Raw genomic sequence first — 51,152 nt, 5'->3', positions numbered from 1 at the left:
ATATCATCAAGCTCCATGCCACTCCGGGCGAAGAAGCGCCTGAGACGTTTACGCCCGGAGTCGATCACTGGACCAGATCGTTACTTAATCGCTGTCGCTTTTTTAGGGACAAAGGGCATCGTTCTGGTTTACATCAACAGGCTTGCGCTTTCGATGTTCTCTTTTGTGAGTCGACAGCGTTTGAGCATTCTTGCAGACCTTTCCACATGGCCGCTGTATGCCATCCTCTCCGACCACTGCTGCATAACAGGTCTGTTGTCCTCTGTGGTATCTGCTTTTGTGCTCCGACAGGGCTTTAATATTCTTGAAGACCTTTCTGCATGGCCGTTCTATGCCATCCTTACTGATCTCTGCCCCTTCACAGGTTTGTTGTTCGCTATGGTCTCTCCTTTTGTGATCTGACAGGTCTTGAGCACTCTTGCAGATTTTTCCGCAGGGTCGCGGCTGGCCATCCTCCCCGGCCAAGGTTACGTTACAGGTTTTTTTTCCGCTGTGCCTCTTTCTTTTGTGAGCCGACAGGGCTTTAATATTCTTGCAGACTTTTCCGCATGTCAGGTGTTGGTCCTCTCCCCCGTCCACTATCACATCACAGGTTTTTTGCCCGCTGTGAAATAATCTTTTGTGCTCCGACAGGGCTCTGGCATTTTTGAAGACCTTTCCACATGGCCGCTGCAAGCCGTCCTTCCTGACATCTGTCTCTTCACAGGTTTGTTGTTTGGTGTGGTCTCTTCTTTTGTGCTCCGACAGATCCAGCCTGCTATTGCAGACCTTCCCGCATAGTTGTGGCTGACCATATTTCAGGTTCACTATCACGTCACAGATTTTTTCCCCAATATGATATCTACTTTTGTGATTCAACAGAGCTTGAGCATTCCGGAAGATCCTTCCGCAAAGCCGCTGCTGGCCATTCTCCCAAGTTACTGTTGCGTCACAGCTTTTTTGCACGGTGTGCTTGCTGCTTTTGTGACTCGACAGGACTTTAGTATTCTTGAAGACCCTTCCGCATTGTCGCAGCTGAACATTCTTCCCGATCATGACCACGTTACAGGTTTGTTGTGCGGTGTGGTATCTGCCTTTGTGATCCGACAGAGCTCTGGCATCCCTGCAGACCATCCCGCATGGACGCTGTTGGCCATCCTCCCCAATCACTGTCACGACACAGGTGGGTTGCGTGGCAGCGTCAGTTGTAAAAGCAACCCCTGCACTCATTGATTCCATTGAGTTGCAGCGACCGCTTGAGGTGCCATCCACGGCACGCACATGTAGCTTAAATTGTGGGTGAGAATCGCGTTGGAGTTGAATAATAGTGAGTTGATCCAATGTTTCGAAGAGTGAGAAATCTGTAAGGTCTTCAGAATCAAAACGACCTGTGCAACTAAAGCAATATCCGTCGGCCAAATGAAGGCATGAACTTTGTCCGAAGTGCTGCCGCCATTCAGCGGGGTCACTGCTATCGGGTATTGTTCGAAACTGACAAATGCCATGACAGGGGTGGATGAAACAATTTAAGCCCAAAGTATGTTGGTGTTGTTCAGGGTCACCGTCACCGCCGTCATAGTCTGAATTCGGCGAGCGAGTGAAAGAGTCAGTATGCTGGGTGGTGGGTTCCCGGGCTTGCCGGGTGGACGGCTCTGATGGCTGATGCGGTTGTTGGTTTTCTCCGGAACCCAGCATTATAGCGATAGCCTTAAACGGTTGATTCTGGCGTGTCAGCACGGCTGTAACCTCTTGTTGTTCAACCGGGTTAAACAGTGGTGAATAGGTGTTCCAATAACTTTTTAAGAGCCAACCGACAGCGACAAACACTTCCAGAGGTAGCCATGAATAAGAGTTGGAATTCAGAGGAGCATTTCTGGTGGTCAGGATTAGTTTATAACCGACCAGCAGGTGAGTGGAGCAATGCATCTGCCACGAAATTGATTCAATAATGGTTGATTGTATCCCGTAAACGCGAGGTCCAAATGGTTTGTCATCAGGTAGTGAAACTGATCCCGCATAGCTGTCTGTGTTGACAATGCCTGAAATTGGATGCAGGTCACGCTGTGTTATAGAAAAGCTCTGGTTTGATGGAAATTTTGCCTTCTGTTCAAACTTGACAGTGAAAAGCTCTGTCGACGGTTTAGCCTGACATCCCACAGATAACAAATTCAGCAGCAACACTGTTGCCGCAAAGATTGAGTGCTTAATAATTCTATCCTTGCATTCTGGTTTACAGAGAGAAAGGATAGATCAAGAAAATAAGCGAGCTTTTCTGTTAACTACCATCTGTTTAACATCAGAGCTGGCAATGAAAAAACATGACGGGTATCAGATAAGATCGTTATTGATTCACTTTACCTTTTTTGGGCTGAGGTGATCGTTCAGGTTCAGATCATCAGGTTTGTTTTTTTGATGTTTTCTTTTGTGTCCCGACAGGACTGCAGCACTCTTATAGACCGTCCTGCATGGTCGCGGTTGGCTATCATCGCTGAACAGGGTCATATCACAGGTTTGTTGCCGGCGGTGTTGTCTGAATTTGTGATACGACAGGGCTTGAGCATTCTTGCAGATTCTGCTGCAGGGTCGCAGCTGGCCATCTTCCCCAACCAGAGTCTCGTCACAGGTTTTTTGCCCGCTGTGAACGCTTCTTTTGTGATCCACCAGAAAGCGAGCATTTTTGCAGACCTTTCCGCATGGCCGTTGTTGACCATCCTCCTCGTCCACCATAACGTCACAGTTTTTTTGCCCGCTGTGATAGCTGCTTTTGTGAGATGACAGAGATTGAGCATTCTTGCAGACCTTCCCGCATGGCCGCTGCTGGCCATCCTCACCGATGACTGTTACGTCACAAGTTTTTTGCCCGCTGTGTTCCCCGCTTTTGTGAGTCGACAGGGCTTTAATGTTCTTGCAGATTTTTCCGCATGGCTGCTGTTGGCCATCCTTCCCGACCACGATTACGTCACAGGTTTGTTGTCCGGAGTGGTATCTGCTTTTGTGATCCGCCAGAGCTTTGCTATTCTTGCAGACCTCCCCGCACAAATGCTGTTGGCCATCCTCCCCGACCACGATCACGTTACAGATTTGTTGTCTCCTGTGGTATCTGTCTTTGTGATCCGTCAGGGCATTAATATTCTTGTAAACCTTCCCGTGCGGCTGTGGCGTAAATTGTGGGGCAGAATCGCATTGGAGTTGAATGTCTGGGAGTCGATCCAATGTTTCGAAAAGTGAGGAATCTATAGCGCCTTCAGGCTCAGAACGACTTATGCAACTAAAGCAATATCCATCAGTCAAATGGGGACATGAACTTTGTGCGGTAATCGGCGGCCATTCAATGGACTCACCACTATCGAATGATGGCCGAAATTGACAAACGCCACTACATGGATGGACGAAACAATTTAAATCTAAAGTGTGTAAGTATTGTTGAGGGTTTTCGTTACCATCGTCAGAGTCAGAATAGAGGAGATGAGCGAAATAACATGCAGAGTAGTTGTTGGCTGCCGGGAGTTGCTGGCCGGATGATTCTGATGGCGGGTATTGTGGCAAGTTATCTCCAGAGCCGAGCATTATAGTGGTGATCGCAAACGGGTGATACCCTCGTGTTAGCTGAGATCTTGCCTCTTCTTGTTCAATCGGGTTAAACCTTGATGAGCCCTGGTTCCAAGCATTTTTTAAAAGCCAACAGACGGCGACAACCGCTTTTAAACGTACACATGAATAAGGCTTGGAATACAAAGGGGCGCCTTTGATGGTCAGGATCAGTTCGAAACCAACCAGCAGTTGAGTGGCGTAAAGCCATTGCCATAAAATGGATCCAATAAGGATCGTTTTTATCCCATAACCGCCGGGTCTGAGTGGTTTCTGATCAGGTGATGAAGGTTGTCCTGCGAAGCCGATTGTGTTGACAGCATCTGAAAATCTATGCGGGCCACGCTGCTTTATAGAAATGCTCTGGTTTGTCGGACAGTTTGCCTTCTGTTCAAGCTCGATAGTAAAGCGTTTCGTACACGGTTTGGCCTGACAGACGACAGACAACAACGGTAGTAGCAACAATAACATCAGTGCCGCAAAGAGTGAGTGTTTAATAATTCCATCCTTGCATTCTGATTCACAGAGAGGAAGGATAGATCAAGAAAATAAGCATGTTTTTCTGATAAAGGCTTTCTGTTAAAAAACTATTGAAGTCATGCACCAGACCAGATCGTTACTTATTCACTTTAACTTTTTGAGTCCTGAAGTCCTCGTCCAGATCAGGATGCCTGCGTTTTCGATGTATTCTTTTGTGGTCCAACAGGACTTTGGCATTCTTGCAGGCTATCCCGCATGTCTGCTGATCGCCATCCTTCCTGACCACGGTCTCGTTACAGGCTTTTTCCTGGGTGTGGGTGACTTTTTTGTGATCCCCCAGGGCTCGGGCATTCTTCCAAATCGTCCCGCATGGTCGTTGCTGACCATCCTTCCCGACTACTGTCATGGCACAGGTTTTTTGCCCCGTGTGGTATCCACTTTTGTGATTGGTCAGAGCTGAGGCATTCTTGCAGATCGTTCCGCATGGCCGCGACCGGCCACCCCGCCCGACCACGGTCTCGTTACAGACTTGTTGACCGGAGTGGTCTTTTCTTTTGTGATCCGACAGGCTTCTGGAGCTCATGCAAACTTTCCCGCACGGTCGCTGTTGACCATCTTCCCCAAGCACGTTCTCGTCGCAGGTTTTTTGTCCGCTGTGGAATGTGAATTTGTGAGCCGTCAGGGTTTTAGCATTCTCCAAGACCTTTCCACATGGCCATCGCTGGCCATCCTTACCGGTCACCGTCACCTTACAGGTTTGTTGACCGCTGTGGATCATTCTTTTGTGATCCGAGAAGGTTCGGGCATTCTGGCAGACAATCCCGCATAGTTGCTTGTGACCATCCTCTGCAATGACTGTTATGTCACAGATTTTTTGTCCGGTGTGTTCTCCGCTTTTATGAGTTGACAGAGCTTTGGTATTCTTGCAGACCTTTCCGCATGGCCGCTGCTGGCCATCTTTCCCATCCACGATCACGTTACAGGTTTGTTGCCCGCTGTGGGATCTTTTGTGATCCGAAAGGGCTTTAGAGCTCTGAAAGACCTTTCCGCATGGTCGCTGCTGGCCATCTTTCTGAATCACAATCTCTTCACAGATTGATTGCCTGATGTGGATGCTTCTTTTGTGTTTCAACAGGGCTTTATAATTACTGCAGACTATCCCGCATGGCTGCTGTTCACCATTCTCCCCGACCACTATGAAGTAACAAATTTTTTGCCCGATGTGATCTCTGCTTTTGTGATACGACAAAGCTTCAGCATTCCGGAAGATCCTTCCGCAAAGCCGCTGCTGACCGCTCTCCCAAGCGACTGCAATGTCACAGCTTTTTTGTCCGCTATGCTTTCTGCTTTTGTGACTCGACAGGGCTTTAGCATTCTTGTAGATCCTTCCGCATTGTTGCAGCTGACCATTCTTCCCGATCATGACCACGTTACAGGTTTGTTGTACGGTGTGGTATCTGCCTCTGTGGTCCGACAGAGCTCCGGCATCCTTGCAGGCCATTCCGCATGGACGCTGCTGGCCATCCTCCCCAATCACTGTCACGACACAGGCGGGATGCGTGGCAGCGCTGGCGACCCCTTCACTCATTGACTCCATAGAGTTGCAGCGATCGGTGGAGGTGCCATCCACGGCATGCGCTTGTAGCTTAGATTGTGGGTGAGAATCGCATTGGAGTTGAATGATAGTGAGTTGATCCCGTGCTTCGAAAAGCAAGGAATCTGTAAAGTCTTCAGAATCAAAACGACCTATGCAACTGAAGCAATATCCATCGGCCAAATGAGGGCATGAACTTTGTCCGAAGTTCTGCTGCCATTCAGCGAGGTCACTGCTTTCGGATATTGTTCGAAACTGACAAATGCCATGACAGGGGTGGGTGAAACAATTTAAGCCCAAAGTATGTTGGTGTTGTTCAGGGTCAGCGTTACCGCCGCCGGAATCTGAATCCGGGGGGGGAGTGAAAGGGTCTGTAAGCTGGGTGGTGGTTTCCTGAGCTTGCTGGCTGGATGGTTCTGATGGCTGGTGCGGCTGTTGGTTTTCTCCAGAGCCCAGCATTATAGTGACTGCCTTAGACGGTTGACTCTGGCGAGCCAGTGCAGCTGAAACCTCTTGTTGTTCAACCGGGTTAAGCAGCGGTGAACAGGTGTTCCAATAACTTTTTAAGAGCCAACCGACAGCGACAAACACTTCTATAGGTAGCCATGAACCAGAGGTGGACTTCAGAGGAGCGGTTCTGGTGGTCAGGATCAGTTCGTAACCAACCAGCAGATGAGTGGTGTAAAGCAACTGCCACGAAATTGATTCAATAAAGATCGTTTTTACCCCGTAACCGAAGGGGCTGAGTGGTTTGCCATCAGGCGTAAAATGTGATCCTGCATAACGGTTTGTGTCGACAATGCCTGAAAATGTGCGCTGGTCACGCTTTATAAAAAGGCACTGGCTTGATGAAAAGTCTGCTTTCTGATCAAGCTCGACAGTACCACGCCCTGTCCAGGGTCTGGCCTGACAGACGACAGACAACAACAGTAGTAGCAAGTAGAGTGGTGCCGCAGAGAATGAGTGTTTAATCATTCTATCCTTGCATTATGGTGTACAGAGAGGAAGGATAGATCAAGAAAATAAGCGTGTTTTACTATTAAAGACCTCCTGATAAAAAATTTTCGAAGTCATTTACCGGATCAGATCGTTACTGATTCACTGTACGTTTTTGAGGGCTCAGGTCATCGTCCTGGTCAAGATCAACAAGCTTGCGTTTTCGATGTGTTCTTTTGTGGGCCGAACCGTCCATCCCGGCCACTGCCTTGTCAGAGATTTGTTGCCCGTTGTGCACTCTTCTTTTGTGATCCCACAGGGCTCGGGCATTTTTCCATATCGTTCCACATGGCCGTTGATGGCCAGTCTCCCCGACCACTGGCTTGTTACAGATTTGCTGCCAGCTGTGGTCTCTTCTTTTGTGACATGACACGGCTAGAGCATTTGTCCAAATTGTTCCACATTGACGCTGATGGCCATTCTCCCCGACCACAGTCAGTTCACAGGTTTTTTGCCCAGTGTGGTACTGGCTTTTGTGAGTCGATAGAGATTGGATATTCTTGCAAATCTTCCCGCATGGCCTCAGCTGACCATCCTCCCCAGTGATTGTTTCAACACAGGTTTTTTGGCCTGAATGGTCATTTCTTTTGTGACTCCACAGGGCTCTGGCATTCTTACAAACCTTTCCGCATGGGCGTTGCTGGCTATCCTGCTCGACCACGGACACGTCACAGGTTTGTTGACTGCCGTGAGCACTTCTTTTGTGATCCGTCAGGGCTTGATTATTTATCGAAATTGTCCCGCATGGCCGCTGATGGCCATCCACTACCACGGTCTTATTACAGGCTCTTGGCCCGCTGTGGGTCATTCTTTTGTGATCCGAAAGGGCTTGAGCATTCTTGCAGACTATCCCACATGGACGTCGCTGTGCGTGCTCTCCCTCAACTATCACATCACAGGTTTTTTGGTTGCTGTGGACTCTGCTTTTGTGAGCTGACAGAAAGTAAGCAGTCATGCAGACCTCTCCGCATAGCTGTTGTTGACCATCTTCCCTGTCCACTATCACGTCACAGGTTTTTTTTTCAGTGTGATATTTGTTCTTGTGAGACGACAGAGCCTGAGCATTCTTGGAGACCACCCCGCATGACTGCGGCTGGCCATTATCCCCGACTACTACCTCGTTACAGGTTTGTTTCCCGGAGTGGTCTTTTCTTTTATGAGCTGAAAGAGTTTTAGAGCTCTCGCAGACTTTCCCGCATCGCTGTCGCTGACCATCCTCCCCGAGCACTGTCCCGTTACAGGTTTTTTGCCCACTATGGACTTTTCTTTTGTGACCCGACAGGGCTTTGGAAATTGTGTAGACTTTCCCGAATTGTTTCGGCTGATCATTTATGTCGACTACTGTCTTATAAATAATATATTGTCTTTCTGAATCTGCTGCGGAGGGTAACTGGGTAAACGTAAAGGAAATTCCTTTTTTTTGTAGGTCGGATGACTTTGTTTTTAAAAGTACATTGTATTGGGCATGTGCATCGTGATCTGCTGATTGTCGGAATTGACAGACGCCTGCGCAGGTATCTACGAAACAATTTAAGCTCAAAGTATGTCGGTGTTGTCCAGGGTTTCTGTTACCGCCGCCAGAGTCAGAATACAGTGAGCCAGTGAATGAGTCTATATACCGGGTGTTGGCTTGAGGGCCTTGCTGATCGGATGATTCTAAAAGCTGGCCTTGCTGTTGGGCGTGCCCAGAGCCATGCATCATGGTGATGGTGGCAAACGGGTGATCAACCTGTGTCAGCATATATGATGCTTCGTGCTGTTCGATTTGTTGCTCAATCAGATTAAACAACGGTGAGTTTGGGTTCCAATAGTTTTTTAAAAGCCAGCCGACAGTGATCAACATCTCTAGTGGTAGCCATGGATATGGATTGGAGCTTAGAAGAGGAGTGTTGATGGTGTGGATCAGTTCGTGACCAAACAGCAGATAAGTGGAGTATAGCCATTGCCACGAAATCAATTCGATAAGGGGCGTTTTTACCCTGAAACCGGCGGCTCTGGGTGGTTTGTTATCAGGCGGCGAATCTGATCCTCTATAACCGTTTGTGTCCGCAATACCTGAATATGTATGCTGGTCACGCTTTATAGAAAAGCTCTGTTTTGCTGAAGAATCTGTCTTCTGTTGAAGCTCGACAATAAAACACCTTGTCAAAGTCTCGGCCTGACAGGAAACAGACAACAATAGTAGCAGCAACAACATCGGTGCTATAGAGAGTGAGTGTTTAATCATTATATCCTTACGTTCCGGTTTACCGCGTGAAAGGATAGATCAAGAAAATAACTGTGTTTTATGTGAGCGACCTTCCGTTAAAGAAACATTGAAGCAGACGTATCCGTTGGTGAGCCCCCGGACGGCGTGATCAAGAGCTATCCCGGGATAGATGGATGGCTTCGAGTATTTTTTAACGACTTTTGTCTTCAGATAGATCTCCTGATGAGAAGGCCTTATCAGATCAAGGACTGAGGTCGTTGTTCTGGTACAGTTCCTCATGTTTGCGTTTTCGGTGTCTTTTTTTGTGATCCGATATGGCATTAGCATTCTTGCAGAACTTTCCGCATGGTCGCGACTGGCCATCCTCCCCGACCACGGTCACTTTACAGGTTTGTTGCTCGCTGTGGACACTTCTTTTGTGTTTCGTCAGGGCTCGGGCATTTATCCAAATCGTCCCGCATGGCTGTTGCTGGCCATCTTCTCTGTCCACTATCACTTCACAGGTTTTTTGTCCGGTGTGGTAAGCACTTTTGTGCGTCGACAGAGCATGAGCATTCTTGCAGACCACTCGGCATGGCCGGGGCTGGCCACCCTCTCCAACCAGGGGTACGTCACAGGTTTGTGGTCCGCTGTGTCCTTCTCTTCTGTGACTCGACAGGGTGATGGCATTCTCGAAGACCTTTCCACATGGCCGGGACTGGCCATCCTCCCCAACCACTGGCAGGTCACAGGATTGTTGTCCGGTATGTTTTTTTCTTTTGTGATAGTAAAGGGCTTGAGTATTTTTACAGACTTTTTTGCACGTTCGCGGCTGGCCATCCTCCGCAGCCATTGGCAGGTCACAGGATTGTTGCCCGGTATGTTTATTTCTTCTGTGATCGTAAAGGGCTTGATTATTTTTGCAGACTTTTTCGCATGTTCGCGGCTGACCATCCTCCCCGACCACTGTTTCGTCACAGATTTTTTTCCCGCTGTGGATTGTTCTTTTGTGAGTCGACAGGACTTTGGAATTTTTGCAAACTTTTCCGCATGGCTTAGGCTTGCCATCTTTATCGAACAATGTCAAATAACAGACATGTTGTGTTTCCGGAGTCTCTGTCGTGGGTGACAGTCGGGTAAACGAAAAGGATATCCACTTTTCTTTAAGATAGGGTGACTCAGTTTCTAAAAGCGCATTGTTCTGATCATACACACAGTTATCAGGATCTACTGATTGTCGGAATTGACAAACGCCACGACAGGTATCTATGAAACAATTTAAATCCAAAGTATGTGGGTGTTGCCCAGGATTTCCGTTCCCGCCGCCGGAGTCAGAAAAGGAAGCAGTGAAAAAGCCTTTGGAGCAAGTGGTGGCATCCGGGCCTTTGTGACCGGATGATTCTGATGACTCGAGTTGTGGTTGTTCATGTCCAGAGCCAAGCATCATGGTGATGGCTGCAAAGGAATGATCCCCCTGTTTCAGTATACCGCTTAGTCTGAGTGGTTTGATATAAGGTGGCGAATCTGATTCTGTAAAGCCGTTTGTGTTGGCAATATCTGAAAATGTATGCTGATCATGCTGCGTTCTAAAAAAAAACCGGTGTGTTGGAGTATCTGCTTTCTGTTTAAGATCGAGAATAAAATGTCTGGTCAAAGGTTCAGCCTGACAGGCGACAGACAACAACATTTTCAGCAACACTAGCAGCAAAAATAGCAGCAACAGTGGTGCCTTAGAGAGTGAGTGTTTAATCATTCTATCCTTATATTCTGGTTTACTGGGAAGAAGAATAGATCAGGAAATTAGGTGTGCTTTTTGTTAAACAACCATTTAGGCGCAGCTGTATCCGTTGCTAAGCCAGGACAGCTCGATCAGGTGCCATTCGGGGAAAGATGGATGGCTTGGGGTATTCATTTAAACGACTTTTATCTCCTGATAGTTCTCCTCATGAAAGGACGAGAGGCAGATCAAGGACTGGGGACATTGTTCTGGTCCAGATCATTAAACTTGCGTTTTAGATGTGTTCTTCTGTGGTCTGTCAGGATTCTTTTACTCTTGCAGACCATTCCACATGGTCGTTGTTGACCATCCTCCCCGACCACTGTCACGTCACAGATCACCCGTCCGGTGTGATATTTGCATTTGTGAGATGACATAGAATGAGCATTCTTTAAGACCACCCCGCATGGACTAGGCTGGCTACCCTCCCTAACCATTATCATGTGACAGGTTTGTTGCCTGCTGTGCTCTTTTCTTTTGTGAATCAACAGAGTTTGAGCATTCATGCAGTTCTTTCCGCATGGCCGCTGCAGGCCATCCTCCCCAACCACGGTCACTTTACAGGTTTTTTGTCCGGAGTGATTTTTTCTTTTGTCATTCCACATGGTTTTTCTGGTATCAAGGATCTTTCCGCACGGCTTCGGCTGATCATCTTCTCCGGCCACGCTTGTTTTGCAGGTTTTTTGCCCGTTGTGATTTCTGCTTTTGTGAGACGACAAAGATTGAGCATTCTTGCAGACAGTCCCGCATGGCCGAGACAGACCATCCTTCCCGATCACTGTCGCCTGACAGGTTTGTTTCCCGCTGTGGTCTTTTCTTTTGTGATCCGACAGCGCTTTAGTACTCATGCAGACTTTACCGCATGGCCGCTGCTGGCTATCCACCCCGACCACTGTCAGGTTACAGGTTTGTTGTCCAGTGTGATATCTTCTTTTGTGATCCGTCAGGGATTGAGCATTCTTGCAGACTGTCCCGCATGGCCGAGACAGACCATCCTTCCCGATCACTGTCAGGTTACAGGTTTGTATCCCGCTGTGGTCTTTTCTTTTGTGATCCGACAGGGCTTTAGAACTCTTGCAGACTCTCCCGCATGTCTGCTGCTGAGCATCCTCACCGACCACTGCCAGAAGACAGGTTTGTAGCCCGCTGTGGTCTCTTCTCCTGTGATCCCGCAGGGATTGAGCGCTCTTGCAGATTCTCCCGCATGGCCACCGCCGACCATCCTCTCTGATCATTGTCGCGGGACAGGTTCGTTGTGTGTTTGAAGTCCCTGCTTGAGAATGGAAGTGGGGAAAAGTAAGGGAGATTGTTTTTTCTTGTAGGCCGGTTGACTCCGTTTCGAGGGATGCATTGTTTTGGTCATATGCATGGCGATCAGAATCTAAAGAGTGCCGGAATATACAAACGCCATTGCAACTATTTACGAAACAATTTAAACCCAGAGTATGTGGGTGTTGTTCAGAGTCTCCGTTACCGCCGCCCGAGCCAGAATGCCGGGGGCTGGTGAAAATTCCTGTAAGTTGGATGGTTGCCCCCGAGGCTTGCTGGTCAGATGATTCTGAAGGCTGGCCTTGTTGTGTCTGTCCAGAGCCAAGTCCCATAGTAATGATGGCAAATGGTTGACCCTTCTGTGTCAGCTTGGGTGCTGCCTCTTGTTGTTCAATTTGTTTTTCAACCGGGTTCAACGACGGTAAATCTTGGTTCCAGTAGCTTTTTAAAAGCCAACCAACAACGATAATCGCTTCTACAGGTGGTGACGGGTGAGGGATGGCTCTTTTAGGGGTATCTTTGATGCTAAGGATCAGTTTGTAATCAACCAGCAGATGAGTGACGTAAAGCAACTGCCATGAAATCGATTCAATAAGGGTTGTTTTTACCCCATAACCGTAGGATCTGCGTAGTTTGCCGTCGGGCAGTGAAGCTGATCCTGCATAGCTGTTTGTGTCGGCAATGCCTGAAAATGTTCGCAGGTCACACTGCCTTACAGAAAAACTCTGGTTTGCTGGAGAATCTGTCGTTTGTTGAAGCTCGACAATGAAGCGTCTTGTCAACGGTTCCGCTTGGCAGATGACAGACAAAAACAGTATCAGCAACAGCGTTGTCGCAAAGATTGAGTGTTTAATCATTCTACCCTTGCGTTTTAAGTTACAGATAGGAAGGATAGATCAAGAAGGTAAGCGAGTTTTTTCTCAAAGACCTTCTGTCAAATGACTTCTGTTAAAAGCTCAAAGTTGCAACGGATAAAACCTCATGAAAGGGCGGGTGTCAGATCATGGATTGGGGTCATCGTCCTTGTTTACATCAACAGGTTTACGTTTGCGATGTATTCTTTTGTGATCCGAGAAGGCTTTAGTATTCCTGCAGATCTTTCCGCATTGCCGCAGCTGGCCATCCTTCCCGATCAAAATGATGCTACAGGTTTGTTGCCCGGTGTGTTCTTTTCTTTTGTGACACAACAGAACTTCGATATTCTTGCAGACCGTGCCGCATGGTCGTTGCTGGCCATCCTGCCCGATCACTGCCAGGTCGCAAGTTTGTAGTCCACTGTGGTCTTTTCTTTTGTGATCCGCAAGTGCTTTAGTACTCTTGTAGATCTTTTTGCATGGCTGCGGTAAACCATTCTCTCCGTCCACGCTTACGTAACAGGTTTGTTTCCCGGTGTGATATTTGCTTTTGTGGGTCGACAGAGCACTAGCATTCCTGCATGACGTCCTGCATGGCTTCGGCTGACCATCCTCCCCGACCACTGTCTCGTCACAGGTTTGTTGCCCGCTATGGTCTTTTCTTTTGTGACCCGACAGGACATGAGGACTCTTGCAGACCTTTTTGCATGGCCGATGCTGGCCATCCTCCCCAACCACGGTCATATCACAGGTTATCTGCCACTTATGGAATCTGCTTTTGTGAGACGACAGAGATTGAGCATGCTTGAAGACCGCGCCGCATGGCCGCGGCTGGCCGTCCACGACTATGGTTATGTCACAGGATTTTTGCCCGGTGTGGTATTTGCTTTTGTGAGATGACAGCGATAGGGTATCCTTGTAGACTTTCCCGCATGACTGCAGCTGGCCATCCTTCCCCAATACTTTCACGTCACAAGTTTTTTGTTCGATGTTTTCTTTTATTTTCTGAGCTAACAGGGCTTGTACTGAGCTTGTTCGGAAAAGATGGGGTTGGTCCTGACCCGGTTGGAATACTTCAGTGTTTGTTTGCCGGGCTGCTGAATGGCTGAGCGTAAGGGAAAATCCGGCTTCTTCGAGAATACTACTTGGATCGAATGGCTCATTAATGAATCCAAAATCATTATTGATGGCAGGCAAATGCCCGAGCGTAAAGGCGACCCCGTCTGAGGTGACCCCGTCTGAGGCGACCCCGTCTGTATGGTTGCAGCTATTGGGCAGATTACCATTAATAACATACGGCTCTGGCTCAACTAGTTGGTCGAAATAGAGTGAGAATTGACTGTCAGAAAGTTCCTGCAATTCTTGAAAAAGCGAATTATCCAAGGAGTGTGTAGCTTTTTCAGGATCAGAAGAGCTTATGCAACTTAGATAGTGTTTATTCGTCAAGTCAGGGTATGAGCTTTGTCCGGTATTTGCCGTTGCTCCTAATTGAGCGATTTCTATTTTTGTCGTCTGTATCGGTGCGTCGGACTGCTCACAGCGGGACTCAGCGGGCTTTTCGCCATCGGATGATTGCCGGAAACTGCAAGCACCATTACAGGGATGGACGAAACAATTTAAACCCAGAGTATGCTGGTGTTGTTGTGGGCCTCCGTTATTGTCGTCATAGTCAGAAAACAGAAGGCTAATGAAAGAGCCTGTAAAGTGACTGGTGGCTTGAGAGGCTTGCTGACCCGATGATTCTGATGGTTGGCTTTCTTGTTGGTCTTGTCCGGAGCTGAACATCATAGCGATGGTCGCAAATGGGTGATCCCTCTGTGTCAGCATAGACGTTGCCTCTTGTTGTTCAATCGGGCAAAACAGTGGTGAATCGGGGGGCCAATAGTTTCTTAAAAGCCAACCGATAGCGACAACCGCTTCTAAAATTAGCCATGTATAAGGGGTGGAGTTAAGAGAGACGTCTTTGTTTCTCAGGATCAGTTCGTTACTAACCAACAGATGAGTAGTATAAAGCCATTGCCACGAAATAGATTCAAAAATGGGGTGTTTTACTACGTTATTGTGTCTTTGTCGTTTTTCATCAGTCAGCGAAACTCTTAATTTATGGCCATTGTTATCGTAAATGTCTGGCGCATTACCCGGCAATGTATGCCAGTCAGGGTTTATAGAAAAGCTCAGCGTTGGAGAAACTGCTTTTTGTTCAAACTCGACAACAAAACCCCTTGTCAACGGTTGAGCCTGACAAATGACAAAAAACATTAGTAGTAGCGACAACAGCGCCACAAAGAGTGAATGCTTAATCGTTCTATCCTTGCGTTTCGGGTTCCAGAAAAGAAGGATAGATCAAGAAAACAAGCGTAATTTCTTTCAAAGACCTTGTTTTAAAAGACCAAGGTTGCACCGGGCAAATATCATGAAAGGTAGGCTGTCAGATCAAGGGGTGAGGTTTTCGTCCACACCAACAGGTTTACGTTTTCGATGAACTCTTTTGTGGTCCGACAGGGCTCGAGCACTCCTGCATATCTTTCCGCATAGCCGCTGCTGGCAATCCCTCCCAACCAAAACCACGGCGCAGGTTTGTTGCCCGCTGTGGTCTCTTCTTCTATGATACGACAGGACTTGAATATTTTTGCAGACCGTCCCACACGGCCGCGGCTGTCCGTCCTCCCCGACCACTATCGCACTACAGGTTTTTTGCCCACTGTGGATTTTGCTTTTATGATCTTTCAGGGCTTGAAGATTCTTGCAGACAACCCCACACAGTCGTGGCTGGCCATCCTCTCCGACCAATGCTACATCACAGGCTTTCTGACCGGTATGCGCTCTGGTTTTGTGAACCGACAAGGCTTGTCTGTTCTTGCAGATCTTTCCACATGATCGCTCCTGGCCTTCCTCCCCGATGACTGTTGCGTCACAGGTTTGTTGTCCGCTGTGGTATTTGCTTTTGTGAGATGACATTCCGATTTCTTCGAGAGGGTCAGGAGGATAAAGAGGCTCATTAATGGCCACAAAATCATGAGTGGTGGAAGTCCGGTTTATGGGCATTGGCAACCCATGATTTATTGACCCGGCAGGGTCAGTTGCATAGGCAGCCTGTGCACTCATTGAGTGTTGGAAATGTGTGGCGAATACAGGATCAAAGTGGCCTATGCAACTAAGGCAGTATCCATTGGCTAAATGAGGGCATGAGCTTTGTCCGGCTGATACTCCTATTTGGGCTGTCGAACTTTCTACGAAATTTTCAGGCCATTCAGAGGTCTCTCTGATATCGGATGATTGCCGAAAACTACAAACGCCATGACAGGGATGGGCAAAACAATTTAAACCGAAAGTATGCTGCTGTTTTTGAGGGTATCCTTTGTCGTCTCCAGAGTCAGAATAAAGGAGACGAATGCAAGCGTCTGTAAAGTGACTGGTGGCTTCCGGGACTTCACGATCGGATGATTCTGATGGTTGGCATTGTTGCTGATTTTGTCCAGAGCCCAACATCATAGTGATGGCTGCACACAGTTGATCTCCCTGTGTCTGCATAGACGTTGCCTCTTGTTGTTCAATTGGGTTAAAGAGCGGTGGATAGGAGTTCCAATAGCTTTTTAAAAGCCAACCCAAAGCGACAACTCCTTCTGCAAGTAACCATGAATAATGGATGAAGCCAGAAGGGGCATCTTTGGTGGTCAGGATCTGTTCATAAGCAACCAGCAGGTGAGTGGTGTAAAGCCATTGCCATGAAATCGATTCAGCAAGGGACGTGTTTGCGCAGTAATCTTGAGATCGCTGTCGTGTGCTATCAGGCATCGAATCTGATTCTGCACAGTCGTTTGTGCTGACAACTCCTGACTGATTGCCCGATAATTGCCGGTCAGGCTTTGCAGAATAGCTCTGATTTGGAGAATTTGTTTTCTGTTCAAACTCGATAACAAAATGTCCTGTTAACGGTTGACTCTGACAGACGACAGACAGCGTCAGTAGCAGCAAAAACAGTGCCGAAAAGAGTGGGGATTTAATAATTCTATCCTTGCGTTCTGGGTTACAGAGAGAAAGGATAGATCATGAAAGTAAGCGCGTTTTTCTGTCAAAGGCCTTCTGTTAAAAGCCCAGGGCTTCACCGGGCAAAATCTTATGAAAGGGCGGTTATCAGATCAAGGACTGAGGTCATCGTCTTCGTCTGCACCCACAGGTATACGTTTCCGATGCATTCTTTTGTGTTCCGACAGGACTTGAGCACTCCTGCAGATCTTTCCGCATAGCCGTTGCTGGCTATCCTCTCCGACGATTGTTTCGTCACAGGTTCTTTGCCTGATGTGAGTGACGCTTTTGTGAGTCGACAGGGCTCGAGCATGCTTGCAGACTGCTGCGCATGGTCGTTGCTGACCATCGTCCCCGACTACGGTCACGTCACATGTTTTTTTTCCTGTATGGTATCCGCTTTTATGATCCGAAAGGGCTTTAGCGCTCTTGCAAACCTTTCCGCATGGTTGCAGCTGGCCATGCTCACCGATCACTGTCACGTCACAGGTTCGTTGCCCGCTGTGGACTTTGCTTTTGTGAACCGACAGGGCTTTAGAACTCTTGCAGACTGCCCTGCATAGTTGCAACCGGCCATTTTCACCAGTCACTTTTACGTTACAAATTCTTTGCCCGCCGTGGGTGCTTCTTTTGTGATTCCAAAGAGCTCTGATATTGCTGTACAACTTTCCACATGACCGCAGCAGGCCATCCTGGCCGACCACGGTCGCATCACAGGTTTGCTGAATAGTGTGGACGCTTCTTTTGTGATTCCACAGGGTAGCAGCATTTATGCAGATCTTTCTGCACGGCTGTTGCTGACCATCTGCCCCGTCGACTAGCACGTCACAGACTTTTTGCCCGGTGTGATATTTACTTTTGTGAACTGACAGTGCCTGAACATTCCTGCTGACCTTCCCGCAAGGTCGCAGCTGGCCACCCTCCCAGACCACTATTACATTACAGGTCGATTGCCCGGTAGCGTCAGTTCTCGAGATTGCCTCTGCGCTCACTGAGTCTGAGACGACCCCATCTGAGGCAACCCGTTCTACTGAGCTGATGCTATTGGTTGGGTTGACATCAATGCTGTGCGGCTGTTGCCGAAATAGTTGACCAGAATCGTATTGACTCATAATGGCAGGGATATCATCCCATATTTTTAGAGGCGGGATTTGTTGGCAATGTGTACTGTTTAAAGGAACAAAATGCCCCATGCAACTGAAACAGAGCCCGTTGGCCAGATGAGAGCATGAACTTTGTCCGCAATTCATAGACCATTCAGCTGGCTCTTTGCTCTCAGATGATTCTCGTAAATCACAAACGCCATGACAGGGGTGGACGAAACAATTTAAACCCAAAGTATGAGAATGTTGTTGAGGGCCTGCGTCCCCTCCGTCAGAGTCAGAATACCGAAGATGATTGAATGATTCTCCAGGGTAGGGGGATACTGTTGTGGTTTCCTGAACGGATGATTTTGATGGCTGGTTTTGTTGTGAGTCTTCTCCAAAGCCATACATCATAGTAATGGTCGCAAACGTGTGACTCTGGCTCACCTCTTGTTGTTCAATTGGTTTTTCAACAGAACTAAACGACGGTGAATCGGGGTTCCAACGGCTTTTTAAAAGCCAACCGATAGTGGTAACCTCTCCTGGAGGTATCCATAAAAAGGGGTTGAGACATAGAGGGGCGTCTCTGGTGGTCAGGATCATTACGCAACCAGCGAGCAGATGTGTGGTGTAAAGCAAGTCCCACGAAATCGATTCAATAATGGTCGATTTTGCCCGATTGCCGCCAGCTTTCCGGGGCTTGTCATCAGGCTTCGAGTCCGGTCCTGCACAGTCGTCTGTGTTGGCAATGTTTGATGGGTCGCGCAGCAATGTACATTGGTCACTCTTCATAGAAAAGCTCTGGTTATGAAAAACTGCATTTTTTTCAAGCTCGACAATAAAGCGTTCTGTCAAGGGTTCGGCATGACAGGCGACAGACAACAACATCAGCAATAGTGTTGCAGCAAAGAGAGAGTGTTCAATAATTCTATCCATGCATTCTTGTATACAGAGAGGAAGGATAGAACAAGAAAATAAATGTATTTTTCTGCCAATAACTTTTTGTTAAAAACCAAAAGTTGCTCTGGGCAAAAAGTATCTGCAAAGTGGTTTGCCTTGCGGCAAACTGCTGACGCTCATGATCGGAGTGATGTCTAATCAGATCATTACTTATATTCTGACTTCTTGAGATTGGAGTCATACTCCGGGTGCTCATCTGCGGACGTGCGTTTTCGATGTATTCTTTTATGATCCGTAAAGGCTATAGCGTTGTTGCAGACCTTCCCGCATCGTCGCTGCTGACCATCCTTCCCGATCACGGTTATGTTACAGATTTGTTGCTTGCTGTGGTGTCTTCTTTTGTGATCCTTCAAGGCTTGAAGGTTCTTGCAGAATGTCCCGCATGGCTGCGGCTGGTCATCCTGCCCGAATACGGTCACGTCACAGCTTTTTGGCCCTGTGTGGTATCTTCTTTTATGAACCGACAGAGCCTGGACATTGCTGCAGACCTTTCCGCAAGGCCGTTGTTGGCCATCTTTTGTGATTAAAGTTGCGACACAAGTTTTTTGCTCGCTATGTTTCCTGTTTTTGTGTCCCGAAAGGGTTTTAGCATTGCTGCAGACTTTCCCGCATTGCTGCGGCTGGCCATCCTTCCCGACCGTTATAACGTTGCAGATTTGTTGCCCGGTGTGGCATTTGTTTTTGTGAGCCGCCATAGCCACAGCATTCTTGCAGATCGTCCCGCATGGCCGCGGCTGGCCATCCTCCCCGACCACTGTCAGCCTGCAGGTTTGTTGCCCAGAATGCTCTCTTCTTTTGTGAAGCGTCAGAGCTTGAGCATTCTTGCAGACCCTCCCACATCGCCACTGACGACCATCCTGCCCGATCAGTGCCATGTGACAGGTTTTTCGCCCAGTGTGGTATTTGCTTTTATGACTTGACAGGGCATTAGTATTCTTGCTGACCTTCCCGCATGGCCGCGGCTGGCCATCCTCTCCGATCACGGTTATGTCACAGATTTGTTGTTTGTTGTCGTATTTTATTCTGCGATCCGACTGAGTTCCCTGGCAATGTGTCGTTCCGGTTATGAAATTATCAGGTGCTGTTGGAGTTTGTAATGTGTCTGTCTGAGTATGCGTAATGGAAATTCCGATTTCTTCAAGAAGACTCTGAAGAGTGTTTGACCCATTAATGCCCTCAAATACATCAGTCCGGAAAGGCAAAGTCCAGGGCTCTGGCACATCATCATGGACCGGCCCGGTAGGGTCAGTTGTATAGTCTGTCCCTGAACTCATTGGGTGCGCAGCACTTTCAGAATCAGAATGACTGATGCAGCTAAAGCAAAGTCCGTCAGACAAATGAGGAGATGAGCTTTGTTCAAAATTCAGTGGCAATTCAGCTGACCCTCCGCTGTCAGATAATGGTCGGAATTGACAAACGCCATAACAAGGATGGACATAACAATTTAAACCGAAAGTATGTTGATGTTGTTCAGGGCCTCCGTCACCGTCGCCATGGTCATGATCATAATACGTGAGATGAGTGAAAAAGCCTGTATGGTCGGCAGTGGCTTGAGATTCCCATGATTCAAATGGCAGGTCTTGTTGTTGGTCTTGTCCGCTACCCAACATCATAGTGATGGTGGTAAACGAGTGATCCTGACTTGTCTCTGGTTGTACGATCGATTGTTTAATCGTGTTAAACAGTGGTGAATCAAGGAGAGGATAGCTTGTTTTAAGCCAACCGACAGCTACAACCACTTCTGCAGGTAGCCATGAATAAGGGGTGGAACTGAGAGGGGCATTTCTGGTGGTAAGCATCCGTTCGTAACCCACCAGCACAAAAGTAGCGTAAAATAATTGCCACGAAGCCGACTCAATGAGGGGCGTTTTGACCCCGTAACCGCCAGATCTGTTGTGTTTTTTGTCAGATGGCGAGTCTGATCCTGCATAGTCGCTGGTGTCGGAAATATCGGAAGTGCTTCCCGGCAATGTACGACGGTCACACTTTATAGAAAAGCGTGGGTTGGGAACAGATGTTTTCCGTTCAAGCTCGACAGTATAACGTTCTGTTAATGGTTGGGCGTGGCAGATCACGGACAACAACATTAGCAGAAGTAATGATGGTGCTACAAAGAGTGAACGTTTAATAATTCTATCCCTGCGTTCTGCTATACAGAGAGGAAGAATAGACCACTTGATGATTGAAGTGGTCTCTGATCAAGTCGTTACTTATTTACTTAACTTTCCGGAAGGCTGAGTTAATCGTACTGTTGAACATCGACAGGCTTGCGTTTTCGGTGTCTTTTTTTATGTTCATACAGGGTTTTAGTGTTCTTGCAGATCTTTCCGCATGGTCGCTGCTGGCCATTCTCCCCGACCATGGTTACGTCACAGGTTTGTTGCCCGGAATGGTGTATTCTTTTGTGATCCGAAAGAGATTGAGGGTTCTTGCAGACCTTCCCGCATAATCTCTGCTGGCTATCCTCTCCGACCACAATCTTGTTACAGGTTCGCTGCCCGGAGTGTTTTCTTCTTTTATGATCTAACAGGCTTTTAGCACTTTTGCTGACCGTTCCACATGGCCGCGGCTGGCCATCCTTGCCGACCACGGTTACGTCACAGGTCCGTTGGTCGGTGTGATGTCTTCTTTTGTGATCCGACAAGGCTTGTGTATTGTTGCAGATCTTCCCGCATGGCCTCTTTTGACCATCCTCCCCGGCCACGATCACGTTACACGTTTTTCGTGCAGTATGCTGTCTTCTTTTGTGATCTGGCAGGGCTTTGAGACTCCTGCAGATTGTTCTGCATAGCCGCCGCTGGCCATCCCCATCGACCACGGCCACGTCACAGGTTTTTGGCTCGTTTTGCTCTCTTCTTTCGATAAGCGACAGGGGTTGATCATTCTTGCTGACCATTCCATATGGCTGATGCCGACCCTCCTTCCCAACTACGGTCATGTTACAGGCTAGTAGTCTGATGTCGTATTTTATTTTGTGATCCGATAGGGATTGGTGACAATGTATCGTTCCAAATACAGCATTCTCAGGTGCTGTCGGGTCCTGTGGTGTGTCTGTCTGGGTGGGCCTGCTAGAAATTCCGGTTTCTTCGAAAAAACTCTGAAAAGTGGGTGACCTGGTAGTGACCGCAGATTCATTCGTGCTGAGAGGCTCATTATCGGGCGTAGGCGCATTATAATTGAACGACCCGGCGAGGTAAGCTGTAAAGTCTGCACCTGTATACATTGGGTGTTCAGTGTGTTCAGAGTCCAATTGACTTAAGCAGCTGAAGCAGCGTCCATTAGCCAAATGAGGGCATGAGCTTTGTTCGGAATTCAATGGCCACTCAGTTGGCTCACCGCTCTCGAATGATGGTCGAAATTGACAAGCGCCATGACAGGGATAGAAAAAACAATTTAAACCTAAAGTATGTTGGTCTTGTTCAGGGCCTCCGCTACCGCCGCTATACCCAGTATTATGGAAGCGAGTGAGAGAGCCTGAAGGGCGGGCGGTGGCTTTCGTGGCGAACTGGCCCGATGATTCCGATGGCTGGCATTGTTGCTGGTTTTGTGCAGAGTCCGACATCAAAATGATGGTGGCAAGTGGGTAATTCTGGTTCGCGTCTCGTTGTTCAATTGGGTTAGGTTGTCCAACCGGGCTAAGCAGAAGCGAACCTGAGTTTCGATAGCTTTTGAAAAGCCAGACGGCAGCGACAACGAAAACCACTTCTACAGGTTGCCATGAATAAGTGGCGGAATATAGTGAGGCATCTTTGATGATCAGGATCAGTTCGAAGCTAACCAGCAGATGGTCGGCGTAAAGCCAATGCCACGTAATCGAATTAACAAGGGCGGTTTTTACCCCATAAGCGTCAGGTTCCTTTGGCTTGTCGTCAGGCGGTAAATCTGATGCTCTATGGCCGGTTTTATTGGCAATGACTGATGGATGGTCTGGCAATCTATGCCGGGCGCGCTTTATAGAAAAGCACTGGTCTGGAGAACTTGTTTTATGTTCAGGTTCATTAACAAAATGTCTTGTCACCGATTGAGCCTGACAGACGACAGACAGTAGCAGCAACAGCGGTGCCGCATAGAGTGGGTGTTTAATAATTCTATCCCAGCCTTCGGTTCACAAAGAGAAAGGATAGATCAATTCATAATTAATGGTGTCTGATCAGATCGTTAGTTATTTATTTACTTTAAATTCCGGAGGGCTGAGTTCATCGTCCTGATCTGCATTGACAGGCTTGCGTTTTCGGTGTTTTTTTTTATGTTCATAAAGTGTTTTAGTGTTCTTGCAGACCTTTCCGCATAGTCTCTGCTGGCGATCCTCCCCGACCATGGTCTCGTCACATGTTCGCTGCCCGGAGTGTTTTTTTCTTCTGTGATCGGACAGGCTTTTAGCACTCTTACAGACCGTTCCACATGTCCACAGCTGGCCATCCTTCCCGACCATGGTTAGGTTACAGGTTTGTTGCCCGGTGTGTTGTCTTCTTTTGTGATCCGACAGGGCTTGAACACCGTTGCAGACCTTCTTGCATGGCCTCTGCTGACCATCCTCCCCGACCCTGAACAGGTTACAGGTTTGTTGCACGATGTGCTTTTGTCTTTTGTGATCCCTCAGGGCCTGGCCATTCTTGCAGACTATCCCGCATGGCTGCTGCTGGCCATCCTGACCGACCACGGCCATAACACAGGTCTGTGGCCCGTTATGGTATCTGGTTTTGTGAGTCGATAGGGCTTTAGCATTCTTGCAGACCGTTTCGCATGGCCGTTGCTGACCATCCTCCATGATCACCGTCCTGTCACAGATTTGTTGCCCAGTGTGCGCTTTTCTTTTGTGATCTCTCAGGGCTTGATTATTCCTGCAGACTATCATGCATGGCTGCTGGCCATCCTGATTGATCACGGTCGTGTAACAGGTCTTCGGTCCGGAGTGGTATCTTGTTTTGTGAATCGACAGGGCGTGAGAACTAATGCAGACCGTTCCACATGGCTGCTGCAGACCATTCTCTCTGATAACGGTTATGTCACAGGTTTTTGAACCAGTGTGTTTTAGTCTTTTGTGCTCAATCAAGGTTTGTGCACTCTTGCAGATTGTCCCGCATGGCCGCTTCTGGCCATCCTCACCGACCAAGGTCATGTGACAGGACTGTGGCCCGGAGTGGTCTCTTCTTTTGTGGTACGACAAGATTTTAGGATTCTTGAAGGTCATCCCACATGTGCGTTGTCGGCCTTCCTCCATGATCACTGTCCTGTCACAGGTTTGTTCCTCAGAGTGCTCTGTTCTTTTATGATCTCTCAGGGCTTGACTATTCTTGCAAACTCTCCTGCAAGGCTGCTGCTGGCCATCCTCCCCGATCACTACCACGTCACAGATCCTTTGCCCCCTGTGGTATGAACTTTTGTGAGACGATAGCGCATTGGCATTCTTGCAGAGCTTCCCACATATTCGCTGCTGGCCATCCTCCTCGAATAGGGTCACGATACAGATTTTTTGTTCGTGGTCGTATTTTTTTTTGTGATCCGACAAGGCTTGTAATGTGCCTGTCCTGATAAGCGAAGTGGAAGTACCGACTTCTTCGAAAAGATTCTTAAGAACGGATGACCCATTCATGCCCGCAGATTCTTCAGCGCCGGAAGGCTCATTTCCAGACATTGGCGAAACATACCTGAGTGGCTCAGGGTCAGTTGCATAGTTTGCCCCTGCACTTGTTGAGTGTGCAGTGTTTTCAGAATCAAATTGTATTATGCGACTAAAGCAGTGTTCATTAGCCAAATGCGGATATAAGCTTTGTCCGAAATTCAGAAGCCATTCTGCTGGTTCTCTGGTGTCGGGTGATGGTCGGAATTGACAAACGCCATGACAGGGATGGATGAAACAGTTTAAGCCCAAAGTATGTTGGTGTTGTTGAGGGGCTCTGTTATCGTCATCAAAGAGGGAATACAAGAGGCTATTGAAATAGCTTGTGGCTACCTGGGCCTGCCGGTCGGATGATTCTGATGGCTGGTCTTGTTGTTGATAGGGATGTTGGTGATTCCCAGAGCCATACATCATTGTGATGGTGACAAATGTATGATCTCCCTGTGTTAGCATAGATGTTGTCGCTTGTTGTTCAACCGGGTTAAACTGCGACGAATCGAGGTTCCAATAGCCACTTAAAAGCCAGCCGACAGCGACAAGGCCTTCTACAGGTAGCGATGAATAAGGGGTGGTGCTCAGAGAGGCGTCTTTGGCTTTAAGGATAAGTTCGTAACCAACCAGAAGCTCAGTAGTGTAAAGCCATTGCCATGAAATCAATTTACTGAGGATGGTTTTTGCCCGGTAACCGCCAGATATTTTCAGTTCGTTATCAGGTGCTGAATTTGATCCTGTATAGACGTTTGTATTGGCAATAACTGATGGGTTTTCTGGCAATATCCGCCTGTCACACTTTATAGAAAAGCACTGGTTTAGAGAACCTGTTTTTTGTTCAGGCTCGACAACAAAGTGTCTTGTCAACGTTTCAGACTGACAGACGACAGACAATGCCAGTATAAGCAACAGTAGTGGCGCAAAGAATGTGATTTTAATAATTCTATCCTTTCCTCTGGTGTACAGAGAGGAAGGATAGGTCAAGAAATGAAATCTACTCTTTTCTCAAAGGCCTTTTGTTAAAAGGCAGAGTCTGCACCGGGTCAACCTCATTCGTTTTGCTTTACATCAACAGGCTTGCGTTTTCGGTGTCTTCTTTTGTGCTCCGAAAGGGCATGAGCATTCTTGCAGGTCTTCCCGCACGGCCGCAGCTGGCCATCCTCCCCGACCACTGTTAAGTCGCAGATTTGTTGCCCGGTGTGTTCTTTTCTTTTGTGATCCTGCAAAGCACAAGCATTCTTGCACACTCTTCCGCATGGCTGCGGCTGGCCTTCCTCTGCGATCACGGTCTTGTAGCAGATCTGTTGCCCGCTGTGGTATCGGCTTTTGTGAAGCGTCAAAGCCTCAGCACTCTTGTAGACCTTCCCGCACGTCCGAAGCTGGCCATCCTTCGCGATCATAGTCACGTCACAGGTTTGTTCTCCGCTGTGGTCTCTTCTTTTGTGCGTCGACAGAGCTTGAGCACTTTTGCAGGCCTTCCCGCATGGCTGAGACGTACCATCGATACCGGTCAGGATCACGTCACAGGTTTCTTGCTTGCTATGGTCTCTTCTTCTGTGAGTTGACAGGGCCAGAGTATTCTTGCAAACCTTTCTGCAGAGACGCGGCTGGCCATCCTCCCCGATCACGGTCACGTGACAGGTTTTCTGTCCAGAGTGGTATCTGCTTTTGTGAGTTGCCAGGGCATGATCATTCTTGCAGAGCTTCCAGCATAGCCGCGGCTGGCAACCTTTCTCGAGCACAGGCATGGTACAGATTTTGCGTTCGTTGCTGCATTTTATTTTATGATCCGACAGGACTTGCAATGTGTCTGTCCAGGTAAGCGAGGTGGAAGTCCCGACTTCTTCGAAAAGATCCTTTAGAGCAGGTGACTGATCAATGCTCGCAGATTCCATAGCGCTGGAAGGCGTATTTCCGGACATTGGCGCATCGTGCCTGAGCGGCTCGGCAGCAGTTGTATAGTCAGTCCCTGCATTTATTGAGAGTGCAGTATTTTCAGAATCAAATGGTCTTATACAACTCGAGCAGCATTCATTCGCCATGTGTGGGTGTGAGCTTTGTCTGGAATTCAGTGGCCATTCTGCTGACCCTCTGGTGTCGGATGACAGTAGGAATTCACAAACGCCATGACAGGGATGGACGAAGCAGTTTAAACCCAGAGTATGTTGGTGTTGTTGAGGGTCTTCGTCGCCGTCATCAGAGCTAGAATACAAGAGGTTAGTGAAATAACCTCTGACTAACGGGGCCCGCTGGCCGGATGATTCTGATGGCTGGCCTTGTTGCTGGTAGGCATGCTGGTTATTTCCAGAGCCAAACATCATTGTGATTGCTGCAAATGCTTGATCCCCCTCTGTCAGCATGAATGTTGCCTCTTGTTGCTCAATCGGGTTCACCAGTGGGGGGGCGGAGTTCCAGTAGCGACACGGAAGCCACCTGACAGCGACAAGCCCCTTTACAGGTGGTAACCACGAATAAGGAATAGAGCTAAGAGAGGCTTCCTTGGTTGTCAGGATAAGTTCGCAACTAACCAGAGGCTCAGTAGCGTAAAGCCATTGCCATGAAATCGATTCGATAAAGATGGTTTCAGCCCCGTAACCGCGAGATTCCCTCGCTTTGTCATCAGTTAGTGAATTTGATCCTGTATAGACGTTTGTATTGACGATAACTGACGGGTTGTCTGGCAATGCACAACGATCACGCTGTGTAGAGAAACGCAGGTTTGGAAAACCTGTTTTCCGTTCAAGCCCGGAAAAAAAATGTCTTGCTAAGGGTTTAGAATGACAGACGACAGACAACGTCAGTAGGAACAACATCGGTGCCGCAAAGAGTGAGTTTTTAATAATTCCGTCCTTTACTCTGTTTTAGTGAGAGGAAGGATAGATCAAGAAACTAAATAGACTCTTTTCTCAAAGGCCTCCTGTCAAATGACAGAGTTTGCTCCGGGTAACACTTTATTGGTTTTGCTCTACATCAGCAGACTTGCGTTTTCGGTGACTTCTTTTGTGTTGCTTCAGGGCAAGAGCATTCTTGCAGCCTGTTCCACATGGTCGTGGCTGGCCATCCACCCCAACCATTTTAGGGCCACAGACTTTTTGCCTGCTGTGTTCCCTTATTTTGTGGTACGAAAGATGTTGGGAATGCTTGCAGACCTTTCCGCATGGACGTTGCTGGCCATCCTCACCAATCACGGCCACCTCACAGATTCTTTGCCCTCTGTGGTATTTGCTTTTGTGAGCCATGAGAGACTGAATATTCTTGGAGACTGTCCCGCATGCTCGCGGTCGGCCATCCTTCCCGACCACTGTTAAGCCACAGGTTTGTCGCCCGCCATGTTCCCTTAGTTTGTGATTCGTAAGAGATTGATTATTTTCGCAAAGCTTTCCGCATAGTCGCAGCTGGCCATCTTTCCCGATCTCTGTCAGGTTGCAGGTTTTTTGCCCGGTATGGTATTTGGTCTTGTGAGATGACAGGCATCGGGCATTCTTACAGACCGACCCGCACGGTCGCGGCTGACCATCCGCACCGCTCACTGTCACGTCACAGGTTTGTTGCTCTACATGGGCTTGTTTTTTGTGATCCGACAGCATTTGGGCATTCTTGCAGACTGTCCCGCATGGCTGCTGTTGGTTGTGCTTTCCGGTCACTGTCACTTCACAGGTTTTTTGCCCGGTATGGTATCTGGCTTTGTGAACCGTCAGAGATCGAGCGTTCTTGCATACTGCTCCGCATGGCTGCAACTGTCCATCCTTATCGACCACAGTGGCTTTACAGGCTTGTTGCTCGCTGTGGGCTCTTTTTTTGTGATCCCATAGGGATTTGGCACTCACGAAGACCTTTCCGCACGTCTGCGACTGGCCACTCTCACAGACTATGGTAATGCAACAGTTTTTTTGCTTGCTGTGGTCGTTGCTTTTGTGAACCGAGAGGTCTTGCTCGCGATGTGTCGTTCCAGGTACAGCATCCCCGTGGGTTACCGGGGCTTGAGTGATGGCTGGCTGGTTGAGCGTAGAAGCCATGTCAGTTTCTTCGAGAAGACGATTCAGTTCGATTGACCCCTTCATGACCTCAAAAACATTTGTGGTGGAAGGCTCATTCCAGTCTGTAGGCATATCATAATCGAGTGGTATAAAGTTATTTAATGTTTTGCAAGGTGATTTATTTTGGACATGTTCATTGTTTTCAGGATCAAAATAACACATGCAACTAAAGCAGTGTCCATTGGTCAAATGGGGGCATGAGCTTTGTCCGGGAAATGCTCCTGATGGTTGGAATTGACAAACACCATGACAGGGATGGACGAAACAATTTAAACCCAAAGTATGTGAGTGTTGTTGGGGGTCTCCGCTACCGCCGTCAGAGTCAGAGTACAGAAGACTGGTGAAATAGCCTGTGACGTAGCTGGTGGCTTTTGGGGCTTGCTGACTGGATGATTCTGATGGCGGGTATTGTTGCCGGTCACATCCGGGGTTGGAGCCAAAAACCATAGTGATGGTCGGAAACGACTGATCCTGATTCACCTCTTGTTGTTCAATGTGTTGTTCAATTGGGTTAAATGACAGTAAATCGGGGTTCCAATAACTTTTTAAAAGCCAGCCGAGAGCGACAACCATTTCTTCAGATGACCATGAATAATGGCTCGAGTCTGGAGGGGAATCTCCGGTGGTCAGGAACGGTGCGTAACCCACCAGCAGGTGAGTAGCGTAACGCAACTGCCATGAAATCGATTCAATGAGGGGGGGGATTACCCCGTAACCGCCGTGATCTTTGACATCAGGCGGTGGATCTGATCCTCCAAAGCCGTGCATGTCGGCAATGTCTGAGAGGGCGACCGGCAGTGAATGCAGGCCATGTCTTATAGAAATGATTTGGTTTGGATAACCAGCATTTTGTTGAATCGCGACAACGAAGCGTTCTTTCAACGGTTTGGCCTGACAGACGACATGTAACAACTGTAGTTGAAACAGCAGTACCGCAAAGAGTGAATGTCTAATAATTCTATCCTTGCATTCTGATTTACAGATAGGAAGGATAGATCAAGAGAATAAGTATGCTTTTCTGTCAAAGCCTTTCTGTTTCACATCAACAGGTTTGCGTTTTCGATAGCGGTGTCACAAAGAGTGAGTGTTTAATAATTCTATCTCTCGAGAAAGGTTGGCTCAGCTAAAGGATTGAGGTCATCGTTCTGGTTCACATCAAGGCGCTTGCGTTTTCCATGAGTTCTTATGTGTTCCGACAGGGCATGATCATTCTTGCAGAGCTTTCCGCATGGCCCTTGATCGCCGTCTTCCCCGACCATGGTCAGCTCACAGGCTTTTTGCACACAATGGTGTCTTCTTTTGTGAACCAACAGGTCGCGGGCATTGTTGCAGAGTTTTCCGCACGGCCGCTGATGGCCATCCTCTGTGACCACGGACACCCAACAGGTTTTTTGCCCGGTGTGGCATTTTCTTTTGTGATCCGAGAGTTTTTTTGCATTGTCGAAAATCAGCCAGCATGGCCGATGCCGACCATCTTCTGTGCCCACGATCACGTCACAGACTTTTTGCCCGGTGTGGTACTTGCTTTTGTGATCCGTCAGGGCCTTGGCATTCTTACATACCTTTTCGCATGGACGCTGCTGACCGTTCTCTGCGATCACAATGACGTCACAGATTTGTTGCCCGCTGTGGTCCCTTCTTTTGTGATAGGACAGAGCCAGATAATGTATGCAGGCTTTTCCGCATGGCCGCGGCTGACCATCTTCCCCGATCACGATCACGTCACAGGTTTTCTTACTCTTGTTGATTTTGCGTTTGTGAGTCGGCAGAGACCGGGCATTCTTGTGGTCCTTTCCGCATGTTTTCTGCGGGCCATCTTCTCCGGTCACGGGCACATCACAGGCTTGTCGCCCGAAAGGGGCGTCATTTATAAGAACTGAACCGGTAATCATTGAGTGAACAGGGGTGTCATTAATGTATTGGAGTTGAATCGGGGCGAAATAATCGAATGCTTCGAAAAGTTCGTCTTGTTGGTAAGAGTAGCCAGAGTTTTCAGGATCAAAATGACTTATGCAACTAAAGCAGCGCCCGTTAGCAAGATGTGGGCATGAGCTTTGTTCGAGGCTGGCTACCTTGTGGTCTGGGAAATTTTCTTCGGAGTTCTGCAGCCATTCATCAGGTCCTCCGTTATTGGATGATGGTCGGAATTGACAAACGCCATGACAGGGGTGAATGAAACAATTTAAACCCAAGGTATGTGAGTGATGTTGAGGGCCTGCGTTACCGCCGCCAGAGTCAGAATATAGGGGATGATTGAAAGAACTTCCAGTGAAGGAAGCTGCTGCTGTGTTTTCCTGGACGAACGGTCCTGATGTCTGGCCTTGCTGCAGGGGTTGTCCAGAACCAAACATCATAGTGGTGATCACAAACGGATTATCCTGACTCACCTCTTTTTGTTCAGTGTGTTGCTCAATCGGGTTCAACAGCGGTGAATCGGTGTCCCAATAACTTCCTAAAAGCCGACCGATAGCGACAAACGCTTCTAAAGGCAGCCATGAACAAGGGGCTGCGCCTGGAAGAGCGTTTTTGGTTGTCAGGATCAGCAGTTCGTAACCAACCAGTAGATGAGACGCGTAATGTAACTGCCACGAAATCGGCTCAATAAGGGGTGTCATGACCCCGTAACGGCCAGATGTGTCTGGCCTGTCTTCAGGCGGTGAGTCCGATCTTGCATGGATGTTTATGTCGGCAAAGGCTATCTGGCTGCCCGGCAGTCTATGCAGGCCACACTTTATAGATAAGCTCTGTCCTGGAAAAACTGCATTCTCTTTAAACTCAACAATAAGAAGCTCTGCCTGACAAACGACAGAGGATACCAGTATCAGCAACAGCGGTATCGGAAAGAATGAATGTTTAATAATTTTATCCCCGCATTCCAGACGGTAGAGAGGAAGGATAGATCAAGATAATAAGTGTGTTTTTGTTTCGAAGGCCTTCTTAAAAGACAAAGTTGGTATCGGTCAAAGCCTCATGAAAGGGCTGGCATTACTTATTTGCTTTGCCTGTTTTAAGCCTGAGTTCACCATTCTGGTCTACATTATTGTGCTTGCGTTTTTGATGTGTTTTTTTTTTGTGATTCATCAGGGCTAGCGCATTCTGGCAGACCGTCCGGCAGGATTGCTGACGGCCATTCTCTCCGACGACGATAAGGTCACAGGTTTTTGCTCCACTGTGGACTTTTGATTTGTGAGCCGACAGAGATTTATTACTTATGAAGGCCCTCCCGCATGGTCGCTGATGGCCGTCCTCTCCGATCATTGTCGCGTCACAGGTATGTCGCCCGATGTGGGTATTTTTTTTATGATTCGACAAAGCTTTAGCATTCTTGCATACCTTCCCGCATCGTCGCTGCTGCCCATTTTCCCCGACCTCTATTACTTCACAGGTTTTTTGAACGCTGTGGATTCTGATTTTGTGATCCGACAGCTCTCCAGCATTCTTGCAGACCGTCCCGCATGGCTGCTGCTGGCCATTTTTCCCGAACACTTTCACGTTGCAGATTTTTTGTCCAGAATGGGCTTTGCTTTTGTGACACGACAGGGCCTTAACATTCTCGCAGATCCTCCCGCACGGCCGCTGCTGGCCATTTTCCTCAATCACTGTCGTGTCACAGGTTTGTTGCCCGGTGTGTACTCTTATTTTGTGATCCCACAGAGTATTAGCATTCTTGCAGACCATCCCGCACGGCACTGGCTGGCCATATTCCCAACCCACAGTTACGTCACAGGTTTTTTGCCGTGTGTGGGCTCTGGTTTTGTGAGATGAAAGGGCTTTAGGATTATTGCAGACTGCCCCACATGGCTTTAGCTGGTCATCCTCCCCGACCACTATCACGTCACAGGTTAGTTGCCAGTCAGGGGCCGTTACAGAGGCTACCGCGGCTCTCATTAAGCCTGAAGGGTTGCGGCTGTCAGCTGGGTTGCCACCCATACCCATACCATGGGCCTCTGACTCAGAGAACGGGTCAAAATTGCGCTTGATTTCAATGGGAATGAGAAAACTCAATGTTTTGACAAGATCAGCTTGCTTGGGCTGTGCAGACTTTTGAGGACCTGAATGACTCAGGTAATGGTAGCCGCGTTCATTAGCCAAATAAGGGCATGAGCTTTGTTCGGGTGTTGTTCTTGTCGGGTCTGACCTGTTTTCTAAGAAATTGAACAGCGATTCATCAGACTCTCTGATATCGAATGATGATCGGAATTGACAAACACCGTAACAGGGATGGACGAAACAATTTAAACCGAAGGTATGCAGGTGTTTGGGGGGGGGGGCCGTTGCCGTCGTCAAAGTCATAATAGGGGAAGCTGGCGAAATAGTCTGTGGGGTGGGGCGTGGTTTGCCGGACTGGTTGTCCCGATGATTCTGGTGGCCGACCCTGCTGTCGGGCTTGTCCGGAGCCAAACATCATAGTGGTGATCGCAAAGGGGTTCTCCTGACTTGCCTCTTGTTGTTCAATTTGTTCTTCAATCGGGGCAAACATCGATGAATCGAGGTACCAATAACGTCTTAAAAGCGAACCGATAGCGACAACCGCTTCGGGTAGGGATGAATGAGGGGTAGAGCTCCGGGAGGCCTCTTTGCAGGTCAGGATCAGTTTGTAACCAACCAGCAGGTCGGTTGCGTAAAGCAACTGCCAGGAAATCGACTCAATCATGGGCTTTTTGACACTGTAACCGCGAGATCTATGTGGTTTGTCACCAGGAGGTGAGTCTGATCCTGCACAGCTGTTTGTGTCAGCAACAACTGACGGTCTGCCCGACAAGCTATGTGGGGCAGGTTCTATAGAAAAGCCCGGGTTTGAAAAAACTGTATTCTGTTTAAAGTCGACAATAAAATATTCCGTCAACGGTTCGGCCTGATAGGCGACAGACGACAAAAATATCGGCAACAGTGGTGCCGCATAGAGTAAGTGTTTAATCATTTTGTCCCTCATAATCAGGGTGGGTGTCAGATCAAGGATTGAGGTCATCGTTCTCGCCCATATCAACAAACTTGCGTTTGTGACGCCTTCTTTTGTGTTCCTCCAGGACTCGAGCACTCTTGCAGAGCCTTAGGCATGGTCGCGGTTGTCCATCTTTCCCGACCACTGTCATGTCACAGATTGCTTGTTTGGTGTGGGCTCTTCTTTTGTGTTCTGTCAGGGCTTGAGCACTCTTGCAGAGCTTACGGCATGGCTGCGGTTGTCCATCTTTGTCGACAACTGTTATGTCACAGATTGTTTGTCCTGTGTGGGTTCTTCTTATATGATCCGACAGGGCCTGAGGATTATTGCAGATCTTCCCGCACAGAAACTCCTGACCATCTTCCCCGACGACTGTTTTAATACAGGTTTTTAGCCCTCCGTGGATTCTTCTTTTGTGATCCGAGAGGGTTCTGGCACTTTTGCAGACCTTCCCGCATGGTTGCTGCTGGCCATCTTTCCGGAACAGGGTCAAGTCACAGATTTGTTGTCCGGTGTGGTATCTTCTTTTGTGTTCCGTCAGAGCCTGCATATTTTTGCAGAGTATCTTGCATGGCTGCTGCTGGCCATCCTTCCCAACCACGGTTTCGTCACAGGTTTGCTCACTACTGTGGAAAGCCCTTTTGTGAGCCCACAGGGCATAAGTACTCCTGCAGACCAGCCCGCATGGCTGCTGCTGGCCATCTTCCCGGACAATGGTCTCGTCACAGATTTTTTGTTCGGTGTGGTATCTTCTTTTGTGATCCGTCAGAGACTTAATATGTTTGCAGAGCTTTCCACACGGCCGCGGCTGGCCATCCTTCCCCACCACAGTTACGTCACAGGTTTGTTGACCGCTGTGGAAGGCCCTCTTGTGAAGCCACAGGACAGCAGCGTTCTCGCAAGCTTGCCCGCATGGCCGCTGCTGGCCGTCCTGCCCGATCACGGTGGCGTTACAGGTTTGTTGCAAAGTGTGGTATGTGCTTTTGTGAGATGATAGAGACTCAGTATTCTTGCAGACTGCTCCACATGGCGACCTCTGGCCATCTTCCCCGACCACTGTTTCTTCACAGATTTGCTGCTCGTTGTGTTTTTTTCTTTTGTGACTGATCAGGGCTTTAGTATTCTTGCAGAGCTTCCCGCATAACCGCTGCTGGCCATCCTCGCCAACCACTGTCTGCTCGCAGATTGGTGGCCTGTTGTGGTGTCTTGTTTTGTGATATGTCAAGGCTCGAGCATTTTTGCAGACCCTTCCGCATGTCTGCTGCTGGCCATCTTCCCGGACCACGGGCGTGTCACACATTTTTTGTCCGCAGTGGACTTCGCTTTTGTGAAGTGATAGGGATCGGGCATCATGAAAGAGCTTCCCGCATGGCTGCAGCTGGCCACATTTCTTAACGACTATCACGTCGCAGGTTTGTTGCCCGATAGGGGGAGTTGTAGAGACTATCCCGTCACTCATTGAGTTTGAGGCGACCCCATCTGAGGCGACCCCATCTATAGAGTTTTCGCTAATGTCTGGGTTGCGGTCAATGTCATGGGCCTGTGGCTCAAATAGCAACTCAAATAGTTGATCAGGGTTGCATTCGGAATGCATAGGATCCGGATTATCGAGTGCTTTCAAAAGCTCGTCTTGCCTGAGGGTTGCATCGCTGTTCGGATCAACGTGAATTATGCGACCAGAGCAGCATCCATAGGCCAAATGAGAACATGGGTTTTGCTCGGGTGTTGCTCCTGTGAGGTCCAACCCATTTTCTTCGAAATTCAGCAGCCATTCATCAGGCTCTCTGTGATCCCGGAATAGTCGTAATTGACAAATGCCATGACAGGGATAGATAAAACAATTTAAACCCAAAGTATGTAAGTTTTGTTGAGGATCTTCGCTACCCTCGCCAGAGCCTGAATACCAGAGGGTAGTGAAAAAACTCTCAGGGTGAATGGCTGTCGGAGCTTCTTGAGTGGATGATTCTGATGGTTTGCCATGTGATTGGTTATGTCCGGAATCCATCATCATAGTGATCGTGGCAAATAGGGGGGGGTGACTTACGTCTTGTTGTTCGACCCGGTGAGGGAACGGTGAATTGTGGTACCCATGGCTTTTCAAAAGCCAGCCGACGATGATAGCCACTTCCATAGGCAGCCATGAAAAAGGGATGGAGCTAAGAGAGGTGTCTTTGGTTGTAAGGATCAGTTGGTAACCTACCAGCAGGCTGGTGGCGTAAAGCCATTGCCATGAAATCGGTTCATTCAGAGGCGTTTTGACCCCGTAACCGCCGGATTTATGTGGTTTGTCATCAGGCAGCGAATCTGGTTCTGTATAACCGTTTGTGTGGGCAATAACTGACAAATTGCCCGATAAGGTATACCGCCCACGCTTTATAGAATAGCTATGGTTTGGAGAAGCTGTATTCTGTTCAAGCTCGACAATATGACGTTCAGTCAACGGTTGGGCCTGACAGATGACAGACAACAAAAGAAGCAGTAACTGCGGTGCTGCAAGGAGTGAGTGTTCAATCATTCTATCCTTGAGTTCTGGTTTACAGAGAGGAAGGATAGATCAAGAAAGTAAGTGTGCTTTACCGTTAAAAAACCATTTAAGCCCGGCTGTAATTATTTATACGAATATTGTCTTTTGATTGTCACTCTCATATAAGGGCAGAGGGGCAGAGGGGCAGAGGTCAGCTTAAGGGTTGAGATCATCGTTCCGGTTCACATCTTCGGGCTTGCGTTTTCGATGCTTTCTTTTGTGTTCTGTAAGGTCATGAGCATTGTTGCAGACATACCCGCATGGCCGCAGCTGGCAATCCTCCCCGACTACTGTTACGTCACAGGTTTTTGGTTCGCTATGGTGTCTTCTTTTATGCTCTGTCAGGGCTACGGCATTTTTGCAAGCCTTCCCGCATAGTCGCTGTAGGCCATCATTTTCGAACACTCTCACATCACAGATTTTTTGTCCGGTGTGGTATCTGCTTTTGTGAGACGCCAGAGATAGAGTATTCTTAAGGATCACCCCGCATGAACGCTGTTGACCATCCTCCCCAACCTTTGTGAGACCACAGATTTTTTGCTCGCAGTGGACTCTGCTTTTGTGCTGCGACAGGATACCTGCATTTTTGCAGATCGTTCCGCATGGCTGTGGTTGGCCATCTTCCCCGACAGTGATCAAGTTACAGGTTTTTTGTCCGCTGTGGCATTTGCTTTTGTGACTCGACAGGATTTGAACATTCTTGCAGACCTTTCCGCATGGCTGTTGCTGGCCGTCCTCGCCGATCGATGTTACTTCGCAGGCTTTTTGACCGGTGTGGTATCTGTTTTTGTGAGCTCTCAGAGATCGAACGTTCTTGAAGACCATCGCGCATTGCCGCTGTTGATCGTCTTCGCCAACCACTGTTAAGTCACAGATTTTTTGTCCGGAGTGGTAGCCATGTTTATGAGACAAAAGGGCTTTGGCATTCTTGCAGACTTTTGCGCATGGTCGCCGCTGGCCGTCCTCTCCGACCACTATCACGTCACAGGTTTGCTGTCCGGTGTGGTATCTGCCTTTGTGATCCGAGAGGATTTTAGCATTCCTGCAGACAGTCCCGCATGGTCGATGCTGGCCATCTTCCCCGACCACGATCAGGGGACAGGTTTTTTTTCCGGAGTGGTATTTGCTTTTGTGAACCGCCAGAGCTCGGGCATTTTTGCAGAACTTCTCACATTGTCTCAGGAGGCCATCCTCACCGATCTCTACTACGTCGCAGGTTTTTTGCCCGACAGGCTGAGTTGTTTCGGCTATCCCGGTACCTGATGAGTCTGAGACGAACCCGTCTTTATCGGATGATGGACGGAATTGACAAACGCCATGACAGGGATGGACAAAACAGTTTAAACCCAGAGTATGTGAGTGTTGTTGAGGACCTTCGTTATTGCCACCAGAGACTGAATACAGGGTGCTGGAGAAAGAGCTTATAAGTTGACCGGTGACTTGTGGGCTTCGCTGGCCAGATGATTCTGATACTTGGCCTTGTTGTTGGTCATTTCGAGAGCCGGGCATCATAGTGGTGATCACAAACGGCTGATTCTGACTCGATTCTTGCTGTTGAATCGGATTAAACAGCGGTGAGTCGGGGTTCCAATAGCTTCTTAAAAGACAGCTGACCGCTATAACCACTTCTACAGGTACCCATGAAAAAGGGTTGTAACTCAGAGGGGCGTTTTTGGTGGTCAGGATTACTTCGTAAGCAACCAGCAGATTTGTCGCGTAGAGCCACTGCCAGGAAATCGACTCAATGATGGTCGTTTTTATCTCGTAACTGTATGGTTTGTGTCGTTTTTTATCCGATGGCAAATTTGGTTCTGTATAGTCATCTGCGATAGTGATGACTGACGGGTTTCCGGGCAATGTACGCCCAGGCTTTATAGAAAAACTTTGGTTTGGAAAAACGGCCTTCTGTTCAAGCTCGACAATAAAGCGTTCTGTCAGCGGTTTGGTCTGGCAGACGACAGGCAAAAATAGTGTGAGCAACAATGGTGCAGAAAAAGAAGAGTGTTTAATCATCCTATAGTTGCATTCTAATTTGTAGAAAGGAAGAATAGATCACCTGATGAAAGTGCGGATGTCAGATCAAGGATTGAAGTCGTCGTTCTGGTCGACAACAACGGGCTTGCGTTTACGATGTATTCTTTTGTGTTTCGAAAGGCTGTCAGAATTTTTATAGATCCTTCCACACGGCTGCTGCTGGCCATCCTCTCCGATCGTCACGTCACAGATTTTTTCCTTGCCATGGATTCTGCTTTTGTGATTCGACAGGGTTCTGGCATTGTTGCAGACCTTTCCGCATGGTCGCTGCTGACCATCCTTCCCAACCACGATCACGTTGCAGTTTACTTGACTGCTGTGGACGCTTCTTTTGTGTTCCGACAGGGCTTTAGCGTGTTTGCAGACCTTTCCGCACAGCCGCTGCTGGCCATCCTTCCCGACTAATGTTAAACAACAGGTTTTTTGCCCGCTGTGGTATTCGCTTTTGTGAACCATCAGAGACTGAGCATTCTTGCAGATTTTTCCGCACGGCTGCTGTTGACCATCTTCACCGACCACTGAGAAGTCACAGGTTTTTTGATTGGTGTGGAATCCGCTTTTATGAACCCAGAGGCTTCCGGCATTCTTGCAGACCACTCCGCAAGGTCGCAGCTCGCCATCTTTACCGATTACTGTGACGTCACAGGTTTTTTGCCCGGTGTGGTATCCGCTTTTGTGAGCTGAGAGAATACCAGCATTCTTGCAGAGCCATCCGCATGGTCGCGGCTGACCATCTTTCCCGACCACCATCACGTCACATACTTTTTGCCCGGTGTGGATTTTGCTTTTGTGTTCCGACAGGGCCCGGGCATGCATTGAGACCTTTCCACATGGTCGCAGCTGGCCATCTTCCCCAACCACTATCACGTCACAGGTTTTTTGCCCGGTGTGGTATTTTCTTTTCTGATCCGAGAGAGTTTTTTGGCAATGTGTAGGCACTCCGGGAGTTGCTCCTCCGGGAGGAAGACAATTATTCCCAGGCCCTGGCACATCATCATTGATTAGTCTGGTAACTTCAGTTATGTAAGCTGCTCCTGCGCTCGTTGAGTCTGGGACGACCCAGTCTGGGGCGACTCTGTCTATAGCATTGCTGCTAATGGCCGGGTTGCCATATCCATGAGCCATTAGCTTAATGAGTTGTTCAGAAACCGATTGGGGTTGATAGGCAGGAAGAGGATTCAATGTTTCGAAATGTGAGTGCTGAGGTCTAGCTTCTTCAGGATCAGCATGACTTATGTAAAGAGGATAGTGTCCATGCGTTAAATGGCAGCATGAGCTTCCTGAGGCATTCTGCAGCCATTCAGCGGGCACTCTGTCATTGGATGAGAGTCGCAATTGACAAACACCATTACACGGAAAGACGAAACAATTGAAGCCCAAAGTATGTTGGTGTTGTTGTTGATAGCCTTCGTTACCGTCACCGAAGCGGGAATACCAGAAGCCGGAAAGATAGCTTGTGTGATCCCGGGCGAGCTGGCCGGACGATTTTGATGACTGCTCTTGTTGCTGATAGGTTTGTTGGTTATCTCCAGAGCCAAACATCATTGTGATGGGGGCAAACGGGTGATTCCCCTGTGTTAACGTAGATGTTGCCTCTTGTTGTTCCATCATCTTAAACAGCGGTGAATCGGGGTTCCAATAGCTTCTTAACAGCCAATCAACAGTGACAACCACTTCTAAAGGTATCCATGAATAAGGGGTGGCGTTCAGAGAGGGGCTTTTAGTGGTCATAATCGGTTCGTAATTTACCAGCAGATGAGTAGCGTGAAGCAACTGCCATGAAATCGACTCAATAAGGATCGCTTTGAACCCGTAAACACCGGGTCTATATGGTTTGTCGTCAGGCGGTGAGTCAGATCCTGCATAGCTCTCTGTGCCGACAATGACCGACGGGTTGCCCGGCAATGTATACGGGCCAGGTTTTATGGAAAAGCTCTGGTTTGGAAAAACTGCATTTTGCTCAAGCTCGACAATATAACATTCTGTATAAGATTCGGCCTCACAGACGACAGACAACAACCATAACAGCAACAGTGTTGCCGAAAAGAGTGACTGTTTAATAATTTTATCCTTTCATTCCAGTGGGTAGAGAGGAAGGATAGATCAAGATAATAAGTTTGTTTTTCCGTCCAAGACCTTCTCCTAAAAACGAAAGATGGCGCCGGGCAAAACCTTATGAAAGGGCGGGTGTGAGATCAAGGATTGAGGTTATTATCCCGCTGCAAAGCATCAAACTTGCGCCTTCGATGTCTTCTTTTGTGTTGCGAAAAACTATGAGCGTTAATGAAGATCTTCCCACATGGCTGCGGCTTGCCATCCTTTTCGACCACTATAATGTCACAGGTTTTATCCCCGCTATGGTAGGCGCTTTTGTGGCTCGACAGAGATTGAACATTTTTGCAGACTTTTCCGCACAGCCGCGGCTGGCCATCCTTGTCGATGACTAATATATCACAGGTTTTTTGCGCAGTGTGGTATCCAGTTTTGTGAGACGACAGAGATCCTGTATTCTTGAAGACTACCCCGCATGGCCGGTGCTGGCCATCTTCCCCAACCACTATCACGTCACAGGTTTTTTGCCCGGTATGGATTTTGCCTTTGTGATTCGACAGAGATTTAGCATTCTCAAAGACTTTCCCGCATGGTCGGGGTTGGCCATCTTTCCCTACCACGGTCTCAAAACAGGTTTGTTGTCCGCTGTGACTGCTTCTTTTGTGATCAGATAGGCCTTGAGTGCCCAAGCAGGATTTCCCGCATGGCCGCGACTGACCATCCTCCCCGAACACTGTCATGTCACAAATTTTTTGTCCCCTATGGAATCTGCTTTTGTGATTCGACAGGGATCTGGCATTCTTGAAGATCTTCGCGCATGACTGCGTTTTGCCATCTTTCCCAACCAGGGTTAAGACACAGGTTCTTTGCAAGATGTGGTTGTTGCTTTTGTGATTCCCAGAGGGTTGCTGGCAATCAGTAATTACTTCGGGAGGATTTACTCCGGAAGGCACTCCTTCGGTAGGCGCGCCACCGGTGGCAAGACAGTTATTCTCTGGCATTGGCATATCATCATTGAGTGTCCCAATAGCATCAATTCTGAGGGCTGCCCCTGCTCTTATTGAGTCTGAGGTGACCCCTTCTATGGAATTGCCGCTATTGTATGGGTTGTCATCAATGTCACAAGTCAGAAGCTCAAATGGTAGGTCAGAGATCGACTGAGGTTGGATGGCTGGAAGAGGATTCAACCTTTCAAAATGTGAGTTTTGAGATGTAGCATCGACAGGATCAACATAACCAATGCAGCTTAAGCAGTGTCCGTACGCTAAATGGTGGCATGAGCTTTCGAAGGAACTCAGCTGTGATTCAGCTGGCCCTCTGCCATCGGATGAGTGTCGGAATCGACAAAGCCCATGACAAGGAAAGACGAAACAATTGAAACCCAAAGTATGTTGCTGCTGTTGAGGGTCTTCGTTACCGCCACCAGAGTGAGCGTAAGGGAGGCTGGTTAAGCAGCGTGTGGCAACCGGGGCGTGCTGGCCGGATGAGTCTGATGGCAGATCTTGTTGCTGATAAGGTTGTTGGTTATTTCCAGAGCCAAACATCATAGTGATGGAGGTAAACGCTTGATTCTCCTGTGTCGACATAAATGTTGCCTTTTGCTGTTTCATCGGGTTAAACGACGGTGAATCGGAGTTCCAATAGCTGTTTAAAAACCACCCGGCAGCGATAACCATTTCCAGGGATGGCCATGAAGAAGGGGTGGCGTTCAGGGGGGCACTTCTGGTGTTAAGAATCTTTTCGTAACCCACCAGCAGATAAATGGCGTAAAGAAACTGCCTGGAAATCGAATCAATAAGGATTGCTTTGAGCCTATAACCACCAGGTCTGTGTGGTTTGTCTTCAGGCGGTGAGTCAGATCCTTCATAGCCGTTTATGTCAGCGATGACTGACGGGTTGCCTGGCGATGTATGAGGGGCAGAGTTTATAGAAGAGCTACGGTTTGGAAAAACAGCATTCTTTTCAGGATCGACAAGAAAACGTTCTGCAAACGATTCGGCCTCATAGGCGACAGATAACAATATTATCAGCAACAGTGCTGCCGCAAAGAGTGACTGTTTAATAATTCTATCCTTGCATTTTAGTGGCTAGAAGGAAGGATAGATCAAGATAATCAGAGTGTTTTTCTGTCATAGACCTACAATCAAAAGCTAAGTGTGGAATCACGCAAAACCTCTTGAAAGAGTCGGTGTCAGATTAAGGGTTGAGGTTATCATTCTGGTTTTCATTATCACGCTTGTGTTTTCGATGCCTTCTTTTGTGTTCCCAGAGGCAATGAGCATTGTTGGAGATCTTCCCGCATAGCTGCCGCTTGCCATTCTTCCCGATCACTATCATGTCACAGGCTTTTTTCCCGGTGTGGTATCCGGTTTTGTGAGACGACAGAGATCCAGTATTCTTGCAGACCGCCCCGCATAGCCGCGGCTGGCCATCTTTCCCTACCGCTATCACGTCACAGATTTTTTGCCCAGTATGGTATCTGCTTTTGTGAACCGTCAAGCTTCGAGCACTCCTGCAGATTTTACCGCATGGCCCGGGTTGGCCATCTTCCCCAACCACTATCACGTCACAGATTTTTTGCTCGCTGTGGACACTTCTTTTATGTTCCGTCAGACCTTGAGAGCCCTTGCAGGCCATTCCACATGGCCGCGGCTGGCCATCCTCCCCGACCACTGTCAGGTCACAGATTGTTTGCCGAATGCAGCGTTTGCTTTTGCGATCTGACAGAGCTTGTTGGTAATGTGTAGTTTTTCCGGGAGGCGATCCTCCGGGAGGCGATCCTCCGGGGAGCGGTGCTCTGGCAGCAAGACGGTTTTTCCCAGCCATTGGCATATCATCTCTGAGTGGCACGGTAGCGTCAGTTGCATGGTCTGCCTCAGAGCTTATTGCGTCTGAGACGATCCCGTCTGAGGCAATCCAGCAGTCTAAGAGGATCCCGTCTATAGAGTTGCCGCTGTTGGCTGGGTCGCCATCAATGCCGTGGGTCAGTAGCTCAAATAGCAGGTCAGAAGCCGATTGGGGTTGAATGGTAGCAGGAAGATTCAATCTTTCGAACTGTGAACTTTGAGGTGTAACTTCTACAGGATCAACATAACCTATGCAACGAAGACAATGCCCATGCGTCAAATGGCGGCATGAGCTTTCTGAGGAAATCGGCTGCCATTCATTGAGCCCTCTGCCATCCGGTGAGTAGTGGAATTGACAAACGCCATGACAGGGAGAGACGAAACAATTGAAATCCAGGGTATGTTGGTTTTGTTGAGGGCCTTCGTTACCGCCACCAGAGCGGGAATACAGGAAGCTATCGAAACAGGTTGTAGCAACCGGGACATGTTGGCCGAATGAATCTGATGGCGGGTCTTGTTGCTGATGTGGTCGTTGGTTATTTCCAGAGTCAAACATCACAGTGATAATGGCAAACGTTTGATTCTCCTGTGTCAACATGGATGTTGCCTCCTGCTGTGTCATCGGGTTAATCAGCGGTGAATCGCAGTTCCAATAGCATTTTAAAAGCCAAGCGACAGCGATAGCCCATTCTACAGGTATCGATGAATAAGGTTTGGCTTTCAGAGGAAGGGCTTTAGTGGTCAGGATCAGTTCGTAACTCACTCGCAGATGAGTCGCGTAAAACAACTGCCGCGAAATCCGCTCAATAAGGAACGCATTGATCCCCTGAACGTCCGATTTGCGTGGTTTGTCTTCAGGTGGTGAGTCAGATGTTGCGTAGCCGTCAGTGTTGGCAATGACTGACGGGTTGCCCGGCAATATATGCGGATCAAACTTTACAGAATAGCTCTGGTTCGGGTAAATAGCATTCTGTCCACACTCTGCAATAAAACATTCTGGAAACGATTCGCCCTGACAGAGGGCAGACAACAATAATATCAGCAACAGTGCTGTTGCAAAGAGTGACTGTTTAATAGTTCTATCCTTGCATTCTGGTGGTTAGAGAGGAAGGATAGATCAAGATAATCATTGTGTTTTTCTGTCTGAGACCTTCCGTCAAAAATCCATGGAAGCGCTTGTGCACACTTTGATGAGCCCGAGCATTGCGATCACGGGCCATCCTGTTGTCAGATGGATGGCCTCGGGGATCTACTTAAGCGACCAGTGTCATTTAGTAGAAGGCGGGTGTTGTCTCCTACAGAGGTGTAGTTTTTTGCCCCATTCTTTCCACCTTCTCTTATTTAGGGCTGGGTTAGTCTTCTTGAGAGCTGGGGTCATTGTTCTGATCGACATCAACGTGTTTGCGCTTTAGATGCTTGCTTCTGTGCATCGACAGGGCCTCAGCACTTTTGCAGACCACCCCGCCTATCTGCTGCAGACCATGATCTCCGGCCACTTTTACGTAGCAGGTTTTTCGTCCGGAGTGGTGCTTGCTTTTGTGAACTGACAGAGACGGAGTATTCTTAGTGACTTTCCCGCATGGCCGCGGCTGCCCATCCTTCCCGATTACGGTCGCATTACAGATCTGTCGCCCGCTGTGGCTTCTGTTTTTGTGATCCCACAGAACTTTGGCATTCTTGCAGATCTTCCCGCATCGCCGCAGCTGGCCGTCTTCTCCGACTTCGATCAAGTCACAGGTTCGTTGACCTGCGTGTTCTTTTTTTTTGTGATCCGACAGCGTCCTTGTATTTGTGCTGATAGCCCTGCATGGTAGCAGTTGGCGATCCTCTCCGATCACGGAAACGTTGCAGATTTTTGGACCGGAGTGCTCTCTACCTTTGTGAGACGACAGAGACTGGATATTCTTGTAGACTCTGCCACATGGTCGTTGCAGGCCATCTTCCCCGATCACGGTCTTATCACAGATTTTTTGCCTTCTGTGGATTTTTCTTTTGTGAGCCGACAAGGCTTGAACACTCATCCAGGTCTTCTTGCCTGGCCGCGGCTGACCATCCTCCTTGACCACCGTCGCATCATTGGTTAATTGCCCGGTGTTGTGTTCACACGGAGCTTCTGAGCTGTCTGTCTGAGAAAGAGTTTGGCTCTGCGCGAATTGGGATGGTTCAGGGGTTGTTTCTTGTGGTTCTGAAGTCCCAATTTTGGGTGTGGATTGGATATTCGTAGCGAGAATTTCGATCTCCTTGAAATTGCCAGGTGTATTTCGTGGCCCGTTAATGGCCGCAAGATCATCCGCTATGGAAGACCAACAGCTCGGCGTTGGCACACCATCGTTGAGAGAAGCTTCAGGGGCAGGCGTTGAGCATCTGACGTTTACAAGATCAAAATAATCTATGCAACCAAGACAATGTCCACGGGTAAGATGGGGGCATGAGCTTTCGAACGAACTCAGCGGCCATTCATCTAGCCCTGTGCTATGGAGTGATGGTCGGAGTTGGCAAACGCCATGACAGGGATGGACGAAACAATATAAATCCAAAGTATGCGAGTATTGCTGAGGGTTCTTGTTGCCGTCGTCAAAATCAGAATACGATGGACCAGTGAAAAAGCCTGTAGGTTGAGCGTTGGCATCCGCGGCGTGCTGCCCGGATGATACTGATGACTGGTATGGTTGTTGGTTATTTCCAGAGCCAGCAGGCACCATAATGATGGCCGCAAACGTGTGATCCCACTGTGTCAGCATAGATGTTGCTTCTCGTTGCTCCATCGAGTTAAACATCAGTGAGTCGGGGTTCCAATAGCTTTTCAGAAGCCAACCGACAATGAAAACCACTTCTCCAGGTAGCCATGAATAAAGGGTAGAGCTTAAAGCGTTATCTTTGGCGGTGAGGATCAGTTCGTAATCAAAGAGCAGATGGGTGGTGTAAAGCCATTGCCACGAAATCGACTTGATAACGGTCGTTTTTACCCCGTAACTGCCAGATCTGTGTGGTTTGTCATCAGGCGGAAAACCTGATAGTCCATAGCTGTTTGTGTCAGTAATGACTGACGGGCTGCCCGCTAATGGATGCAGGTCACTCTTTATAGAAAAGCTCTGGTTTGGAAATACCGCATTTTGCTCAAGCTTGACAATATAACGTTCCGTCAAGGGTTGGGCCTGAGTGACGACAGACAGCCACAGTAGTAGCAATAGCGGTGCCGCAAAGAGTGAGTGTTTAATCGTTTTATCACTGCGTTCTGGTTGATAGAGAGGAATGATAGATCAAGAGAATAAGCGTGTTTTCTGTCAAAGATCCGACAGGGCCTGGGCATTCATGACAACCTTCCCGCATGACCGCAGCTGGCCACCCTCTCCGACTACTGTTACAACACAGGTTTTTTGCCCGCTGTGAACTTTGCATTTGTGATCAGACAGGGCTTTAAGATTGTTGTAAAAACAAAAGTTGCGAAAGGCAAAAAACCATTGAAGTATGGGTGTCAGATCAAGGGCCGAGGTCATCGTTCTGGTCCAGATCAGCATTTTTGCTTTTTCGATGTCTACCTTTGTGATCTGACAGGGCTTTAAGATTCTTGCAGATCTTTCCACATGGCCGCTGCTGGCCATCCTCACCGACCACTGTTATGTAGCAGGTTTTTTGGCTGCTGTGGACAGTTCTTTTGTGATCCGAAAGGGCATTAACATTCCTGCAGACTGTCCCGCATGACTGATACCGACCATCCTCCCCGACTATCTTAAAGTCACAGGTTCGTTGCCCGCTGTGGTTTTTTCCTTTGTGATCCGAAAGGGCTTTCGCACTCTTGCAGACCGTTCCGCATCGCCGCTGTTGGCAATTCTGTCCAACAACGGTTATTTCACAGGTTCGTTGCCCGCTGTGGACACTTCTTTTATGGTGCGACAGGGCTTGAGAATTCTTGCAGATCTTCCCGCATCGCCGTTGCCGACCATCCTCAATGAACATGGGGACGTCACAGATTCGTTGCGCGGTGTGGTATTTTGTTTTGTGAGACGACAGGGCTTTAGCACTCTTACACAATCTCCCGCATGGCCGCTGCTGGCCATTCCATCCAATCACTAATACGTCACAGGTTTTTGGCCCGGTGTGGTATGCGCTTTTGTGAGTTGACAAGGCTTGAACATTCCTGCAGACCTTTCTGCAGGGTCGCTGCCAACCATCTGCTCCAACTATTGTCACATCGCAGGTTGGTTGCTCCGTGTGGTACTCTCTTTTGTGGTCCGACACGACTTGTATTGTGCCTTTCAGGGAAAGATCAATTGGACTCTTACCTAATTGGGATGATGCAGTGCTTGTTTGGTATGTTTCTGAACATGCAACCTTAGAGGAAATTCCGGATTCTTCGAGAAAATTATTCAGATTAAATGGCTCCCCGGCGGCAGTTGCATAGGCAGCCTGTTTGATTTTTAAAGGATTAAAAGGACTTATGCAACTAAAGCAGTATCCATTAGCCAAATGAGAGCATGAGCTCTCTACGGAATTTAGAGACCATTCATCAGGCTCGCTGATACAGGATGATGATCGTAATTGACAAACGCCACGACAGGGATGGACAAAACAATTTAAACCCAAAGTATGTGAGTGTTGTCGAGGGTTTCCGTTACCGCGGCCAAAGCTGGAATAAAGGGGGGCAGTTAACGAGCCTGCAGGGTGGGTGATTGTTCTTGAAGTTCTCTGGCCTAATGATTCTGATGGCTGGTCTTGTTGTTCTTGTCCAGAACCTACCATCATAGTGATGGTGGCAAACGAGTGACCCCCCTGTAAGCGCATGGGTGTTGTCTCTTTTTGTTCAATCGGATTAAACGACAGTAAATCAGGGTTCCAATGGCTTTTTAAAAGCCAGCAGACGGCGATAACCACCTCTACAGGTAGCCATGAATATGAGCTGGAGCGTGGAGGGGTGTCTCTGGTGGCAGAGATTAGTTCGCAAGGCACCAGCAGATGAGTGACGTAAAGCCATCGCCATGAAATCGACTCAATAATCGTCGCAGATCTATGTGGTTTGTCGTTAAAGAGTGAATCTGACTCTTGATAGTCGTTTGCGCCGGCAATGTCTGGTAACTCTTCAAGCGTGGTAACAAAAGGTCTTGTCAACGGTTGAGCCTGAGTGATGACAGACAACGTCAATATCAGCAACAGCATTGCCGTAGAGAGTGAGTGTTTAATCTTACTAACCTTGCATTCTGGTCTACCAAGAGGAAGGGTAGAGCAAGAAAATAAATGTATTTTCGGCCACAGACCTTCTGTTAAATACCAAAGTTTGCACAAGGCAAAACCCCATGAAAGGGCGCGTGTCAGACCAACGACTGAGCTCACCGCTTTAGTCCAGATCAACAGGTTTGCGTTTTCGATGCACTCTTTTGTGATCTGACAGGGCTTTAAGGTTCTTGCTGATCTTCCCACATGGCCGTTGCTGGCCATCCTTCCCGACGACTGTCAGGTAGCAGATTTGTCGCTTGCCGTGGGCGCTTCTTTTGTGATTCGACAGGACTTGTATATTCCTGCAGAGCATCCCGCATGGCCGCGGCTGACCATCCTTGTCGACCACGTTCATGTCACAGGTTTGTTGTCCGCTGTGGTCTCTTTTTTTGTGATTGAACAGGGCATTAGTATTCTTGCAGACTGCACCACATGGCCGCTGCCGACCATCCCCCGCGATCATTGTTATGTCACAGATTTTTTGCCCGGTGTGATATAAGCTTTTGTGAACCGAAAGGGCTTTGACATTTTTGCAGATTTTGCCGCATGACTGCTGCTCACCATTCTTCCCGATCATGGGCATGTCACAGGTTTTTTGCCCGGTATGTTTTCTTTTTTTGTGATTCGAAAGAGCATTTGTATTCTTGCAGACAGTCCCACATGGGTACTGCTGGCCATCTTCCCCGATCACTGTTACGTCACAGGTTTTTTGCCCGGTATGATATGCGCTTTTGTGAACTGACATGGCTTTGGCGTTCTTACTGGTTTTACCGCACGACTGTTGCTGACCGTTCTTCCCGACCACTATAGCGTCACAGGTTTTTTGTCCGGTGTGCTTTATTTTTTTGTGATCCCTTAGGGCAGCAGCATTCTTGCAGACTATCCCACACGGATGCTGTCGGCCATCATCCCCAACTATTTTCACGCCGCAGGTTGATTGCTCAGTGTGGTATTCGCTTTTGCGATCAGACAGGGCTTGTGTTGTGCCTTTCCGGACGGGATGAGCTTGGCTTTGACCCAATTGGGATGATGCAGTGGGTGTTTGCTGTGTTTCTGAATGGGTAAGCATAGAGGATGTACCAGATTCTCCTGGAAAGCTATGTAGATTGAGTGGTTCGTAATGGGTATTTTTATAGACGACTTGTGTAATGTTTAAAGAATCAAAATGACCTATGCAACTAAAGCAGTGCCCATCAGACAAATGGGGGCATGAGCTTTCTGAAGAATTTAGCGACCATTCAACAGATCCTCTGTTATCGGATGATAGTCGTAATTGACAAAAGCCATGACAGGGATGGACGAAACAATTTAAATCCAATGTATGTGATTGTTGTTGAGGCTCTCCGTTGCCGCCACCATAGTCAGTCATACCAAGAGGGCGGAAGGAAGAGCCTTTGAGTTGGATGGTTGCTCCTGAGGCTTCCCAACCGGATGATTCTGATGGCTGGCCCTGATGTTGGTCTCGTCCAGAACCCGTTATCATTGTGATCATAGCAAACGAGAGGTCCACCTGTGTCAGCATAGGGGTTATCTCTTTTTGTTCCATCGATTTAAGCGACAGTGAATCAAGATTCCAATAGTTTTTTAAAAGCCAAACGACAGCGACAACCACTGCTAAAGGTAACCATGAATAAGAATTGGAGCACAGAGGGACAATTTTGGTGTTCAGGGTCAGTTCGTAACCCGTCAGCAGATGAGTGATGTAAAGCCATTGCCAGAAAGTCGATTCAATGATGGTTGTTTTTACCCCATAATCTTGATTGTCATGAAGCAGCGACTCTGAAACAACATAGCCATTTGTTTCAGTGATGTCTGGAAGTGTATGCCGATCGCACTTTATAGAAAAGCTCTGGTTGGAAAAAACTGCATTCTCTTCAAACTTGACAATAAAACGCTCTGTCCATGGTTCAGCCTGACAGACGACAGATAACAGCAACGACAGCATTGCCGCAGAGAGTGAGTGTTTAATCTTTCTATCCTTGCCTTCCGGTCTACAGAGAGGAAGGATAGAACAAGAAAAGTAGTGTGGTATTCGCTTCTGTGGTCCAACAGGGCCTTTATTGTGCCTTTCCGGGAAAGATAAATCTGGCTCTGGATCCGTAGGGATGATGCAGTGGTTGTCTGCTGTTTTTCCGAGTGGGTAAGCGTACGGGAAATAACGGATTCTCCGTGAAAACTATCCAGATTGAGTGGCCCGTAAGGGGCAGTTGTATAGTCGGCCTGTGTAATGTTTAGAGGCTCAAAATGACCAATGCAACTAAAGCAGTGCCCATCAGCCAAATGAGGGCATGAGCTTTCTGCGGAATTCAGCGGCCATTCATCGGGCCATCTGCTATTCGATGATGGTCGGAATTGACAAATACCATGACAGGGATTGGCGAAACAATTTAAGCCCAGAGTATGTGAGTGTTGTGGAGGGTCTCCACTACCGCTGCCAAAGCCAGAACACACGAGGTCATTGAGAGAGCCTGTGGATTGGGTGATTACCTCTGAGGCTCTCCGGCCGGATGGTTCTGATGGCTGGCCTTTCTGTTGGTCTTGCCCGGAACCCAATGTCACCAACAATCGAGTTTGAGTGACGACAAACAGTGACAATAACAGCAACAGTGGTGCTGTAAAGAGTGAGTGTTTAGTAATTCTATCCCTGTGCTGGCTTACAGAGAGGAAGGATAGAATAGGACAATCAGTGTGTTTTTGTCTTTTGGACGTTCTGGGCTATTCTCGCAAAATCGCTAATCCTAATGACGGGTAGAGGGTTAAATAAGATCCCTCTGTAGGGGACAATTTAGAGACAAAGCGTGATATGAAAGGGTAAATAGGTGGCCAATACCAAGTATTCTGCAAGCATCCCGTATTGCCCGAACTATGGGGCATGGTACCGAGATCAACTCCAGGCGTAAACGTCTCAAGCGCTTCTTCGTCCGGAGTGGCGTTAATAAGCTCGCAGTTATACCTGCTGGCGAGTACCCGCTCTCCCTTTTATATCAGGATTCGTTACGAAATTGTCCCCTACCTATAGCCGAAAGAGCGCTCCCTGCGACTTAGCAGGGAGGTGAATTTCGTCAGCCCGTCAGGGCTGATCCTGGTTCTCAATATACT

26 protein-coding genes are annotated in these 51,152 nt (G+C 48.3%); all 26 read right to left on the bottom strand.

The window, feature by feature from the left end; genetic code table 11:
- Positions 1-102: 102 nt before the first annotated feature.
- Positions 103-2,160, bottom strand: coding sequence for a hypothetical protein (locus KDK17_RS15280; RefSeq protein WP_257288435.1), 2,058 nt, complete (start codon positions 2,158-2,160; stop codon positions 103-105).
- Between the two features lie 168 nt (positions 2,161-2,328).
- Entirely contained in the window at positions 2,329-4,038 is a 1,710-nt protein-coding gene (locus KDK17_RS15275) for a hypothetical protein (RefSeq protein ID WP_257254562.1), read from the bottom strand.
- A gap of 145 nt (positions 4,039-4,183) precedes the next feature.
- Entirely contained in the window at positions 4,184-6,616 is a 2,433-nt protein-coding gene (locus KDK17_RS15270) for a hypothetical protein (protein ID WP_257281751.1), read from the bottom strand.
- A 115-nt stretch (positions 6,617-6,731) separates the two neighbouring features.
- Positions 6,732-8,864 carry a hypothetical protein gene (locus KDK17_RS15265; RefSeq protein WP_257288434.1) on the bottom strand — a complete coding sequence of 711 codons (2,133 nt, stop codon included), beginning with the start codon at positions 8,862-8,864 and terminating at the stop codon, positions 6,732-6,734.
- Between the two features lie 223 nt (positions 8,865-9,087).
- Positions 9,088-10,578 carry a hypothetical protein gene (locus KDK17_RS15260; protein ID WP_257275709.1) on the bottom strand — a complete coding sequence of 497 codons (1,491 nt, stop codon included), beginning with the start codon at positions 10,576-10,578 and terminating at the stop codon, positions 9,088-9,090.
- A gap of 212 nt (positions 10,579-10,790) precedes the next feature.
- Positions 10,791-12,728, bottom strand: a complete 1,938-nt coding sequence (locus KDK17_RS15255; protein ID WP_257288433.1) for a hypothetical protein — start codon at positions 12,726-12,728, stop codon at positions 10,791-10,793.
- Between the two features lie 144 nt (positions 12,729-12,872).
- Complete coding sequence (locus KDK17_RS15250; protein WP_257288432.1) at positions 12,873-14,999, bottom strand: hypothetical protein; 2,127 nt, start codon at positions 14,997-14,999, stop codon at positions 12,873-12,875.
- Between the two features lie 159 nt (positions 15,000-15,158).
- The gene (locus KDK17_RS15245) at positions 15,159-16,700 is read right to left on the bottom strand and encodes a hypothetical protein (protein ID WP_257254037.1); all 1,542 of its coding nucleotides are present in this window, start codon (positions 16,698-16,700) and stop codon (positions 15,159-15,161) included.
- Positions 16,701-16,864: 164 nt separating this feature from the next.
- Complete coding sequence (locus tag KDK17_RS15240) at positions 16,865-18,772, bottom strand: hypothetical protein (protein ID WP_257288431.1); 1,908 nt, start codon at positions 18,770-18,772, stop codon at positions 16,865-16,867.
- 170 nt (positions 18,773-18,942) lie between these two features.
- Positions 18,943-20,883 (bottom strand): hypothetical protein, encoded by a 1,941-nt coding sequence (locus KDK17_RS15235; RefSeq protein WP_257288430.1) that lies wholly within the window; start codon positions 20,881-20,883, stop codon positions 18,943-18,945.
- A gap of 152 nt (positions 20,884-21,035) precedes the next feature.
- Entirely contained in the window at positions 21,036-22,850 is a 1,815-nt protein-coding gene (locus tag KDK17_RS15230; RefSeq protein ID WP_257288429.1) for a hypothetical protein, read from the bottom strand.
- Positions 22,851-22,958: 108 nt separating this feature from the next.
- Positions 22,959-25,391 carry a hypothetical protein gene (locus KDK17_RS15225; RefSeq protein ID WP_257281745.1) on the bottom strand — a complete coding sequence of 811 codons (2,433 nt, stop codon included), beginning with the start codon at positions 25,389-25,391 and terminating at the stop codon, positions 22,959-22,961.
- A 65-nt stretch (positions 25,392-25,456) separates the two neighbouring features.
- Positions 25,457-27,220, bottom strand: coding sequence for a hypothetical protein (locus KDK17_RS15220; RefSeq protein ID WP_257288428.1), 1,764 nt, complete (start codon positions 27,218-27,220; stop codon positions 25,457-25,459).
- A 138-nt stretch (positions 27,221-27,358) separates the two neighbouring features.
- Positions 27,359-29,326 carry a hypothetical protein gene (locus KDK17_RS15215; RefSeq protein WP_257288427.1) on the bottom strand — a complete coding sequence of 656 codons (1,968 nt, stop codon included), beginning with the start codon at positions 29,324-29,326 and terminating at the stop codon, positions 27,359-27,361.
- A 215-nt stretch (positions 29,327-29,541) separates the two neighbouring features.
- A complete protein-coding gene (locus tag KDK17_RS15210) occupies positions 29,542-31,272 on the bottom strand; it encodes a hypothetical protein (protein WP_257288426.1) in 1,731 nt (576 codons plus the stop codon).
- Between the two features lie 157 nt (positions 31,273-31,429).
- Positions 31,430-32,737 carry a hypothetical protein gene (locus KDK17_RS15205; RefSeq protein WP_257274458.1) on the bottom strand — a complete coding sequence of 436 codons (1,308 nt, stop codon included), beginning with the start codon at positions 32,735-32,737 and terminating at the stop codon, positions 31,430-31,432.
- Positions 32,738-33,396: 659 nt separating this feature from the next.
- Positions 33,397-35,901, bottom strand: a complete 2,505-nt coding sequence (locus tag KDK17_RS15200) for a hypothetical protein (protein WP_257288425.1) — start codon at positions 35,899-35,901, stop codon at positions 33,397-33,399.
- A gap of 165 nt (positions 35,902-36,066) precedes the next feature.
- Complete coding sequence (locus KDK17_RS15195) at positions 36,067-37,923, bottom strand: hypothetical protein (protein WP_257288424.1); 1,857 nt, start codon at positions 37,921-37,923, stop codon at positions 36,067-36,069.
- A gap of 66 nt (positions 37,924-37,989) precedes the next feature.
- Positions 37,990-39,975 carry a hypothetical protein gene (locus KDK17_RS15190; protein ID WP_257254505.1) on the bottom strand — a complete coding sequence of 662 codons (1,986 nt, stop codon included), beginning with the start codon at positions 39,973-39,975 and terminating at the stop codon, positions 37,990-37,992.
- Between the two features lie 164 nt (positions 39,976-40,139).
- On the bottom strand, positions 40,140-42,029 hold the full coding sequence (locus KDK17_RS15185; RefSeq protein WP_257274462.1) for a hypothetical protein: 1,890 nt from the start codon (positions 42,027-42,029) through the stop codon (positions 40,140-40,142).
- A gap of 163 nt (positions 42,030-42,192) precedes the next feature.
- On the bottom strand, positions 42,193-43,887 hold the full coding sequence (locus KDK17_RS15180) for a hypothetical protein (RefSeq protein ID WP_257254507.1): 1,695 nt from the start codon (positions 43,885-43,887) through the stop codon (positions 42,193-42,195).
- A 307-nt stretch (positions 43,888-44,194) separates the two neighbouring features.
- Complete coding sequence (locus KDK17_RS15175) at positions 44,195-45,988, bottom strand: hypothetical protein (protein ID WP_257281740.1); 1,794 nt, start codon at positions 45,986-45,988, stop codon at positions 44,195-44,197.
- Positions 45,989-46,126: 138 nt separating this feature from the next.
- The gene (locus KDK17_RS15170) at positions 46,127-46,339 is read right to left on the bottom strand and encodes a hypothetical protein (RefSeq protein ID WP_257254509.1); all 213 of its coding nucleotides are present in this window, start codon (positions 46,337-46,339) and stop codon (positions 46,127-46,129) included.
- A complete protein-coding gene (locus KDK17_RS15165; RefSeq protein WP_257254510.1) occupies positions 46,323-47,996 on the bottom strand; it encodes a hypothetical protein in 1,674 nt (557 codons plus the stop codon). Before KDK17_RS15165 ends, KDK17_RS15170 begins: the two co-directional genes overlap by 17 nt.
- Before the next feature lie 178 nt (positions 47,997-48,174).
- Complete coding sequence (locus tag KDK17_RS15160; RefSeq protein WP_257288423.1) at positions 48,175-49,989, bottom strand: hypothetical protein; 1,815 nt, start codon at positions 49,987-49,989, stop codon at positions 48,175-48,177.
- Positions 49,890-50,657: a hypothetical protein gene (locus tag KDK17_RS15155; protein WP_257274643.1), complete on the bottom strand. Its 768-nt coding sequence runs from the start codon at positions 50,655-50,657 to the stop codon at positions 49,890-49,892. The genes KDK17_RS15160 and KDK17_RS15155 overlap by 100 nt, the downstream gene beginning before the upstream one ends.
- Positions 50,658-51,152: the final 495 nt, after the last annotated feature.

The sequence above is a fragment of the Endozoicomonas sp. SESOKO2 genome, from assembly GCF_024606245.1.
Classification (GTDB): domain Bacteria; phylum Pseudomonadota; class Gammaproteobacteria; order Pseudomonadales; family Endozoicomonadaceae; genus Endozoicomonas_A.
The sequence above is the reverse complement of the archived record's forward strand: the minus strand, read 5'-3'. Positions and strand labels throughout refer to the sequence as shown.

Excerpts from the sequence above, each read along its gene's own strand:
- KDK17_RS15200 (WP_257288425.1), bottom strand. The coding sequence starts at position 35,901 with ATGATTGAACACTCACTCCTTGCAGCACCGCAGTTACTGCTTCTTTTG.
- KDK17_RS15275 (WP_257254562.1), bottom strand. The coding sequence starts at position 4,038 with ATGTTATTGTTGCTACTACCGTTGTTGTCTGTCGTCTGTCAGGCCAAA.
- KDK17_RS15220 (WP_257288428.1), bottom strand. The coding sequence starts at position 27,220 with ATGTTGTTCCTACTGACGTTGTCTGTCGTCTGTCATTCTAAACCCTTA.
- KDK17_RS15260 (WP_257275709.1), bottom strand. The coding sequence starts at position 10,578 with ATGATTAAACACTCACTCTCTAAGGCACCACTGTTGCTGCTATTTTTG.
- KDK17_RS15170 (WP_257254509.1), bottom strand. The coding sequence starts at position 46,339 with ATGACCTCGGCCCTTGATCTGACACCCATACTTCAATGGTTTTTTGCC.
- KDK17_RS15255 (WP_257288433.1), bottom strand. The coding sequence starts at position 12,728 with ATGATTAAACACTCAATCTTTGCGACAACGCTGTTGCTGATACTGTTT.
- KDK17_RS15205 (WP_257274458.1), bottom strand. The coding sequence starts at position 32,737 with ATGACTTTGACGACGGCAACGGCCCCCCCCCCCAAACACCTGCATACC.
- KDK17_RS15265 (WP_257288434.1), bottom strand. The coding sequence starts at position 8,864 with ATGATTAAACACTCACTCTCTATAGCACCGATGTTGTTGCTGCTACTA.
- KDK17_RS15235 (WP_257288430.1), bottom strand. The coding sequence starts at position 20,883 with ATGTTGTTGTCCGTGATCTGCCACGCCCAACCATTAACAGAACGTTAT.
- KDK17_RS15240 (WP_257288431.1), bottom strand. The coding sequence starts at position 18,772 with ATGGATAGAATTATTGAACACTCTCTCTTTGCTGCAACACTATTGCTG.
- KDK17_RS15165 (WP_257254510.1), bottom strand. The coding sequence starts at position 47,996 with ATGCTGTTGCTGATATTGACGTTGTCTGTCATCACTCAGGCTCAACCG.
- KDK17_RS15195 (WP_257288424.1), bottom strand. The coding sequence starts at position 37,923 with ATGATTAAACACTCTTCTTTTTCTGCACCATTGTTGCTCACACTATTT.
- KDK17_RS15270 (WP_257281751.1), bottom strand. The coding sequence starts at position 6,616 with ATGATTAAACACTCATTCTCTGCGGCACCACTCTACTTGCTACTACTG.